This is a genomic window from Bradyrhizobium sp. 137, from assembly GCF_023074095.1.
Classification (GTDB): domain Bacteria; phylum Pseudomonadota; class Alphaproteobacteria; order Rhizobiales; family Xanthobacteraceae; genus Bradyrhizobium.
In genome coordinates this window covers 166,481-223,461 of sequence record NZ_JADPKU010000053.1, presented here as the reverse complement: position 1 = coordinate 223,461, position 56,981 = coordinate 166,481, and the positions used below count along the sequence as shown (strand labels likewise).

Below are 56,981 nucleotides of genomic sequence, written 5' to 3'. Positions count from 1 at the left end.
CGCGCGATTGGCGCGGCTGCCCTTGGGAAGAGACGGTGCTGATCGAGACCCATGTCGGCACCTTCACGCCGGAGGGCACGTACCGCGCCATGATCGACAAGCTCGATCATCTCACAACGACCGGCATCACTGCACTGGAATTAATGCCGCTGGCCGATTTCGCCGGCCGCCGCGGCTGGGGCTATGACGGGGTGCTGTGGTATGCGCCCGACAGCACCTATGGCCGGCCCGAAGACCTGAAGACGCTGATCGACGAGGCACATCTGCGCGGGCTCATGGTGTTCCTCGACGTCGTCTACAATCATTTCGGTCCCGAGGGGAATTACCTGGGCCGCTATGCGCCGACCTTCTTTACCGAGGCACACACGCCCTGGGGCAGCGCGATCGATTATCGCGTGCCCCAGGTGCGCGCATTCGCGGTCGAGAACGCGCTGTCCTGGCTCAGCGACTACCGCTTCGATGGCCTGCGGCTGGATGCCGCCAACCACATCATGGCAGTGCCCGGCGAGCAGTCGATGCTGCAAGACCTCAGCGTCGCCGCCGGCGAGCTCGCCAAGGCCACGGGACGGCACATCCATCTCGTGTTGGAGAACGGCGACAACCGTGCGAGCCTGCTCGATGCCGCCCAGGAGCCGCCGAACGGCAAATATCGCGGTCAGTGGAACGACGACTATCACCACGTCTGGCACGTGATGCTGACCGGCGAGCTCGCCGGTTACTATGCCGACTACCAGACCCCGCGCATGGATCTTGCGCGCGCGCTCGCATCGGGCTTCGTCTACCAGGGCGAGATCTCGGAATTCTGGGGCAAGAAGCCGCGCGGCGAGCCGAGCGGCGAGCTGCCGCCGGCGACCTTCGTCAATTTTCTCCAGAACCACGACCAGATCGGCAACCGCCCACTCGGCGACCGGCTCGAGAGCCTGGCAGGATCAAAGCAGATCGAAGCCGCGCTCGCGGTGACGCTTCTCGCACCGATGATCCCGATGCTGTTCATGGGCGAGGAATGGGGCTCGACAGCGCCCTTCCCGTTCTTCTGCGATTTTCAGGGCGGCCTTGCCGATGCCGTCCGCAAGGGGCGCAAGCAGGAATATGCCTGGGCTTACGAGAAATATGGCGACGAGGTACCGGATCCGCTCGATCCGGCCACGCTGCAATCGGCCGTGCTCGACTGGACCGGCCGCACCTCCGAACAGAAGGCACGACTCGCGCTGGTGCGCGAGCTGCTCGCCGTCCGCCGCCAGGAGGTCATGCCCCGCCTGAAAGGAGCGAGTTTCGGCGATGCCGAGGCAGCGGATACGGGCTTGCTCACCGCGCATTGGCGAATGGGCGACGGCACGACTCTGCGCTTGGCCGCCAATCTCTCGGACAAGGATATCGCGTATTCCAACCTCAATTCGGGCACGCCGATCTGGGGCGGCGAGGCCGGCGAGCGGCTTCCGCCCTGGTCGGTGGTCTGGCGTCTCGGAGGCTAGCATGCCTCCGGCCATTCCGCTCGCGACTTACCGGCTCCAGCTCACCGCGGATTTCGGCTTCGACAAGGCCGCCGCGGTTGTGCCCTATCTGAAGGCGCTCGGGATCACGCATCTCTACGCCTCCCCGGTGATGAAGGCTCGCAAGGGCTCGACCCACGGCTATGACACGGTCGATCACAGCCAGCTCAGCCCCGAACTCGGCGGCGAGACCGGTTTCGCGCGGCTGAGCGAAACATTGATCCATCACGACCTCGGACTCATCATCGACTTCGTGCCCAATCACGTCGGCGTGCATTTTGCCGACAATCCCTGGTGGCTCGACGTGCTGGAGTGGGGCCAGGCTTCACCGCATGCGGTCTCATTCGACATCGACTGGGATCAACTGGCCTTCCGCGCCCGCGGCGGCGTGCTGCTGCCGATTCTCGGCGCGCCCTATGGCGATGCGCTCGAGCGCGGCGAGATCGAGCTGCGTTATGATCCGGACCAGGGCAGTCTTTCCGCCTGGTATTTCGAGCACCGCTTACCCGTCGCGCCGGAGCGCTATGGCGAAGTGCTGCGGATGATCGTCAAGGAGGCGGATGCGGGGGAAACGGAGCCCGGCAAGCGCCTGCTTGCGCTCGCGGCGCGCTACACCGGACTGCGCCGTCCCAACCGCAAGGAAGCTCCCGCGTTCAAGGCAGAACTCAAGGACATTGCGGGCGCTGCCGACATCATCGCGCGCGGACTTGCCGCCTATCGCGCTGCCAAGGACCGTCCCGCCCAGACGCTGGCGCTGCATCATCTGCTCGAGCGCCAGCACTACAAGCTCGGGCATTGGCGCCTCGCCTCCAGCGACATCAACTATCGCCGCTTCTTCGACGTCAACGGCCTCGCCGGCTTGCGCGTCGAGGATCCCGGCACGTTTGCCGCCACGCACCGGCTGGTCAAGCAGCTCATCGCCGACGGCAGACTGCAAGGCATCCGTCTCGATCACATCGACGGCCTGCGCGATCCCGCACAATATTGCCAGCGGCTGCGCCGGCTGGTCCGCGACGCCCAAGGCAACACAAAGCCATTCTATACAGTGGTCGAGAAGATCCTGTGCGAGCACGAGCGCCTGCCGCATTTCGCCGGGGTCCAGGGCACCACCGGCTATGAATGGATGAACGTCATCACCCAGGTGCTGGTCGACGCCAAGGGGCTGACGGCGTTGGACGAGACCTGGCGGCAGATCAGCAACCGGCCGCCCCGGCTTGCGCCTTACGTCAAGGACGCCAAGCGGCGGGTGCTGGAGACGCTGCTCACCAGCGAGTTCACCGTGCTGACGCGCCTTTTGGCGCGCATCGCCAACGGGCATTACTCGACGCGCGACTTCTCGGCCGACAGCTTGCGCCAGGCCCTCGAGCTCTATGTGCTGCATTTCCCGGTCTACCGCACTTACCTCACGACGAGCGCGCCGACCGCACACGATCGCAAGCTGATCGATGAGACCATCGAACGCGCCCGCGGAGAATGGTTCGCCGCGGATGATGGCATTTTCGACTTCCTCCGCGACGCTCTGACCATGGACCTGCTCAAACCTGGGCGTCCCCCACACAGCGCGCCGCGCGTACGCCGCTTCGCGCTGAAGGTGCAGCAATTCACCGGACCGATGATGGCGAAGTCGCTGGAGGACACCGCGTTCTACCAGTTCCACCGGCTGCTCGCGCTGAACGAGGTCGGCGGTGATCCCGCGAGCATCGGCCTCACTATTCCCGCTTTCCATCAGGCCATGCAGGCCCGTGCCAGGGAATGGCCGCACGGCATGACCGCCACGGCCACCCACGACACCAAGCGCGGCGAGGACGCCCGCGCGCGGATCGCGGCGCTCAGCGAGATTCCCGGCGAATGGACCAGCGCGGTGGCGCGCTGGAAGGTGTTGAACGCGCCACATCTCACCCACCGAGATAGTTTCCGCGCGCCGTCGGCGACATTCGAGTACATGCTCTACCAGACCCTGCTCGGAGCCTGGCCGCTCCAGGGGCCGGTCGGTCCTGATTTTGTCGAGCGCATCCAGGCCTATGCCCTCAAGGCCGCGCGTGAAGGCAAGGAGGAGACGAGCTGGCTCAATCCGCATGAAGCGTATGAAAACGGGGTCAAGAGCTTCATCGACAAGATCCTCGACCCCGCCCAGTCCGCAGAATTCCTGGAGGCTCTGCAGACCCTGGCCCGCCGCGTCGCACTGCTCGGCATGTTGAACTCGCTGAGCCAGCTCACGCTCAAGGCGACGCTGCCAGGCGTGCCAGACTTCTACCAAGGCACCGAATTCTGGGACCTCTCGCTGGTCGACCCCGACAACCGGCGGCCGGTGGACTTTGCCGCGCGCCGCAGGGCGCTGACGTCCTTGGAAGCTCCGGACTGGAGCGACCTGATCAAGGCCTGGCCGGACGGCCGGCTCAAGCTGGCCTGGACGCGTCACCTCCTTAAGCTCCGCAATCGGCTCCCCGACATCTTCGTCCAGGGTGACTATCAGCCACTCGAGGTTCACGGCGGGCATGCTGAGCACGTCATCGCGTTCGCCCGCCGCCATGGCCGGGCGGCCGCGATCGTCGCGGTCGGGCGTCACTTTGCGCCGTTCACGCAAGGAGGTCGGGAATGGCCGGCGCTGGAAGGCTTCGATGCAACCGTCGATATCACCGGCTACACCGCGGCAGGCTTTGCAGGCGATGAACTGCCGCTCGCGCGGGCCCTGCGCGATCTTCCCGGGACCGTCATCGAGGCGCGCACCGCCAGTGCAGCAAAGCCGATGCGGCAGCGCGTGCGCGCCTGAGGCTACTTTCCGTCCTTGGTCAGCAGCAACTGTCCGCGCTTCCTGATCGCGCCCTGGGCCATCTCGGCAAAGCGTTGCAACAGCCAGGGCAGCACCACCTCGACCCGGACGTGATCTTCGGCAACGTCGACCTTGCCGGTCGCGATCTGCCCGAGCGCGCGGATGCGAAAATTCATGCAGTCGCCGCTCCAACGCTCCTCTTCGACCTGCATCACGGGAATGCTTGCTGCGGCGCGGCCAAGCCCCGTCTTGAGCCGGCGTACCGCCTCGTCGCGGCCGAGACGATGCGGAATTGAGACGACGAGCGGTTCTGCCATGGCCGTGACCCTGCTGCTGATCCTCACCTCATCATGCCGCATGGAAAGGCAAAAGTTCCAAACTGCTGAAGCAGGAACCCGCATTGCGAAGCCGGAACTTTAAAACCTGCGGCAAGTTGCCCCCGGATAACGGGACAGGTCAGACGACCCTTTCAAGAAAGGGCTGGAGGAGATTCGCATGTCTATCGGCACGATCATTCTGATCATCTTGGTCATCGCCCTGCTCGGCGGCTTCAGCGGCATCGGCGGCGGGCCGTTCTACGGCACCGGTTATTACGGCGGCGGCGGCCTCGGTCTCGTCATCGTCATCCTGCTGATCCTGCTCCTGATGGGACGCATATAGCCGAGGCGGATCGCGTAGGGTGGGCAAGGCGAAAGCGTGCCCACCACCGTTCCGCGACGAGAAAGAAAATGGTGGGCACGCGCCGCTTTGCCCACCCTACGCGCGACGCGCGGTAGCACAAACCTACTTCACCTTTCCCGCCAGCTTCTTGATCGCCGCCTTGATCGATGCGGCGGCATCCTCATAGCCCTCCCACGCTTTCGATCGCGCCAGCAGGCCCGGCACCGTGCGCATCGTATATCGCTTCGGATCGAGGTCGCTCTTCACCTGCGCCCAAGTCACGGGCATCGACACCGTGGCACCGGTGCGCGCGCGCGGCGACAGTGGGGCAACCGCGGTCGACATGCGGTCGTTGCGCAAATAGTCCAGGAAGATCTTTCCCTTGCGCAGCTTCTTCGACATGTTGAGCAGATAGCGTTCGGGATCGTCATCGGCCATCCACTGGCAGACGCCTTGCGCAAACGCCTTGGCCTCCTTCCAGCTCACCTTGTCGCGCGCGCCGTGGAGCAGCGGCACCACCACGTGGAGGCCCTTGCCGCCTGTGGTCTTGCAGAAGCTGTCCATGCCGATATCGCTCAGCCGCTGCCGCATCTCCTTGGCCGCCTCGACGACGTCGGCGAATTCGACGTCGGGCGCCGGATCGAGATCGAATACCAGCCGGCCCGGCGTGTCATAGGCATAGGGCGCGCAATTCCAGGGATGCAGCTCGACGCCGCCGATCTGCGCCACCGCCGCGAGCCCTTCGATCCGATCGATCTGCAAATACGGCTTGCGGTCGCCGGAGACTCTTGCGAGCTCCAGGAGGTTCGACGTCCCCTGCATGGCATGGCGCTGGAAGAAGCACTCGCCCTTGATGCCGTCAGGGGCGCGGATCAGCGAGCACGGCCGGCCCTTGAGGTGCACGATCATCCATTCGCCGACGGCTTCGAGATAGCGCGCGAGGTCCAACTTGGTCACGGCATCGCCATGTCCGTCATCGGGCCACAGCTCCTTGTCCGGCTTGGAGATGACGACGCCCATGACCTCGGCGTTGCTGCCGCCCAGGGCCGACTGCGCACCTGGCCGCGCTTTTGCGCGCTTCGCTCCTTTGGCCGAGGGTTCGGCGAGCTCGGTATCGACCGGCGTCTCCGCCTCAACCTCCTTGGCCGGCTTGTCCTGCCGCAGTCCCTTGAACGCGGCCTGACGGATATTGCCGTCGGCGGTGAAGCCGGCGAACTCGATCTCGGCGACGAGCTCCGGCTTCAGCCAGTGCACCTCGCGGGTCTTCTTCGGCGCGTTCTTGCCGCCGAAGGGGCTTTGCTTGGCCTCCATGGCCTTCAGTGAAGGCATGAGGCGCTTGACCTTGTCGGTGCCAAAGCCTGTGCCGACCATGCCGACGAAGGCGAGATGATCGCCGCGCTGCACGCCCGCCATCAGCGAGCGGAACTTGCCGTTCGTGGTCTTGTAGCCGCCGATCACCACCTCATGGCCGGCGCGACATTTCGACTTGACCCAGCTCTCGGTGCGGCCGGAGCGATACGGCGCATCCAGCTTCTTCGACACCACACCCTCGAGCTCGAGCTTGCAGGCCGATTGCAGCACGGCATCGCCCCCGCTCTCGAAATGCTCGACATACCGGATCTGGCTCGTTTTCCGCTTGCGTGATTCCAGAAGCTCCTTCAGCCGCGCCTTGCGCTCGCCAAGCGGCAGCCGACGGTAATCCTCGCCCTCGGCGAAGAGGAGGTCGAAGGCAAAGAAGATGAGCTCGTCGGTCTTGCCGTCCGACAACGCAGCCTGAAGCGAGGAGAAGTTCGGCGCGCCGTTGTGGTCGAGCGCGACGATCTCGCCGTCGATCAGCACATCCGGCAGCGCCCCCGCTTCCTTGGCAATGGAGACGAATTTGCCGGTCCAGTCGAGACCCTTCCGCGTCTTGAGCGTCGCCTCGCCGTCCTCGACCCGGAGCTGGACGCGATAGCCGTCGAACTTGATCTCATGGCACCAGCCACCATCGGCCGGCGGCCGCTCGACCAGCGTGCAGAGCTGCGGCGCCACGAAGTCCGGCATCTCCGAGACCTTCTTGGCGCTCGCTGCTGTCGTGGCTGTCTTCTTCGCCGTCGGTCTAGCCTTCAACGCCGTGCGCGGCGCGGGAGTCACTGTGCGCCCTTTCGTCTCCTCGGCGCGGTTGGATTGCCAGACTGCGTCGGCCTTGCCCTTCGGCCCCTTGGCCAGCATGAAGGGCTTGGGCGCGCGGCCCTTTCCTTCAGCGATTTGCTCCATCGCGCGACCAGAAGCAACGGACTTGTCTTGCTCGAGGATGTCGTTGTCGTTGCCCTCGCGCGCATATTCGTCACGATGCTTGATGAGCAGCCAGTTTGTCCGCTTACCGCCGGTGCGGTCGTTGCGCATGCGCACCAGCACCCAGCTTCCCTGTAGCTTCTCGCCATGGAGGGTGAACTTGAGATCGCCCTTCTTGAAGCCGGCTTCCGGATCTTCCGATTCCCAATAGCCTCGATCCCACAGCATCACGGTGCCGCCACCATACTGGCCTTCGGGGATCGTGCCTTCGAAATCACCATAGTCGAGCGGATGGTCCTCGACCTCGACCGCCAGCCGCTTGTCATGCGGATCGAGCGAGGGCCCCTTCGTCACGGCCCAGGATTTGAAGACACCGTCGAACTCGAGTCGGAGGTCGTAGTGCAGCCGGCTCGCATCGTGCTTCTGGATCACGAAGCGCCGCTGCTTCGACGGCGCCACGGCGGTCTTGCCCGATGGCTCGGGCGTTTTCTCGAAATCACGCTTCTGTCGGTAAGTGGAGAGTTTTTGCAGCACGACCGGTCCCGCTCTCTTTCGGCATTCAAGCCTATCACGGCCAAAGTCCCACCCGGAACCAAAACCCCATGGCCGGGTTGGGGTTCCAAAACGCCTTGAAAACGCTGGAGAATGGAATGGCCCCGCGTGCCTATTGGAAGGGAACGTTGAAGCTCTCGCTGGTCAGCTGCCCCGTCGTGCTCTACCCCGCTGCAACCGCCGCCGAGAAGACGCGGTTTCATCTCATCAACCGCGAGACCGGGAACCGGCTCAAGCAGCAGATGATCGATTCCGAGACCGGCGACGTCGTCGAGAGCGACCAGAAGGGCCGCGGCTACGAGCTGCGCAAGGGCAAGTATGTCGAGATCGAGCCGGAGGAGCTCGAAGCGGTGCAGATCGAGAGCAACCACACCATCGACATCGAGAGCTTCGTGCCGCGCGAGGAGATCGACAAGCGTTACCTTAACCACCCCTATTACATCGCGCCCGACGGCAAGGCCGCGGCCGACGCCTTTGCCGTGATCCGCGATGCGATGAAGGATCAGGACCGCGTGGCCCTCGCGAAAATCGTGCTCACCAATCGCGAGCACGTGATGGCGATCGAGCCTCTCGGCAAGGGCCTGCTCGGCACCACGCTGCGCTATCCGTACGAGCTGCGCGACGAGGACCAGTTCTTCGATGACATCAAGAGCCCGAAGATCACCAAGGACATGGTCGAGCTCGCCGGTCACATCCTGCACAGCAAGGCCGCGCATTTCGACCCTAGCGAATTCAAGGACGAGTACGAGAACGCGCTGAAGGCGCTGGTGAAGCGCAAGGCCAGCGGCAAGAAGATCGAGCTGCCGCAGCCCGAGGAGCGGCCGAGCAACGTCGTCAGCCTCATGGACGCGCTGAAGCAGAGCCTGAAGGGGCGCGGAGGCGGGAAGACATCGGCGAAGCCCCACGCGCGCCGGTCGACCGGGCGGCATCGCAGCGCGAAGAAGGCGCACCGGTCGACGGCAAGGCATCGCAAGGCAGGCTGACTGTCATTCCGGCGCGACGCAAGGCATCGCCCCCGGAATGACGGCTGGTCTAATCACCCGCCTTCAGCCTGTATCCGATTCCCGTCTCGGTCAGCACATAGTGCGGCCGTTCCGGGTCGGCTTCGATCTTCTGGCGGAGCTGGCGGACATAGACGCGCAGATATTGCGCGTCGGTCAGCTCGTCCCAGAGCTCCTTGAGCAGGAAGCGATGGGTGAGCACCTTGCCGGCGTGCTGCACCAGGACGCGAAGGAGATCGTATTCCTTCGGTGACAGCTTCACCTCGCGCTCGCCGACCTTGACGATGCGGCGGACGAGATCGACGGAGAGATCGCCGGTGCGAAACACAGGGCGCTCGCCTTTGACTTGAAGCTGGTGGCGCAGCGCGGCACGCAAGCGGGCCAGAAGCTCTTCCATGCCGAACGGCTTGGTCAGGTAATCGTCGGCGCCGAGATCGAGCGCCTGCACTTTGCCGGCCTCGTCGCCGCGGCTCGACAGCACCACGATCGGCACCTCCTCGTTGCGGGCGCGGATGGTGCGCAGCAGCTCGTGTCCCTGCACGTCGGGCAGGCCGAGATCGAGGATGATCAGCGCCGGCTCCTCGGCAAGCCTGTCCAGCGCGGTCTTGCCGTTCGACGCCTCCAGAATCTCATAGCCCTGCGTCGTCAGCCCCATCCGCAGCAGTTTACGGATCGGCGGCTCGTCATCGATGACCAGGACCTTGATCGGGGCAGCACTCACGCGGCGGTATCCAATGCGTGGGTCTGCACTGGGACGGGCAGACGGATGGTGAGGATCGCGCCGCTCCGGTCGCTGCGGTTGGCGGCCGAGATCGTGCCCCGCATCGCCTCGACGAAACCACGGGAGATAGCGAGGCCGAGGCCGGTACCGGGCCGGATATGATCACCCTTCTGCACGCGATAGAACTTGTCGAACACGCTCTCGAGCTCGTCGGGTGGGATGCCGCCGCCCTCATCGGCGATCTGGAGAACGATCTCATCCCGCTCGCGCTGACTGCGGATCGCGATCGTGGTGTCGGGCGCCGAGTATTTCGCGGCGTTGTCGAGCAGGTTGAACAGCACTTGCTCGAACAGCACGGCATCGAGCTCGAGCATCGGCACATCGGCCGCCAGCGCAAGCTCGACCTTGTGAGCAGCGAGGATCTTGGCCGCTCGCCGCAGCGCGCTACCGACGATCTCGCCGAGATCGTGCAGCGCCGTATTGGGCACGATGGCGCCGGATTCGAGCTTGGTCATGTCGAGCAGATTGGCAATGAAGCGGTTGAGCCGTTCGGACTCGTCGATCACGGTCGCGAGCAGGTCGCGCTTCTCGGTGTCAGAGAGCGCGCCGTCGAGGTCGCGCATGGTGGAGGCCGCCCCAAGGACCGAGGCGAGCGGCGTCTTCAAATCGTGCGAGATCGAGGTCAGGAGCGCCGAACGCAGCCGTTCGGATTCGACAGTGCGCTTGACGCGATCCATGTCCTCGACCAGCAGCACGCGTTCGATTGCGAGCGCGCCCTGGTCGACCAGCGCATCGAGCAGCCGGCGCTGGTCCGGGGTCAATAGCGGGCCGGTGCGGTCGTTGTCGATGCCGATGACGCCGATCGGACCACGGCCGGTGCGCATCGGCAGGAACAGCCGTTTCGCACCCGGCAGGGTGTCCGAGCCGCGGCCTGCGGTGCGGTCGTTGCTCCAGGCCCAATTGGCGGCGGCGAGGTCGGCCTGATCGAGCTCATCCTCCGGCGGATAGCCGGATTTCACCGTGAGCAGGCCCTCTTCCGGCAGCAGCAACACGACGCGGACCTTCAGCATCAGCGCGATCTGATAGGCGGTTGCCCACAACACATCGTCGAGCGTGCCGGTGCCGGCGAGCTTGCGGCTGAAGGCATGGAGCTGCTCGGTCATCCGGATCCGGCCGATCGCGGTGTCGGCCTGGATGCGCACACGTGCCGCGACATTGGAGACGATCATCGCCACCACCACGAACAGCACGAAGGCGGCAACGTTGGTCGGGTCGGTGATCGTGAAGGTATAGATCGGCGGCAGGAAGAAGAAATTGTAGCACAGCGAGGCCGCGACGGTCGCGAGCAGCGACGGCCACAGGCCGTAGCGGACCGCAACCGCGACCACCGCCGTCAGCAGCACGAGGTCGACGTTCTCGATGCCGAACCGGGGCTGGACCAGCTCCGCGGCGCCGAGCCCGATCAGCACGATCCCGAGCGCCTTCAGATAGGGCAGCGGGTTGAACGGCTCCGCGCGCGCAGCGGTCTGTACCGCGGTCTTGGGCACGGCCTCGCCGGGCAGCTCGTCACCGGCGATGACGTGGACGGTGATGTTGCCGGCGCGGCGCACCAGGTCATGCACGACTGAGCCGCGCGCTATCTCGAACCAGCGCGAGCGGGTCGACTTGCCGATCACGATCTGGGTGACGTTGTTGCCTTGTGCGAAGTTCACGACGTCGTCGGCGATGCGGCGGCCCACAGCGGGAATCGTCAGCGCCTCGCCGCCGAGCGATTCGGCAAGCCGCAGCGTATCGGCCAGCCGGTCGCGCTCCTCGTCGGAAAGCTGGAGCGAGCGGCGCGTCTCGATCGAGAGCGCGGTGAACGGGGCATGCAGCCGATCGGCCAGCCGCTTGGTATAGCGCACCAGCCCGGCCGCGCGCGGATCCTCGCTGACGCAGACGAGGATACGTTCGCCCGCAGCCCAGGGACCGGCGATGGCGTTCGCCTGCATGTGGGTGAGGAGCTGCTCGTCGACCCGCTCGGCCGTGCGCCGCAAGGCGAGCTCGCGCAACGCGGTCAGATTGCCCGGCGAGAAATAATGCTCCAGCGCCCGCTCGGCTTGCCTCGGCACATAGACCTTGCCCTCCTTCAGCCGCTGAATCAGGTCGTCGGGCGTGAGGTCGATCAGCTCGATCGCATCGGCGCGATCGAACACCGAATCCGGCACCGTCTCGCGCACCCGCACATGGGTAATCTGGGCGACGACGTCGTTCAGGCTCTCGATGTGCTGGATGTTGACGGCGGTATAGACGTCGATGCCGCGGGAGAGCAGTTCCTCGACATCGAGATAGCGCTTGGGGTGGCGGCTGCCGACCGCGTTGGTGTGGGCGAGTTCGTCGACCAGCGCAATTTGCGGCCGCCGCTCGATCACGGCATCGAGGTCCATCTCCTCGACGATCTGGCCGCGGTAGTCGATCCTCTTGCGGGGGACCATTTCGAGCCCGCGCACCAGCGCCTCGGTCTCAGCCCGGCCGTGGGTCTCGACGAAGCCGACCACGACGTCGATGCCGGCTTTGCGCTTGGCGTGGGCGCTTTGCAGCATCTCGTAGGTCTTGCCGACGCCCGGGGCGGCGCCCACGAAGATCTTCAGCTTGCCGCTCGCGCTTTCTGCCCGACGCGCGGTTTCCAGCAACGCATCGGGCGACGGACGTTGTTCGGGATCGCGGCGCGGTTGAACCATCAGGCCAATATAATCATCCCGGCGTGCTGAGCCTAGACTACTTCGCGGCGCGGTCGAGCGCGAGATTCAGCGCCAGCACGTTGACGCGGGGCTCGCCGATCAGGCCCAGCAAACGGCCTTCGGTATTGGCAGTCACGAGCTGCCTGACCTGGTCCTCCGGCACATTCCGTGCCTTCGCCACGCGCGGCACCTGGAATTGCGCCGCTTCCGGCGAGATGTCGGGATCAAGACCGCTAGCTGACGTCGTCACCAGATCGACCGGTATCGGCGCGGATGGATTTTCTACCTTCAGCTTGTCCACATCTTCCTTCAGCCGGTCGGCCAGCGCCTTGCTGGTGGGGCCGAGATTGGAGCCGCCCGAATTGGCAGCGTTGTAGGGCGCCGGCACAGTTTTGGTCGAATCATTGGGATCGGGCGCCAGCGTCGCCGAGGGACGACCGCGGAAATATTTGTCGTCCTTGAACTCCTGCCCGATCAGAGCGGATCCGACCACCCTGCCGTCCCTTTCGATTAGGCTGCCCTGCGCCTGCACCGGAAACAACGTGCCGGCGATGGCAGTCATTGCGAGCGGATAGGCAAGGCCCGTAATGGCGGTGAGCACCAGCAAGAGCACGATGCCGGGGCGAATTTCTCTGAGCATGATGGGTCTCCAGTTATTTCATCATTACAAGCGAAGCGAAGCAATCCAGAGTTTCTCCGCGGCGGCAGCCAGGATTGCATCGTCGCTTCGCTCCTCGCAATGAGGGGACTAAGCCAAATGCAAGGCGGTGACGACGAGGTCGATCGCCTTGATGCCGATGAAGGGAATAACGATGCCGCCGAGGCCGTAGATCAAGAGGTTGCGGCGGAGCAGCGCGCCGGCACCGACAGCGCGGTAGGCGACGCCCTTCAGCGCCAGTGGAATCAACGCCACGATGATGAGGGCATTGAAGATGATCGCCGACAGGATGGCGCTCTGCGGGCTCGACAGGCTCATGACGTTGAGCACGTTGAGTTGGGGGTAAAACGCCAGGAACATCGCCGGGATGATCGCAAAATACTTGGCGACATCGTTGGCGATGGAGAACGTGGTCAGCGCACCGCGCGTCATCAAGAGCTGCTTGCCGATCTCGACCACCTCGATCAGCTTGGTCGGGTTGGAGTCGAGATCGACCATGTTGCCGGCCTCACGGGCGGCCTGGGTGCCGGTGTTCATGGCGACACCGACATCGGCCTGCGCGAGCGCCGGCGCATCGTTGGTACCGTCGCCGCACATGGCGACCAGCTTGCCCTTGGCCTGCTCATCGCGAATCAGCCGGAGCTTGTCCTCGGGGGTGGCCTGCGCCAGGAAGTCGTCGACGCCCGCTTCCGCCGCGATCGCGGCCGCCGTCATCGGGTTGTCGCCTGTAATCATGATGGTGCGGATACCCATGCGGCGCAGCTCGGCGAAGCGTTCGCGGATGCCGCCCTTGACGATGTCCTTGAGCTGGATGACGCCGAGCAGCTTGCCGTCCCTGGCGACCGCGAGCGGCGTGCCGCCGGCCTTCGAGATATCATCGGCAATAGTCTGGATCTCGCGACCGAGATCCGACAGGGCGGCCGGCTGGGTCGCCCGCGGCACGTTGCCGGAGGCAATCGCCAGCGGCGCGCCGCCGTCAACATAGTTCAGCATGGCGTCGACAGCGCCCTTGCGCACCGACGCGCCACCGGCATCAACGCCGCTCATGCGGGTCTGCGCCGTGAATGGGATGAAGGTCGCGCCAAGCTCGGCCATGTCCCGGCCGCGAATGCCGTATTTCTCCTTCGCCAGCACCACGATGGAACGGCCTTCCGGAGTCTCGTCCGCGAGCGAGGCCAACTGAGCTGCATCCGCCAGCTCCTGCTCGGTCACTCCGCGCACGGGACGGAAGGCGGTCGCCTGCCGGTTGCCGAGCGTGATGGTGCCGGTCTTGTCCAGCAGCAGTGTGTCGACGTCGCCGGCCGCCTCGACCGCGCGGCCGGACATCGCCAGCACGTTGAAGCGTACCAGACGGTCCATGCCGGCGATGCCGATCGCCGACAACAGCGCGCCGATGGTGGTCGGGATCAGCGTCACGAACAGCGCGACCAGCACGATCACCGAGATCGAGCCGCCGGCATAGGCCGCATAGCTGGGGATGGTGACGGTGGCGAACACGAAGATGACAGTGAGACCGGCGAGCAAGATGTTGAGCGCGATCTCGTTCGGGGTCTTCTGCCGCTCGGCGCCCTCGACCAGCTTGATCATGCGATCGATGAAGGTCGAGCCCTGGGCTGCCGTGATACGGACGCGGATCCAGTCCGACAGCACCTGCGTGCCACCCGTGACCGCAGAGCGGTCACCGCCGGATTCGCGGATCACGGGCGCGGACTCGCCGGTGATGGCGGCCTCGTTGACGGAGGCGACGCCCTCGATCACCTCGCCGTCGGAAGGGATGGTGTCGCCGGCCTCGACCAGCACGATGTCGCCTACTTTCAGGCTCGTGCCCGGCACGAGCTTGAAATTCTCGCCAGCACCAGTGAGGAGCTTGGCCTGGCTTTCCGTGCGGGTCTTGCGCAGCGATTCGGCCTGCGCCTTGCCGCGGCCTTCGGCCACGGCTTCGGCGAAATTGGCGAACAGCACCGTGAACCAGAGCCAGACGATGATCTGGAAGGTGAAGCCGAGGTTCGCGCCGCCAATGACGAGGTCGCGCAGGGAGATCACAGTCGTGAGCACTGCAACGACCTCGACAACGAACATGACGGGATTCTTCACCATCAGACGCGGATCGAGCTTGGCGAAGGAGGCGCGGATCGCGGGCATCACGATTCTGGGATCGAGCATTGCCGACATCGGCGCACGTTTTTGCAGTTTCATCGTATCCATGGAGGTCACTCCAACAATCAGAACAGGTTGCCGGCGTTCATCGCCAGATGTTCGACGATCGGGCCGAGCGCGAGCGCCGGGAAGAAGGTCAGGCCGCCCATAATCAGGATGACGCCGACCACGAGGCCGACGAACAGGCCTCCGGTGGTCGGGAACGTGCCCACGGACGCCGGGATCGATTTCTTCTCCGCAAGCGAGCCCGCGATCGCCATGGCCGGGACGATCATGAAGAAGCGGCCGACGAACATCGCGCTTGCCAGCGTCAGGTTGTAGAAGAAGGTGTTGCCGGTGAGCCCGGCGAAGGCCGAGCCGTTGTTGCCGGCCGCCGATGTGAAGGCGTAGAGCACTTCGGTGAAGCCGTGCGGGCCGGCATTCGCCATGGAGGCGACTGCCGTCGGATAGACCACGCCGACGGCGGTCCAGCCGAGGATCATCAGCGGCAGCACCAGGATCGCCAGCATAGCCATCTTGACCTCACGCGCCTCGATTTTCTTGCCGACATATTCCGGGGTGCGGCCAACCATAAGGCCCGCGACGAAGATCGCGAGGATGACGAACAGCAGCATGCCGTACATGCCGGCGCCAACGCCGCCGACGATGATTTCGCCGAGCTCCATGTTGATCAGCGGGATCATGCCGCCGAGTGCGGTAAAACTGTCATGCATCGCGTTGACAGCGCCGCACGAGGCGGCGGTGGTGACGACGGCAAACAGCGAGGATGCGATGATGCCGAACCGGACCTCCTTGCCTTCCATGTTGCCGCCGGTCAGGCCCAGCGCATGGAGCGTCGCGGTGCCGTTTGCTTCCGCCCAACAGGTGATGGCGACGCCAGCCAGGAACAGCACGCCCATCACGGAGAGGATTGCCCAGCCCTGGCGCTGGTTGCCGACCATGCGGCCGAATACGTTGGTGAGTGCGGCGCCGAGTGCAAAGATCGAGAGCATCTGCACGAAATTCGACAGCGCGGTCGGGTTCTCGAAGGGATGAGCGGCGTTGGCGTTGAAGAAGCCGCCACCGTTGGTGCCGAGCATCTTGATCGCGACCTGGGAAGCGACCGGCCCGACCGCGATGGTTTGCTTGGCGCCTTCGAGCGTCGTCGCCTCGATATACGGCCCGAGCGTCTGCGGCATGCCCTGCCAGACCAGGAACAGCGCATAGACGACGCAGATCGGCAGCAGCACGTAGAGCGTACACCGGGTGACGTCGATCCAGAAATTGCCGACCGTGCGCATCGAGGCGCGCGAGAAGCCGCGGATCAAGGCCATCGCCAGCGCGATGCCGGTCGCGGCCGACAGGAAGTTCTGGTGCGTCAGGCCGAGCATCTGCACGAGATAGGACAGCGTGCTCTCGCCGCCGTAGTTCTGCCAGTTGGTGTTGGTGATAAAGGAGACCGCGGTGTTGAAGGAGAGATCCTCGGCGACCGCGCCCTGCCCGGCCGGATTGAACGGCAGCACGGCCTGAAGGCGCATCACGCCGTAGATGATGAGGAAGCCGCCGACATGGAACAGCAACATGGCGACCGTGTAGGTCAGCCAATGCTGCTCGCGCTTCTCGTCGACGCCGGAAATCCTGTAAATGCCGGCCTCGATCGGACGCAGTACCGGCGAGAGGAAGGTGCGCTCGCCGTTGAACACGCGCGTCATGTACCCGCCGAGCGGTTTTGCGAGCGCAACGATAATGGCGCAAAACAGAATGATCTGGAGCCAACCGATCATAGTCATGGAATCAACCCTTCAGGCATGGTTCCGGCGTAGCAGAGGCAGAAGCACCGTCAGCAGGCCGGCGACGAGCATGGCGTCCGCCAGCAACAATTCGAGAATCAGCAGCACGGCTCAGAACCGCTCGGGCCGCAGCAGCGCGTAGGTGAGATAGGCCAGGAGGCCGAACGAAACGGCACCGGCGAGGGCATAATCGAAGATCATGATCCGCTCCGTCACAGCCGTTCGCAGGTATAGGTGTAGCCGATCGCGAGCGCGAACAGGCCGAAGGCCAGGGCCAGCATCACAATGTCCATCATGGAGATACTCCTCGTTGCGCCCTGATGTCAGGCGCAACCGCTTCTCGGGGATCCGACGAGCTCGAAGGAAACGCAGGCGCATTTCCGCGGGGCTCCGGCCGGGACTTTTGACCGCGCTGAAGTGACACCACGGGCATAGGTTTTCGAGATGAGGCCCATGGCGACGTTATAGGAATCTCATAAAGGCCGTAGCCGCCACACCGACATATCATTCCGGGCGATCGTTCCGGACAGGCACGCGGCGATGCAATCCGATCATCGCTTGCGCTGCCGATCGTTACGTCAGGCGGACTCCGGGGTTTCCAAAAAGCCCTGCTTCTATAAGTCTCCACCTGCGGCGCAGCCGACAGTCGCATCTGTCGCTCCTACCCGGAAGACTCCATGCACTTATGAAATCCATATATCTCTCGCCCGATCCTCATCTCGCTTTCAAATACCCTCCCGGCCATCTTGGCAATGCCGGCCGACTGACCGACGCAAATTCCAGGAGGCCTGATATGACCGCCTCACTCCGACGCCTTGACCCGCCTTCCCTGAGCGAGCGGCTTCGCGCGGCACCGGCGATGACACGGGCGCTGATGCTCGACATCATCGAGCACGCCTGCCGGCGCGTTCCCTCGCTCGGGCAAAGCGAACGCACCACACGGATCGTGCGCCTGATCGACGTCGAGGCCTGGGCCGATGCGGCGCTGGCGCTGGTGGAGCTCGAGCTGCCGAGGTGGCAGGTCCGCCGTATCGCCTATGACGAGGGCGAGTGGCATTGCGCGCTGTCGCGCGAACGCGAGTTGCCGGACTGGCTCGACACCGCGGTCGAGGCGCGCCATGTCGACCTTTCGCTTGCCCTGCTGTCGGCCTTCGCTGAAGTCCGGACCGAGCGTGCGGAGACACCGCGACCGAGCGTTTCTTCTGTCCGTCCGCTGCGAGAGCCACTCTACCAGCCGATCACGTGCGACAATTTCGGCTAGACGCTCCTAATGGAAGGACACCAGAAATGTCGACGCTGCGCAGAGCCCGGCTCAAACGTATCGTCCGGCATGGGCTCGCCGTCCTCTCGATGGGCAGCGTGCTCACAGCGCTGATCGCGCTGAGGACAGCAATTCTGTGCCTCGCGAGATAACGCATGATCGGACTCAAGATCATCATCCTGGCATTGATGGCTGCACTGCTGCTCGGCATGCGCATCGGCGCGGCGCCCGCCCCGGACAAGTAGCATGCATCCCTTCAAGGGACACCTGGAGCACGTGATCACCACGACCGTCCTGACCAAAGCGTTGAGCCTGATCTGGGGCGCGATCCTGACGCTCGTGATCACGCTTCTGGCACGCAGGCTCGGCGCCTAGCTGCTCACGGGCCATGCGCATGGCGATCGACCGCGAATAGACCACGTCTGCCTATGAGGCGAGCAACCGGGCACGCAGCGCAGTACGCGATGCCCAGTTGAGGCGGCATATCCCGCGGAAAAGACTCGGCCGATCTGGCGCAATTTCACGGAACCGTGTAGAGCGGTTTTATGAGCACAAGCAGCGTCAACGTGGTCGCCCACCCCCTGGTCCAGCACAAGCTCTCCTTGATGCGCGAGAAGGACCGCTCGACCAAGAGCTTTCGCGAGATCCTGAACGAGATCGGGATGCTGCTCGGCTACGAGGTGACGCGCGACCTGCCGCTGGAGCTGGTGGACATCGAGACGCCGATCGCCCCGATGCAGGCGCCGAAGATCGCCGGCAAGAAGCTCACCCTGGCGCCGATCCTGCGCGCGGGCGTCGGCTTCCTCGACGGCATGCTGGCGCTGATGCCCTCGGCGCGCATCGCTCATATCGGGCTCTACCGCGACCCCGAGACGTTGCAAGCCGTGGAATATTACTTCAAGGCACCGCAGGACCTGTCCGATCGCACCGTGATCCTGATGGATCCGATGCTGGCCACCGGCAATTCGGCCTGCGCCGGCGCGTCCCTGCTCAAGGCGCGCGGTGCCCGCGACATCCGCTTCGTCTGCCTCTTGGCCGCGCCCGAGGGCATCGCGCAGTTCCAGAGCGAGCATCCCGACGTGCCGGTCTGGACCGCCGCCATCGACGAGCGGCTCAACGACCACGGCTATATCGTGCCGGGCCTGGGCGATGCCGGCGATCGGATGTTCGGCACCAAGTAGACAGCTTTGCACGATCGGGTTACTCCGATTGCATGCTGATCGACAGATGTTCGCTGCAATCGCTGCTCCCGACCGAGACCGCCAGTCGCGTCCTCATGTTCGATGGCACGCCGATCTCGCGTGCGGAGCTCTCAGGAAGGATCGAGCAGACCGCCGCCTGGCTGGCCGCGCAGGGCATCGGGAGGGGCGACGTCGTCGCCGTCTGGCTGGTCAACCGGATCGAATGGCTCGCACTGCTGTTCGCCGCCGGCCGCCTGGGCGCGGTCGTCGCCGCCGTCAATACGCGCTATCGCAGTGCGGAGGTCGCGCATCTGCTCCGCCTGTCCGGTGCCAAGCTGATGGTGGTCGAGGCCGCGTTCCGCTCGATCGATTTTGCCGCCATTCTCGCCGGTGTCGCCAAGGACGAGGTGCCCGCGCTGCAACAGCTTGCCGTGGTGGGCAAGACCGCGATCCCCGCGCAATGGCCGAGTGTGCGGTTCGATGCCTTCGACAGGTCTTATCCGCCTGCCCCGCCGGCTCAGGAGGACGTCGATCTGCCCGTCCTGCTGTACACGACATCGGGCACGACGAAGGGCCCGAAGCTCGTCGCCCATTCGCAGCGGACGCTGGCGACGCATGCCGCGTCCGTCGCCAAGGCGCTGCAGCTTGATCCGCAGCGCCATTCGCTGCTGGCGATGCTGCCGTTATGCGGCACTTTTGGCATGACAAGCATGCTCGGTTTCATCGCAGCGGGCGCGACCATCCATGTACTCGATGCTTTCGAGGCGGCGCCGGCCGTGAGGATCCTCGGCGAGTGCAGGATCACGCATTCGTTCGGCTCGGACGAGATGTTCCGCCGCATCCTCGCGCTCACCGATGCACCACGACCGTTTCCGCATCTCGAAATCTGCGGCTTCGCCGCATTCCAGCCCGGCTGGCGCGAGTTGGCCGCGGAGGCCGAAGTGCGCGGTATGCCGCTGTTCGGCTTGTACGGTTCGAGCGAGGTGCAGGCGCTGTTCTCGATCGGCCGCGGCAGCGATGCCTTCGCCGATCGCATCGAAGGCGGCGGCTGGCCGATGTCGCCGGACGCGAAAATCCGCATCCGCGATGTCGAGACCGGCGAGCTTGCGGCCCGGGGCGGCTCCGGCGAGATCGAGATCAGCGCGCCGTCATGCTTCCTCGGCTACTTCAACAATCCCGAGGCGACGCGGGAAGCGATCACCGCCGATGGCTTCTTCCGCACCGGCGACATCGGCCGGCTGCGCGGGGATGGTTCGTTCGTCTACGAGACCCGTGCCGGCGATGCGATGCGGCTCGGCGGCTTCCTGGTCGCGCCCGGCGAGATCGAAGACGAGCTCAAATCGTGCGCGGGTGTCGCCGACGCCCAGGTGGTCGCGATCGACCTGAAGGGACAGGCCCGCTGCGTCGCCTTCGTAATTCCAGCTGGAGAGCCACCACGACAGGAAGCGCTAATCGCCCATGTGCGCGAGCGGCTCGCCGGCTACAAGGTGCCGGCGCGGGTCTATGTCGTGGATGCCTTCCCCGTCACCGACAGCGCCAATGGCGTCAAGATTCAGCGCGCCCGGCTTCGTGCCATGGCCATGGACCGGATCGCCGCTGAATAGGAACAGCCTTTTGAGCTTGCGCCCGAAGGTCGCTCAGTAAGACTTGGCGAGGCCAAGCACCTTTTCCGCGATGAAGCTGAGCGCGAGCTGCGGACTGACCGGCGCGATGCGCGGAATCAGGATCTCGCGCAAATAGCGCTCGACATGGAATTCCTTGGCATAGCCGAAGCCGCCATGGGTCATCACCGCCTGCTCGCAAGCCGAGAAGCCTGCCTCGCCAGCGAGATACTTTGCCGCATTGGCGGCGGCGCCGCAGGGCATGCGCTTGTCGTATTGCCAGGCCGCCGACATCACCATCAGCCAGGCCGCCTCGAGCTCGACCCAGTTCACCGCCAGCGGATGCTGGATGCCCTGATTCTTGCCGATGGGCCGGTTGAACACCACACGCGTCTTGGCGTATTCGGTCGCACGCGATAGCGCGAGCTTGCCGAGACCGACCGCTTCCGCCGCGATCAGGATACGCTCCGGGTTCATGCCTTCGAGGATGTACTCGAAGCCTTTGCCTTCCTCGCCGATCCGATCCTCCATCGGGATTTCAAAATCCTCGAAGAACAGCTCGTTGGAATCGACGATCTTGCGGCCCATCTTCTCGATCTCGTGGACCTTAATCTTGTTGCGGTCGAAATCGGTGTAGAACAGGCTGAGGCCGTGGGTCGGCGAGCGCACCTGTTCCAGCGGGGTGGTGCGCGCCAGCAGCAGGATCTTGTGCGCGACCTGCGCGGTCGATATCCACACCTTCTGGCCGTTGACGATGTAGCGATCGTTCTTGGCGACCGCGCGGGTCTTGAGCTGGGTGGTGTTGAGACCGGTGTTGGGCTCGGTAACCGCGAAACAGGCTTTCTCGCGACCCTCGACCATCGGCGGCAGCATGCGCTTGCGCTGCTCCTCGGTGCCGAACACGACGACGGGGTTGAGTCCGAACACGTTGATATGCACCGCGGACGCGCCGGACATGCCGGCACCTGATTCCGCGATGGTGCGCATCATGATCGCGGCTTCGGTAATGCCTAGCCCGGAGCCGCCATACTCCTCCGGCACGCAGATGCCGAGCCAGCCGGCATCTGCCAGCGCCTTGTGAAAGTCGTGCGGGAAGCCGCCGTCGTGATCCTTCTTCAGCCAATAGGCATCGGGAAAGCCTTCGCAGATCTTGGCGATGGCGTCGCGAATGGCTTCCTGCTGATCGGTGAGCGCGAAATCCATGTTCTTGATCTCCGTGCTAGGAGCCGCGGCGACTCACGTGCCCGATCTTTGAGCCCACCCAACCGGCGATGGAAGATTGCCGCGCCGGACCTTCCCTCGCTTGCGTTCTTTAGCTCGAAAAACTCAGTACAGATACGTGAATTTGCCTGCCAAGTGCGTGTACCATGCATAGGGTCATGCGGCGCGACGGTGCGAGCGCGTCGTTATTTCGCAAGGAGGGAAACCGCGATGGCCGGACTTTATTTCGAGGACTTCTCCGTAGGCCAGGAGTTCAGGCATCCGCTGACCCGGACCGTCACGGAGATGGACAACACCATGTTCAGCCTGCTGACGCTCAATCCGCAGCCGCTGCACATCGATGCGCATTTCGCCGAGAAGACCGAGTTCGGCCAGCGCATTTTCAACAGTCTTTACACCCTCGGTATCATGATCGGCATGACGGTCTATGATACGACCCTCGGGACCACTGTTGCCAATCTCGGCATGACCGACGTCACTTTTCCAAAGCCGGTCTTCCACGGCGACACGTTGCGGGCGACGACGAAGGTGCTTTCGTTGCGGGAATCGAAATCGCGCCCGAGGGCAGGCATCGTCGAGTTCGAGCACCACGCCCTCAACCAGAACGACGAGATCGTCGGCAAATGCCGGCGCATGGCGATGATGCACAAGAGGCCGGTCTGATGCGTTCGATGCTGTTCGTGCCGGGTGATTCCCCGCGCAAATTCGAGAAAGCGAGCGAAGGCAAGGCCGACGCGCTGATCATAGACCTCGAGGATTCCGTCGTCGCCGAGAAGAAGGAGCAGGCGCGCGGGTTGACGCTGGCGATGCTGAAGGGCTCTCGCGGCCCGCACCAGCTCTATGTCCGTGTCAACGCGCTCGACACCGGCATGACGCTTGTCGATCTCGCCACGGTGATGCCGGGCAAGCCCGACGGCATCGTGCTGCCGAAATCGCAAGGCGGCGACGATGTGCGGCAGGTGGCGACCTGGCTCGAAGCGTTCGAGGCGGCGGCCGGCATCGCGGTCGGCGCGACGCGCATCGTCTGCGTCGCGACGGAGACCGCCGGCTCCATCTTCGGGCTTGGCAGCTACAAAGGCTGCTCCCCTCGCCTCGCTGGACTGATGTGGGGTGCCGAAGATCTCTCGGCTTCGCTCGGCGCCACCGAGAAAGCCTCGGGCGGCGTGTTCCACAGCCCCTATCGGCTCGCGCGCGATCTCTGCCTGATGGCGGCGGCCGCGGCCGAGGTTGCGCCGATCGACACCGTCTATACCGACATTGACAATCTCGCCGGCCTCGACGCCGAGACGCGCGCGGCACGGCGCGACGGTTTTGCAGCCAAGGCGCTGATCCATCCCAAGCATGTCGATGTCGTCAACGCGGCCTTCGAGCCGACGGAGGCCGAACGCACATGGGCGGAGAAGGTAATCGCGGCATTCGCGAGCAATCCGAATGCCGGCACGCTGCGGCTCGACGGCCAGATGATCGACAAGCCGCATCTTCGCGCCGCGAAGAAGATCCTGGGCCAACCCTAGATCGCCGTCACTTCGGCTGACCGCGCGGGCGACCTTCAACCTGCCGAAGGTGTGTCGGTTGAAGCCGCGCCGTCAGTCGAACCCCTGAACGGGCGGAGCCGAGGTCTGCGCCGGCACGGCAGGCTCGGCTTGAACCGGCGGGGTCGGGTTGCCGGCAGCGCTCGTCTGGCCATTGGCAGCCATCGCCTCGCGCGTGCGCGGTGGGACGCGGGTCGCGGCAGCGCGACGTGGCGGCTGCCGGTGTCTTGCCGACTGCGAACCACTCAGGCCCCAGGACCGGGCGATCGAAGGTCCGGCGGTGTAACCAACCAACGCTCCGGCGACGGCTCCGACCGGGCCAAGTACGACCGCACCGGATAAGGCGCCGAGCGCTGCATCGCCCGCGCGCTCCTGCGCAACTGCGCTCGCCGGCACACAAGCCAGCATTGCAATAGCGGTGATCACAGCCTTGTTCATCGGAGCGCCTCCCTCGCGGCAGATCACTCCTGCTCAAATATGGCCGTACCAAGTTCGCTTGCCGGCCAACCAAGGGCAATCGATGGAACTCGGCGTTCGCAGCTCTTGCGCCCTCAACCGGGGCTCCACGCGGGCCACTCAGAGCAACTGCTAGACGATCCTGATCGACACGTCCGGCAGGCCCTCGAGCTTGCACAACAGCACGTCGCCCTTCACCACCGGGCCGACATTCTCCGGCGTGCCGGAATAGATGATGTCGCCCGCCTTCAGCTCGAACGCTTCCGACAGCTTTGCGATCTGCTCGGCGACGCTCCAGATCATCTTGCTGAGATCGGAGTTCTGCCGGACGGCGCCGTTGACTGCCAGCGAAATCGCACCCTTCTCGAAATGGCCGGTCTTGCTTGCCGGGTGAATCGGACCGAGCACGGCCGCATGATCAAAGCTCTTGCCGATCTCCCAGGGCTTCTTCTCCGCGGCCATGCCGTTCTGAAGATCGCGCCGGGTCATGTCGAGCCCGAGCGCATAGCCATAGACATGGTCGAGCGCCTTCTCGACCGGAATGTTGGTGCCGCCCGATTTCAGCGCCGCAACCAGCTCGACCTCGTGATGATAGTTCTTGGTCAGCGACGGATAGGGATGATCGGCGACCTCGCCGATCGCGACGTTCTGAATCGCGTCGGTCGGCTTCTGGAAGAAGAACGGCGGCTCGCGGTTCGGATCCGAGCCGCGCTCGATCGCGTGCGCCGCGTAATTGCGCCCGATGCAGTAGATGCGGCGCACCTGAAACACCTGGGTCTCACCGACGATCGGGATCGTCACCATCGGCACCGGAAAGATCGGCTTGGGTCCGGCCTGCGCGGCGGCCGGTGCGACCCCGGTCATCGAAACGGCGGTAGCCGCCGCAGCGGTTGCGAGCAAATCACGTCGCGTGGGTGAGGTCATCTCGGATGCTCCCTTTGCCTTTGCTTGGGCAGCGTCATGCGCGCCGATCCGGCTGATAGTCGATATTTGGTGTGCCAGCAACATGGATCGGCGCGGCTTGCTGGATACCGCGCGGTGCGAACCCGCTAACGGACGAAACGGTTGCCAGCGGCGGCACTGCTTGGTTCGGGCGCGGGAGCGACTCTCACGACCGCCGTTAGCGGGGCGCCATTGCGCAGCAGGACGAGTTTGACTTCCTCGCCGATGCGCGCAAGGCCGATCGTGTTGCGGAGCTGGGCGGCGGTGCGGATCGGGCGGTCGTCGGCCCTGATGATGATATCGCCCTTGCGCAGGCCTGCCTGTTGCGCCGGCGAATCCGCCGCAATGTCCGCGATGACGGCACCTTCGTTGAATCCCTTGTTGACTGATGGATGCAAGTCCTTCAGCGAAATGCCGATCCGGCCGCGCTCGACGCGGCCCTTGGCGACGATCTGCTCCATCACCTTCCGCGCCATGTTGACGGGAATTGCAAATCCGATGCCGACATTGCCGCCGGCAGGCGAGATGATGGCCGAGTTGATGCCCACCAGTTCTCCGCGCAAGCTGACCAGCGCCCCGCCGGAATTGCCGGGATTGATCGCAGCATCGGTCTGGATGAAGTCCTCATAACCCTGCTTGCCGAGTCCGGTCCGGCCCAGCGCGCTGACGAGGCCGGACGTCACGGTCTGGCCGAGGCCGAATGGGTTGCCGATCGCAAGCACGAAATCGCCGACTTCGAGCGCGTCGCTGTCGCCGAAGGAAAGCGCCTTGAGCCCGGCCGGGCTCTGGATCTGGAGCACCGCAACGTCCGTCGGCGGATCGCGGCCGATGACCTTCGCCGAGAACTGCCGGCCGTCCTTGGTGGTGATCTGAACGGCGGAGGTGCCATCGACCACGTGATTGTTGGTGAGTACGTAGCCGCGCTGTGCATCGACGATGACCCCCGAGCCGGTCGCGTTGACCTCCTTCTCGATCTGCCGGGGGACGTCGAAGAACTCGCGGAAGAGCGGGTCGCGATAGAGCGGATTGTCCTCGCGCACACGGCCATGCACGGAGATGTTGACCACGGCCGGCGTCACCTGACGCACCAGCGGCGCCAGGGTCGGCACAGAGCCGCCCGTCTTCAGGTCCGGAATTTGGCCAGCGGCGGGCTGCGATGCCGTGAGCGTCAGCAACAGCAACGCCAGCGAAAGCAAACGCACAGCATTCATCTTCGTCACCTGCCGCCTAGCCCAGAATGGAAGAACTTTGTGGCCTCAGTCACGCGGCGCGGCGGTGAGACCGTGCATGGCCAGATAAGGAACGGCGAAGGCCGCCGAGGCCTGACCGATCAGCACGAGCGTCAGAACAGTGTGCGTGAGCATCATGCGGCTCGCCTCTCGGCGGCGGCCCAGGGCCGCCGCAACCGCATCGGGACGCCGCCCCCGCGCGGCGGGTCGTCATTGTCATTGTCGCCGTCGAGCCGGCGCAACGCCGTCAGAATATCGGCGAGCCGCACGGTGTGGCTCATGCCTGGTATCTCGCGCAGCGCGGGACAGGATTCGACCGCGTACATGTCCGAGGCCCAGGATGACAGGATGATCCGCTTCTCCGGCGTGGAGAGCTCCTCTGCATTCAGGACGTCGGCAGGCGAGTCGTAATGGGCAGCGGGATGAAACAGCGGGCTGAGAGTGCCGGCATTGGTGTTCACGTTGGTCATCGGTCCTCCCCTCATGCTCCTTTCCAAGGGACGGGTTTGTTGACGATGGACGGCGGCGCCGACCGCCGCCGTCCGCGATTGATGCTAATGAGTGTTGATCGCGATGCGCTTGACGCCTTCGCGTGCTTTTTCCGACTTCGGCAGCGACACGGTCAGGACGCCATTCTTGAACGACGCCTCGGCCTTGTCCTCCTCGACGCCCTCCAGCGGGATCTGCCGCTCGAAAGCACCATAATAGCGCTCGGTAAAGTACCTGCCTTCGCCGTTGCGCTCGGCTTTTTTCTCGCCGCGGAGCGTCAGGACGCCATTGGCGATCTCGACCTGGACGTCCTTCTCCTCCAGTCCGGGAAGTTCGGCCGAAACGGTCAGCGTCTTGTCGGTCTCGCTGAGCTCGACCTTTGGCCAGCCGAAACGGCCCTCCATCAGCGGCGACAGGCTGGTCCCGCCGAAGCCGCGGAAGACATCGTCGAACAGACGGTTCATCTCGCGATGAAGCGTCAGGAACGGATCGAAGTTATCGCGCGCAGGCGCGAGCTCCTGGTTCCTCGACCAGGGAATGAGATCACGAAAAGCCATGGTTCTCTCCTCCATGCATCGGGGAACGCGGCGCGCATCCTAGCGCCGCGTTCCGCCGTTCGCCCGATCGAATGCTTAGGCTGCTTTCTTCTGCTCGATCTGCGATGCCGCAGGTGTGCCGCCGTTGATCGCGATCCGGCGCGGCTTCATGGCTTCCGGAACCTCGCGGACGAGGTCGATGATCAGGAGCCCGTCCTGGAAGGAGGCCTGCTTCACCTGGACATAATCGGCGAGGTTGAACACGCGCCGGAAAGGACGCGCGGCGATGCCCTGATAGAGGTACTCGCGCGGGGCGCCCTCGGGCTTTCTGCCTTCGATCGTGAGCGCGTTCTGTTCGGCCGTCACCGTGATGTCGTTGGCGCCGAAGCCCGCCACGGCAAGGCTGATCCGGTAATGATCTTCGCCGGAACGCTCGATGTTGTAGGGGGGATAATTGTCCTCGGTCGCCTGGCGCAGCGTGCTGTCGACGAGGTCGGCCAGGTGGTCGAAGCCGATGGTGGAGCGCCACAGGGGCGCGAAGTCGAAACTGGTCCTCATAACCAAGTCCTCCAAAGAGCAAGATGGATACGAAGGAGCGCAAGGCGGGGATTTCAGACGGGTCCGAAAAGACCAGCCCGGCGCCCGTGCCGGACCCGATTCTGGCATCCGGCACACCGCTCTCGCGGCGAAAAACGACTTAGAAAAAGCGATATCAGTTTCAAGGGGGCTGCCACAAATTTTTTGTGCCCCACCCTGGTTGATGCTCGGCTGACGGCCCGCCCCCTCCCTGCCCGCGACCACCGGCGGCGGGTGGCCCGGAAGCCCCCGGGATCGATCGCGGGGTAAAATAGAGATAAATTGGCGAGCTTGGCAAAGACCAGGGTTGCCTCTTATGCATCCGGACCGGCAACGCATGACGAAGCACCGGGCCGCATACGACAGCGGGGGATACGGAACGCACCCAACCGGTCGCGCAGCGGCATGCGCGCTGACGATTGCGCTGCTCGCAGCCGCAACGATGTGCGCGGCGCGCGCCGGCGACGGGCCCGTCGTGGCGGCGGAATTGAAGGCGATCGGAACGGTCGATACGCGCTTTCAGTCCTACAACATCGAAATGGTGGAGGTGACCGGCGGACGGTTCTGGAAGCCCTATCCGCGAACGGCACGGACCTTCGACCAGCGGGATCGTTACAGCGCAAGACCGCCGATCGATCTGACCAATGCACGCCTGCGCCTGCTCGCCGCCGCCTTGTCGCCGGCCTATCTGCGCGTGAGCGGCACCTGGGCCAATGCGACGTTCTTGGCCGACCCGCCGGGAAAGCCGCCGCCGGGGTTCAACTCCGTCCTCAGCCACGACCAGTGGCGCGGCGTCGTCGAGTTCGCGCGCGCGGTCGATGCCGAGATCGTCACCTCGTTTGCGATCAGTCCTGGCAGCCGCGATGCCGATGGCGTGTGGAAACCGGATCAGGCGCAGCAGCTCATCGACACCACGCGCGCGCTGGGCGGCCGCATCGCCGCCGCCGAATTCATGAACGAGCCGACGCTCGCAGCGACCAACGGCGCACCCGCCGGCTATGACGCGACCGCCTATGGCCGCGACTTCAAGATCTTCCGCGACTGGGTGCGGCGCGAGGCGCCTGAGACCTTGATCCTCGGTCCAGGCTCCGTTGGCGACGCGCCATCGCCATCCGGGGCGGGCATCACCACGCGCGATCTGCTCGCTGCATCCGGTTCGGGGGTCGACCGCTTCTCCTATCACCACTACAACACGATCTCGCCGCGCTGCGGCGGGCACGATGATCCGGCGCAGGCGCTCTCGGAAGGATGGCTGGCACGCACGGATGCGACACGCGCGACCTACCAGGCGCTGCGCGACACATTCGAGCCGGGCAAGCCGATCTGGCTGACTGAGACGGCTGATGCGGCCTGCGGCGGCAACCGATGGGACGGGACGTTTCTCGACACGTTCCGCTATCTCGACCAGCTCGGACGCCTGGCGAAGGCCGGCGTCCAGGTAGTGATGCACAACACCCTCGCTGCCAGCGACTACGGTCTGCTCGACGAAGCCACGTTCCGGCCGCGGCCGAGTTACTGGGCTGCGCTGCTCTGGCGGCGGCTGATGGGACCGACCGTGCTCGATGCAGACAGGGCCGCTTCGCCAGATCTTCATCTCTACGCCCATTGCCATCCGACCATGGCAGGTGCGGTGTCGCTGCTCGCGATCAACACGTCGCGCCGCGCCTCGCGCCCGCTGACGCTCTCGGACTCAGCCGAGCGGTACGCACTGCATGCGGCGCGTTTGCAAGGCACGGTTGTGCAGCTGAACGACAAGACGCTCGCGCTGACTGCCGATGGCAGATTGCCCCGGCTTGACGCGCACGCAGCACCGGCAGGAGCAATCCGGCTCGCGCCCGCGACCATCACCTTCCTGGTGTTTCCGAACGCGGCAAATCCCGCCTGCTTGCCGCGACGATGAGGCGGCCGAGCCGGCCGCCATAGTGCCCGATGATCGCGCCGCCGATCAGCCGCGCCGTGAAGCCGACCGCATAGCTCGAGAACGCCGCGAGCGTGCCAACATGCGCGGTCGTCGAGTTCTCCGCTGGCGCAGAGACCCTGTCGCTGCCGTGCCCTGCCGTCGATTCCGGTGCGCATCATGGCCAAATCGCGCTGGAATGAGCACCGATGCTCCAAACTCATGTCCTGCACGGACCCTGACTGCCGAATCCGACCTCTCATTCGCCATTGACAAACTCATTTGCTATTATCTAACCTGCAGCCACAACGACCAGCCGTGCCAAGCGGCCAATAAGCGAGGGAACGACGATGAGAGGGCTTTTGGCCTGCGCCATGCTCGCGGCCATGACGTCTGCTGCTACTGCACAAGTCTCGGACGACGCGGTCCGGATCGGCGTGCTGACGGACCTGTCGAGCTGGGGCCGCGACAACAGCGGGCCTGGCTCGGTCGAAGCCGCCAAGATGGCGGTGGAGGAATTCGGGCCGACCGTGCTCGGCAAGCCGATCGAGATCATCAGCGCCGACCACCAGATGAAGACCGACGTCGGCGTGCAGATCGTGCGCGGCTGGTTCGACAACGGCAAGGTCGACGCTGTCGTCGACATCCCCAATTCCGGCATCGCCATCGCCGTTCACAACATGGTGCGCGAACGCAACAAGATCGCTCTGCTCTCCGGCCCCGGCGCGAGCTCGCTGACCGACGAGCTGTGCAGCCCCAACACCGTGCATTTCACCTACGACACCTACGCGCTGTCGAAGGTGACGGCCTCCGCCGTGATCAAGGAAGGCGGCAAGTCCTGGTATTTCATCACCGCCGACTACGCCTTCGGCCAGCAGCTCGAGAAGGACGCAACCCGCTTCATCAACGAGATGGGCGGCAAGGTGCTCGGCGGCGTCAAGCACCCGACCAATACCGCCGATTTCTCCTCCTTCGCGCTCCAGGCGCAGAGCTCGAAGTCCGACGTGGTCGCGTTCGCCAATGCCGGCCAGGACACCGACAACGCCATCAAGCAGTCGGGCGAATTCGGCCTGGTGCAGGGCGGCCAGAAGCTGGTCGGCCTGTTGATGTTCGACACCGACGTGCACGCGATCGGCCTCAAGGCCGCGCAGGGCACCTATATGACCACGGCCTCATACTGGGCCATGGACGAGGCGACCCGGGCCTGGTCGAAGAAGTTCTACGAGCGCACCAAGGTGATGCCGACCATGATCCAGACCGGCGTCTACGGCTCGGTGCTGCATTATCTCAAGGCCATCAAGGCCGCCGGAACCGACGATTCGGCCAAGGTCATGGCCAAGATGCGCGAGCTGCCGGTCGAGGATACATTCGTCCATGGCGGACGCTTGCGCGAGGACGGTCGCGTCATCCGCGACATGTATCTCGCCAAGGTGAAGTCGCCCGAGCAGTCCAAGGAGCCGTGGGACTATCTGGACATCGTCAAGACCGTGAAGGGCGAGGACGCCTTCCGCCCGGTCTCCGAGTCCAAATGTCCGCTCTTGAAGAAGTGAGATCCAGATGACCGGCAGCGACCAAAGCACAATTGAGACTTACGAGTGCGATGTGCTCGTGGCCGGATCGGGCGCCTCCGGCATGTCGGCGGCAATCACCGCGCGTTATCGCGGCCTCGACGTACTCATTGTCGAGAAGGAGCCGCGCTTCGGCGGCACCACCGCCCGCTCCGGCGGCTGGCTCTGGATTCCCGGCACCTCGCTTGCCAGGGCTTACGGCATCGAGGAGACGCCGGAGCAGGCCCGCACCTATCTCCGCCACGAAGCCGGCAACAATTACGACGCCGCGCGGGTCGATGCATTCCTCAGCGCCGGCCCCGAAGCGGTCGATTTCTTCACTACCAAGACCGCGCTGCGCTTCGACATGCCGCTAGTGTTTCCCGACTACCATGCCGAGGCGCCCGGCGGTGTGCAGGGCGGCCGCTCCATGGTCACGCGCCCATTCGACGGCCGCGAGCTCGGCGACCTCATCAAGACCCTCGGCATGCCCCTGCCCGAACTGACCGTGTTCGGGATGATGCTCGGCTCCGGCAAAGAGATCATCCACTTCATGCGCGTGACGAAGTCGCTGACCTCCGCGGCCTATGTCGCCAAGCGCCTGTCACGTCATCTCATGGACGTGCTGCGCTACGGCCGCGGCATGACGCTCACCAACGGCAATGCGCTCGCAGGACGGCTGGCGAAATCCGCGCTCGACCTGAAGATTCCGATGTGGCTGTCCTCGCCGGTGCGCGAGCTCTCGGTCGAGAACGGTACCGTGACCGGCGCAATCGTTGCGCGCGAGGGACGCGATGTGCGCGTCCGCGCGCGCCAGGGCGTCGTGCTTGCCTGCGGTGGCTTTCCGCACGATGTCGAGCGGCGCAGAAAGATGTTTCCACATGCGCCGACGGGCAAGGAGCACTATTCGCCGGGCCCGACCGGCAACATTGGTGACGGCCTGCGCCTTGCGGAAAGTGCCGGCGGCCATGTCGAGGATCGCCTGCCGAACGCTGCCGCCTGGGTGCCGGTGTCGCTGACCACGCGCAAGGACGGCTCGAAGGGCGTGATGCCGCATTTCATCGACCGCGCCAAGCCCGGCGTGATCGCGGTGATGCGCGACGGCAAGCGCTTTACCAATGAGGGCAATTCCTATCACGACTTCGTCCAGGCCATGGTGAAGGCGGCCAAGCCCGGAGAAGAGATCGCGGCGTTTCTGGTCTGCGATCACAAGACGCTGCGCAAATACGGTCTCGGCTGCGTGCCGCCCTTCCCGATGCCGCTCGGGCATCACCTCAAGACCGGCTACCTCATGCGTGGCGACACGCTGGAAGCGCTCGCGGCGAAGGCCGGGATCGATGCCAAGGCGTTCACCGAGACCGTCAAGCAATTCAATGCGACCGCACCACAGGGCCAGGATGCCGCCTTCGGCAAGGGCTCGAAGGCCTATAATCGCTACCAGGGCGATGCGCTGCACGGCCCGAATCCCTGCGTCGCGCCGATCGAGAACGGCCCGTTTTACGCCATCAAGATGGTGATCGGCGATCTCGGCACTTATGCCGGCGTCGTCACCGACGAGAACGCGCGCGCGCTCGACGCCGAAGGCCGGGTGATTCCGGGGCTCTATGCCGCCGGCAACGACATGGCGAGCATCATGGGCGGCAACTATCCCGGCGCCGGCATCACGCTTGGGCCGGCGCTGACCTTCGGCTACATTGCCGGACGACACCTTGCCGACAGCGCCGCCAAGTGCGAGGCGGCGTAAGCGGACGCACGTCAGGAGGCGCATGAAGAGAGCAAGCCGCGGCATCCAGTCGATCGAGGTCGGCGGAGAACTGCTCCGCGCGCTCGCAAGGAGCGGCGAGCCGATGATGCTGCGCGATCTCGCCCGCGAAGCCGGCATGACGCCGGCCAAGGCGCATCCCTATCTCGCCAGCTTCTCACGCATCGGATTGATCGAGCAGGACGAGACCACCGGCCGCTACGAGATCGGCGCGCTGGCGCTGGAGCTCGGCCTGATCAGCCTGCGCCGCCTCTCCGGTGTGCGCATCGCACGTCCCAGGATCGCTAGCCTCGCAAGCCAGATCGGCCACGCGGTCTCGCTCGCGGTCTGGGGCACGCACGGTCCCACCGTGGTGCAACTGGAAGAGCCGGCCCAGCCCGTCCACATCGTGATGCGGGCCGGCTCGGTGATGGCGTTGCTGGAGACCGCGACCGGCCGGGCCTTCGCGGCATTCCTGCCGGAGAAGACGATCAGTGCCGCGCTGGAGAGCGGCCTCGATCGCCACGGCGTCGGCTACAATCCCAAGCGCGCGGTGAAAGGCGCGAAGATCGCCGAGATGCTCACGGAGGTCCGCAAGCATGGCCTCGCCCGCGCGCTCGGCGATCCTCTGCCCGGCGTCAATGCGTTCGCAGCACCGGTCTTCGATCATTCCGGCCATGTCGCGCTCGTCATCACCGCGATGGGCCCGGAAGGCACGTTCGACGCGCGCTGGGACAGCCCGATCGCGCATGCGCTGCGCGACTGCGCCGGCGCCATCTCGAAGCGGCTGGGTTACGGGATGACGGTTGCGGCGGAGTAAGAGGCAAACCGCCGCCTGACAACTGCTGTCATGCCCCGCGAACCGAAGAGGCATCCAGTACGCTGCGGCCTCTCGGTTCAATCGCAGGAGTCACGGAGTACTGGATCGCCCGGCCCCGTCTCCGCCAAGGGCTTCGCCGGGCACCTCAGTATTGGGCCGGCGAAGCGTCAGCGAAGACGGCAAGCCCAGCGATACAGCGCGTGTGGGACGACCTTTCCAGCCCTACTTCTCCTTCACCGGCACCGTGTAATTCAGGATCAGCCGGCCGCCATCCGGATAGATCGTCTGCCCGGTGATGTAGGAGGCATCGTCACTGGCCAGGAACGCCACGACCGAGGCGACCTCGCTCGGCTCGCCGCCGCGCCCGGCCGGCGTGCGCGATAGCACGGTCTTGCGCGCATCCTCGGACGTATAAATCGCCGAAGCCACCATGTCGGTCAGGATCGTGCCGGGCCCGACCGCGACGACGCGGATGTTGTGCGGGGCGAGCGCGACGGCGGCGACCGAGGTCAGCTGCTTCATGCCGCCCTTGGAGATGGCGTAGGTCGCGAGCGTCGGAATCGCCAGCAGCGCGTTCACCGAGGACATGTTGATGATGACCCCGCCGCCGCCCTGCGCGATCATCTGCTTCGCCGCCGCCTGCACGCCGAAGAACGCGCCTTTCAGATTGATGGCGATGACGTCGTCGAAATCCTGCTCGGAGATATCGAGAATGTCCTGATTGCGGGCCACGCCGGCATTGTTGACCATGATGTCGAGCCGGCCGAATTCCTTGGCAGCAATTGCGACAAGATGATTCACGTCCGCGCGCGCGGCGACATTGGCGGCCACGGTGCGCAAGGCATCCGGCCGTCCGAGCTCGGCCGCCGTGGCGGCCAAGGCCTCGGCATCGACATCCGAGATGACGACCTTGACGCCGTCGTCCAGGAATCTCTTCGCGCAAGCCTTGCCGATGCCGCGCGCCGCGCCGGTGATGGCGGCGACCTTGCCGGATAGCTTCATGGGTTCACTCCAGGACTTGTGACGATCTCACGGACGCGTTCACGCAAAGATGCGCGGGCGCAGTCCGGCATGAAACCAGGTGATCATGGAATAGATGTCATAGACCGGCAACCCGACCTCGGCCTGGAGCGCTGCGGCGTAAGGCGGCATGTTGGTGCATTCGAGCACGATGGCGCCGACGTCCGGATTCTCCGCGATGAGCTGCTTGCCAGCTTCGACCACGTCGCGCTCGGCTTGCGCCACGTCCATGTCGTCCTTCTCGGCCTTGATCAGGACGCGAAAAAACTCCTTGCCGTTTTCGGTGCCGACCAGCGGCGTATCGAGCGGCACGCCGGCACCTTCGAGATGGGCGGGCGAGAGCGTCGAGCCCGACACCGTGACGAGGCCGACGCGCTTGCCGGGCGGCAAGGTCGCCTGCACCCACGGCACCTGCATCAGCGACGAGGTCGCAACCGGCACGCCGACGGCGGCCGCGATTTCCTTCTGGAACAACGAGAGGAAGCCGCAATTGGTGGTGATGGCTTCGGCCCCGAGCCGCACCAGGTCTTTCGCGGCATCGATGAAATCGGGCAGCAGGCCGGCTGCGCCCTTCAGCACCACCTTCTCCGGCGAAGCGCCACTCACCACGCGATAAAGCACGGGGAACGGCCAGGTCGTGCCGTTGCCCATGTCGCCGGGGATGCGCGGAAAGCGCGCTTCCAGCATCAAAATACCGAGCGGCGCGCCATAGATGGCCTTGCCGCCACGGGCAATGCGGGAGGACGAATTGGCTGGAGGAGTCATGGTGCGATCTCAGAGGAAACGATCGGGTGCGAACGGCGCCAGCGGAATCTCAGGCTGCTTGCCGCTGAGGAGCTGCGCGACCAGACGGCCGGTACGCGCCGAGCCGACCAGGCCGATGTGGCCATGGCCGAAGGCATAGACGATATCGCGTGAGGCCCGCGCATGGCCGATGCAGGGCCGTCCATCCGGCATGCTCGGACGATGACCGAGCCAGGTCTTGATGCGCGAGGCTGGCATGTCCTTCGGCAGCTTGGGGAACATGCTGATGAGGTGGTTGCGCAGGATTTCGGCTCGCTTCCAGTTTGGCGCGGCTTCGAGGCCGGCGATCTCGACCGTGCCGGCAGCGCGCAGGCCCCTGTCGGTCCAGTTCACCACCATCTTGGCATCGGACGCCATCATCGAGCTGCGCGGCCCCGATTCCGGGTTCTCGATCATGACGTGATAGCCGCGTTCGGTCTCGAGCGGCAGCGGATCGCCGAGGGACGCAGTAAGTTGCTTCGAGCGGGCGCCCGCCGCCACCACTGCGGCATCGCACGCGATCTCGCCGGTCTCGGTGACGACGGCGACGAGCTTGTCGCCGGAGAGTTTTAGCCCTGTCGCCTTGGCGCGCACGTGCTTCGCACCGCTGGCGAGCGCGTGATTGGCGAGCGCTGCGACATAGGCGCCGGGATTGCGGCAGCGGCCGGCCTCCTCCACCACCACGCCAAAGGTATAGCGCGGATGCAGGTCCGGCTCGCGCTGGCGCATCTCGTCCGCGTTAAGCTCGAGCCATTCGACACCGACGCGCTTGCGCAGGCGCCAGCCGAGATCGCTATCGAAGTTGCCGCGCGACGGGAACACGTGCATCACGCCGTTGCGCTCGATCAGTTCAGGCACGCCCGCCTCCTCCGCGAGCTTTTTGTGCAGCAGCGGTGCGTCCTTCAGCAGGTCGCGCAGCGCAAAGGCGGTCTTCTCGACCCGCGTCTCGGTCCAGCCCGAGAGCAGATACTTGATCAGCCAGGGCAGCGCTTTCGGCAGATAAGACCAGCGGATCGCGAGCGGGCCGAGCGGATCCATCAGATAACCCGGTACCTTCTTCCAGACGCCCGGCTCGGCCGGCGGGATCACCGAATGCGAGGACAGCCAGCCGGCATTGCCATAGCTTGCCGCCTGCTCGCCACCGGGCTGGCCCGGATCGATCAGCGTGACGCGATGGCCCTCGCGCAGCGCCTCGATGGCGCTGATCACGCCGATCGCGCCGGCACCGATGATGGCGACGTGGCGGCCGGTCGCCATCGCCTAAGCCTTCGCCGCCGGCACAAAGTCCTTGCCGACCGAGATCGCGCGCGGATCGATGATGCAGTGGAGGATCGACGGCTTGCCCGAGGCGAGCGCGCGCTCGAACGCCGGTGCGAACTGCTCCGTGCGCTCGACGCGCTCGCCATGGCCGCCGAACGCTTTCGCGTACATCGCGAAATCAGGGTTCTTGAGCTGGGTGCCGACGACGCGGCCGGGATAATCCCGCTCCTGGTGCATGCGGATGGTGCCGTATTGCGAATTGTCGACGATGATGACGATCAGCGGTGCGTCATACTGCACGGCGGTGGCGAACTCCTGGCCGTTCATCAGGAAGCAGCCGTCGCCGGCAAAGGCGACGACGACGCGGTCGGGATATTGCCGTTTTGCCAGCACGCCCGCCGGCACACCATAGCCCATCGAGCCCGAGGTCGGCGCGAGCTGCGCGGCAAAGCTGTGGAAGCGGTGATGGCGATGAATCCAGCCGGCATAATTGCCGGCGCCGTTGCAGATGATCGCGTCCTTGGGCAGGCGGTCGCGCAGCCAGGTCATGATCTGGCCGTACTGGAACGTGCCCGGCAGCTCGCGCGCCTCCTCGGTCCAGGCGAGATAATCGGCATGCGCCTTCGCCGCTTCGCCCTTCCAGGCCAACGTCCCGGCGGGCTTCAGCGTCTCGACGGCCGCCGCGAACGCAGCGGGTGTCGCCTGGATCGCCAGCGCCGGCTGATAGACGCGGCCGAGCTCTTCGGAGCCCGGATGCACGTGGATCAGCTTCTGCTGCGGGGTCGGAATGCCGAGCAGCGTGTAGGACGAGGACGGCATCTCCGACATGCGGCCGCCGATGAGCAGAATGACGTCGGCGCCCTCGATGCGCGCCTTCAGGCCCGGGCTCGGCCCGATGCCGAGATCGCCGGCGTAATGCGAATGGTCGGCATCGATCAGCGAAGCCCGGCGGAACGAGGTCGCCACCGGCAGGTCGAAGCGCTCGGCAAAGCGGGCGACGCTCTTGGTCGCCTCATCCGTCCAGCGCGAGCCGCCGAGAATGACCATCGGCGCCTTGGCGCCGGCGAGCATGTCGCCGAGCTTCTCGATATCGGCAGGGGCCGGCCAGCTCACCGCCGGCTCGATGCGCATGGCGTCGGCAACCGCCGCGGTCTCGGTCAGCATGTTCTCCGGGAGCGCGATCACGACGGGACCAGGGCGGCCCTGCATGGCGACACGGAAGGCGCGCGCGACCAGCTCCGGAATGCGGTCGGGGCGATCGATCTCGACGGCCCATTTCGCTATGGTGCCGAACACGGCCTTGTAGTCCAGCTCCTGGAACGCCTCGCGCTCGCGCATGCCGGTATCGACCTGGCCGACGAACAGGATCATCGGCGTCGAATCCTGCATCGCGATGTGGACGCCGTGGCTGGCATTGGTCGCGCCGGGCCCGCGCGTGACGAAGCAGATTCCGGGGCGGCCGGTGAGCTTACCGTAGGCCTCCGCCATCATCGCAGCGCCGCCTTCGGCGCGGCAGATCACGACATCGATCGGGCTGTCGTGCAGCGCATCGAGGGCCGCCAGATAGCTCTCACCCGGCACGCAGGTGACGCGCTCGACGCCCTGGGCGACGAGCTGATCGATCAGGATCTGGCCCCCGGTGCGGGTGTTGCGAATGGTCATGACGGCTCCCTCAAGGCTTCGGCGATGCACTCTATTCGGGAACTGGGGTAGGACAGGCCGCGAAAGCGCGCAAGATCGAAAGGCTTCTCGCCGCCTGCGCAGCCGTCATGCCGGTCCCTGCCGTTTGCACTTCAGCCCCGTGCGACGGCCACCCCTGGAGTGGACCCGCAGATGATCAAGGGCTTCGCGATCGTCGTGATGGCGAGCTTAGAGGTCTTCCACTACGATCCGGTCAAATTGACTCGCCTGGAGCACCGGAATGCAAACCATCGGCCTGATCGGGGGCATGAGCTGGGAGAGCACTGCGTTCTATTACAGGCTCATCAACGAGCGGGTCCGCGACCGCGTGGGCAAGCTGCATTCGGCGCCGCTGCTGCTGTATTCCTACGACTTTCAGGAGATCAAGGAGATGCAGTATGCCGGCCGCTGGCGGGAGGCGGCGACGAGCCTGTCCGAGATCGCGCGGCGCCTTGAAAGCGCCGGCGCGCGGGCGATCGTGCTGTGCACGAACACGATGCACAAACTGGCGCCCGAGATCATGGCGAGCGTCACCGTGCCGTTCATTCACATCGGCGATGCGACGGCGGAGCGGATCCGGGCGAAGGGATACCGGCGGGTCGGACTGCTCGGCACCAGGTTCACGATGGAGGAAGACTTCTACATCGACCGATTGCGCGCGCACGATCTCGATGCCATGATTCCTCCCGCGGACGAGCGCGCCGAGGTGAACCGCATCATCTACGACGAGCTGTGCCTCGGGACTGTCGCTGCACCCTCGCGCCGTTGCTATCAAGGGGCAATGGCGGCGCTCGTCGAGCGCGGCGCGGAGTGCATCATCCTCGGCTGCACCGAGATCACGATGCTGGTCGGCCCTGACGATACCTCGGTCGAGACGTTCGACACGACGGCCATTCACGCCGAGACGGCAGCCGACTTCGCGATCGGGTGAATTTGTATCAAGTCCCGGCGACGGCAGCACGCCACCAGGCAGGCGGTGCTGGGGTGAAGCCCCTCTCTCCACGTCATTGCGAGCCATCGGGCCGCGCTTCGCGCGGACCCGTTGGCTCGCAATGACGGTGTGGATAAACGCCTCGCTAACGGATGAGAAGCGAGCCTCTACCGATGCTGGATCGCCCTGATCGCGCCACGGAGCTCGGCGAGGCCGCGCAGGCGGCCGATGGCGGTGTAGCCGGGATTGGTGCGCTTAGTGGCGGCGAGATCGTCGAGCATGCGGTGGCCATGGTCGGGACGGAAAACAATCCTCTTGTCCGGCGAGCGCCGCGCATTCTCCTTGAGCAGCGCCTTGAGCACGGCGATCATGTCGACGTCGCCGTCGAGGTGATCGGACTCGTAGAAGGAGAGACCATCAGCCTCGCGCTTTGTTGCGCGCAGATGGGCAAAGGCGATGCGAGGGCCAAAGCGCTCCGCCATCGCAGGCAGATCGTTCTCGGCGCGCACGCCGAGCGATCCAGTGCACAGGCAGATGCCGTTGGCCTTGGACGGCACGGCGTCGAACAGCGCCTGGTAGTCCTCGGCCGTCGAGGCAACGCGCGGCAGGCCGAACAGCGGGCGCGGCGGATCATCCGGATGCAGCGTCAGCGATACACCGAGTTGCTCGGCGACCGGCGCGACACGGCCCAGGAATTCGGCAAGATGCCGCCGCAGGATCTTCGGCGTGATGTCGCGATACGTCTCGAGCCGATCGCGGAATTGCGGGATGGTCATCGGCTCGGTGGTCGAGCCCGGCAGCGCGCTAGCAATGACCATCACGAGATAGTCGATGTCGGCCTGGCTCATCCTGTCGAACAGCTGTTTCGCGCGGGCCTGCTGCTCCGGCGAATACTCCTGAAGCGCAGCAGGACGCTTGAGGATATGCAGCTCGAAGGCGGCAAAGCGGTCCTGGTCGAAGCGCATGGCGCGGGCGCCGTTCGGCAGCTCCCATTCCAGATCGGTGCGGCACCAGTCGACGACAGGCATGAAATTGTAGCAGATGATCTTGATCCCCGAAGCGGCCACCGCTTCGAGACTTGCGATCCACGCCTCGATCGACTTCGTCGCCTTAGCCCCGAGTCGCTTGACGTCGTCGGGGATCGGAATTGATTCCACCACCGACCAGGTCAGTTGCGAGCGGCCGGGCTGCCCGTTCTCAATGAAATTCTTGCGCTCCTCGACCGCCTTGCGCGTCCAGGCCTCGCCGATCGGCACCTGATGCAGCGCCGAGACAATGTCCGTCGCGCCGGCCTGCCTGACGTCGTCGAGCGAGACCGGATCGTCCGGCCCGTACCAGCGCCATCCTTCCAGCATCATGCGTTGCCTCCGATCAATTCGCGGTCAGCACGACCTTGACGCTCTGCGAGCGGTCGAGCGCCAGCCTGAGCGCATCGGGCGCGGTCGACAGCGGCCGCTCCGCGGTGACCAGCGACAGCACGTCGACGCTGCCGTCCGCGATCAGTTCCACCGCCGTCATGAACTCCAAGCCAAAGCGGAACGAGCCGCGCAGGTCGATCTCCTTCGCCATCACTGCGTTCGACGGCGTCAGGATCTGCCCGCCCGGCAGATTACCGATCTGCACCACGACACCGCCGCGCCTGACGATGCCGATCGCGCTGGAAAGGCCGGCGGCCGTGCCCGAGACCTCGAAGGCGACATCATAGGGACGCGATGCGGCGTGCGCCTTCAGACCCTCTTCGCCGCCCGAAACGTTCTCGACATGCGAGGCGCCGAGCCGGGTCGCGAAGGCCAGCGGCGCCGGCGCAATGTCGGCCACCGTGACATCAGTCATACCGGCGCGACGCGCGGCCAGCATGGTCAGCAGCCCGATCGGGCCGGCGCCGAAGATGATGCCGCGCTTGCCCTCGATGTTGCCAGCGCGCGCGACCGCGTGCAGGCAGACCGCGAGCGGTTCGGCCAGCGCCGCGGCCTGATAGGAGACGTGGTCCGGTATCTTCACGCACTGCGCGGGAATCGCGTCGAAATAATTGGCGAAGCCGCCCTGCATGTGCGGCGTCTTCGAGGCCGAGCCCATGAAGTAGATGTTCTCGCAGAGATTCGGCCGCCCCTCGCGGCAGGCGACGCAATGGCCGCACCAGCGCGACGGGTTGACGGCGATGCGGTCGCCGATCTTCAGGTTCGCCGCGGCGCCGACGATCTCCACGACCTCGCCGGAGATCTCGTGACCGAGCACCAGCGGCGACTTCACGACGAAATCGCCGGTGCGTGCGTGGCGGAAATAGTGCATGTCCGAGCCGCAGATGCCGCCGGCGCCGAACCGGACGCGCACCATGCCGTCGCTGAGCTTGTCGAGCGGATGCTCGATCATGCGCAGGTCTTCGGGCCCGAATAGGGTTGCGGCAAGAGCAGTGGAAGTCATTTGGAAAGTCCCATGTATTTTGGCAGCCAGAGGGTCAGTTCGGGAATGTAGGTGATCGCGATCAGCGCGAGCATCAGCGGCACCAGCCACGGCAGGATCGCCACCGTCGTACGCTCGACCGAGAGTTTTGCCACGCGGGCGAGCACGAACAGCACCATGCCGAGCGGCGGGTGCAGCAGTCCGATCATCAGGTTCAGCGTCATGATCAAGCCGAAATGGATGGGATCGATGCCGAGCTTGAGCACGATCGGCAGCAGGATCGGCACCAAAATGGTGATCGCCGCCGTGGTGTCGATGAAGCAACCGACGAACAGGATCAGGACGTTGGCGAGCGCCAGGAACACCCATTTGTTGTGGGTGATGCTGAGCATCCAGTCCGACAACATCTGCGCCGCCTGCGACACCGTCAGCAGCCAGGCGAAGATCGAGGCTGCCGTGACGATGAACAGCACCGAGGCCGTGGTCTCGATAGTGTCGAAGGTCGCCTTGGCGACGGTCTGGAACGTCATCGTGCGATAGCGCACGAGGCCGAGGAACAGCGACCAGATCACCGCGGCGACGGCGGCTTCCGTGGGCGTGAACCAGCCGAGGGTCATGCCGCCGATCAGGATCACCGGCGCCATCAGCGCCATCACCGCGGAGAAGTCGAAATACCAGTCGATCACCAGCAGCGTGCCGAGACCGATCACTACCGCCATGTTGGTCGACATGCCGGCGAGCGTCATCAGCCAGATCGCAAGCGGGAACGACAGCACGATGACGATCTCAAGCCCGGCCGAGCCGAGCTGCGGCCAGGAGAACGGCGTATCGCTGCCCCATTTGTTCTTGTGCGCGAAGTAGGTGACGGTGGCCATCATGAACAGGGTCAGGACGACGCCGGGAATGACGCCGCCGAGGAACAGCGCGCCGATCGAGACGTTCGCCATCATGCCGTAGATCACGAAGGGCAGCGACGGCGGGATGATGGGTCCGAGCGTCGCCGAGGCCGCGGTGACGCCGACCGAAAACTCGGTGGAGTAGCCGTGGTCCTTCATCGCCTTGATCTCGATGGTGCCGAGACCGGCGGCATCGGCTATCGCGGTGCCTGACATCCCGGAGAAGATCACCGAGCCGATGATGTTGACGTGGCCGAGGCCGCCGCGCATCCAGCCAACGAGCGCAACGGCGAATTTGTAGATGCGCCCCGTAACGCCGGCGATGTTCATGAGGTTGCCGGCCAGAATGAAGAACGGCACGGCGAGCAGCGGAAAGCTCTCGACGCCGGCGATCATGCGCTGCGCCAGCGTGACGTCGGGCGTCACGCCGCTGACCAGGATGTAGAGCAGCGACGACGCGGCCATGGCAATCGCCACGGGAACGCCGAGCAGCATCAGGATGAGAAAGCCTCCGAGCAACAGCAGCATGGTCCTATCCTTCCGATCCGTCGTAGGCACCGGGACGTTCGAGGACCGAGTAGCCTTGCCGCCAGTTCTGCATTGCCACCTGCACCGAGCGTGCGAACATCAGCACGAAGCCGAGCAGCACGGCATAATATACGTAGTCCTTGGGAAGATTGATCGTGGTCATCTGCTCGTCGCCGATGATCTGGATATAGACCCAGACCAGCTTGATGGCGTAGCCGAAGAAGACGATCCGAATCAGGTCGATCACCGTCGACAGCGCGCGCGCCACGGGTTGCGGCAGATAGCGGTAGACGAGATCGACCTGGATGTGGCGCGACAGCCGCACGCACATCGAGGAGCCGATGAAGACCACGCCGATCAGGCAGTAGGTCGCGATCTCTTCGGTCCAGGCGTAGCTGTCGTTGAGCACGTAACGGGTGAAGAACTGGAGGAAGACGGCAAGCGCCATCACCCAGAAGATCGCGAGCGCCAGCCAGTCCTCGAGCGCGTAGATGCCGAGATCGACCTTCGGCGTCGCCTCTTCCTCGAAGGTATGGGCGATCTCGTCCGCGGTGATCTGCCGGTGGATTTCGGCGGTCGACATGGGTTGCTCCTCAATGGACCTCAACGTCGTTCCGGGGCGACGCGTCAGCGTCGAACCCGGAACCTCGAGATTCCGGGTTCTCGCTTCGCGAGCTCCGGAATGACAGCCACTGCTATTTGACTTGCTGGATCTTTTCCCAGTCGGCCTTGCGGTAACCAAAAGTCTCGAACGCAACGTTCTTCAGCACGGTGTCGCGGAACTCGTTCTTGTCGACTTCGGTCACGCTCAAGCCTTTCTCCTTGAAGAAGGCGACCAGCTTGGCCTCGTTCTGCTTGATCTCCTCGGTGGCCCTGGCGGCCGCTTCCTGCGCGACATCGGTGAAGATCTTCTTGTCGTCGTCGCTGAGCTTCTTCCACAGCGCGCCCGCAATCACGGTGTTGAGGTGGTCGACGATGTGGCCGGTCAGCACGATGTGCTTCTGCACCTCGTAGAACTTCTTGGCCTCGATCGTGGTCAGCGGATTCTCCTGCGCCTCGACGGTGCCGTTCTGGAGCGCGAGATAGACTTCTGCGAACGCGATCGGCGCGGTGTTGGCGCCGCAGGCGCGCGGCATTGCGAGATAGGCCGGCACGTCGGGCACGCGCATCTTCAGGCCTTTCATGTCGGCGCAGGTCCTGATCGGCTTGTTCGACGAGGTCTGGCGCACGCCGTAATAGGTCACCGCGACGATGTGGTGGCCGCTCTTGTCCTCGTAGCCCTTGGCGAGCTCCTTGAAGATGTCGCTCTTGGTATAGGCGAGAAGATGGTCGGCGTTGCGGAAAGTATAGGGATAGTAGGTCACGCCGATCGGCGGGAAGCTCTTGGCCGCGAAGCTGGAGCCGGAGATGATGATGTCGACCGAACCGAGCGCGAGCCCCTGGTTGATGTCGGCTTCCTTGCCGAGCTGGGAGGCCGGATAGACCTCGATCTGATAGCGGCCATTGGTGCGCTTGCCGATCTCCTGCGCGGCCCAGACCGATGCGGTGTGGAACGGCTCCGAGGTCTCGTAGACATGGGCCCATTTGAGCTTGGTCTGCGCCATGCCTGCATTGGTCGCAGCCAGCAGCGCGGCGGCGGAGAGCGCCGCGGCAATCATCATCTTCTTCAACATCGACTTTTCCTCCATCGTTCAAGTCTGCTTCTTGTTCGCCCGCCCCAAAGCGGAAGCGAGCCGCCCAATCTCATCGCCGCCGTGCGCTGCTGCTCGCAGCCCGCTTCTTCGGCGCATGTTTCGGTTTTGACGGTTTTGCCCCGGCTCGCTCCGTGCGGCTGGGTCCGGACGAGGATCCCACCGCGTTCTCGGCACCAAAATTCTGCGCGAAGCGTTCCTGGGAGCGCGCCAGATGATTGCGCATGGCATCGCGCGCGGCCTGCGGATCATGCGCCGCGATTGCATCGCGCACCGCGCGATGTTCGTCGAGCGCCGTGCGCCACGTGCCCGGACTCTCGAAATAATGCGCAAGCTGAGCGAAATAGGGATTGAGGCGCTGGTCGAACAGCTCGCCGACCACGCGCACCAGAACGGCATTGCCGAGGCTCCCGGCGATCGCGATGTGAAACGCGCGATCATGGACCATCGAGGCTTCGCCGGGATGCTCGACATTCTCCATCGCGACAAGGGACGCATCGATGCGGGCGATGTCGTCCTTGGTCGCCACGCGCGCGGCCTCTTCGGCGACGGCGCTTTCCAGGAATTCGCGGGCGCGCAGCAGCTCAAACGGGCCCTCGATGACGGATGCGGGTGCTGGTGCCGCAACGGCGGCGGGCTCGATCACGTAGATGCCGGACCCGACCCGGATGCGGAGGCGGCCTTCGACCTCGAGCGCGATCAAAGCTTCGCGCACCGTCGGCCGCGATACCTTGAGCTGCTCGGCGAGCTCGCGCTCGGTCGGCAAGCGGCTACCGACGGCGTACTCGCCGCTGTCGATCAGGCTTCGCAATTGATCGGCGACCTGGCGATAGAGCCGTCTCGCCTCCACAGCTTCCAGCGGCACGCTGGTCCTCCCGAACGGGTCGCGAGGCACCTCGTGCACCCGCGCCCGGCCAATTTTGGAAAATTGGTCTTACCAATTGACCGGAGCATTGACCGAAGACAGGCGCCATGTCAAGCAGCGGCAAAGCAAAGGGGAGACGTCCATGCGCCTTCGTTCAACGCGCCTTGGCCGCACCAATCTCGAGCGGCTGTCTCCCGGCATCCGCCGCCCGGCCTATGACCGTTCGCGCGTCACGCCGGGCGTCGTGCATCTGGGCTTGGGAGCGTTTCACCGTGCACACCAGGCCGTCGTCATCGACGACTGCCTTGCCGCCGGCAGCGCGTCCTGGGGGATCGTCGGCGCGAGCCTGCGCAGCCCGGACACGCGCGACGCCCTCGCCCCACAGGACCACCTGTACACCGTTGCCATACGATCGGCCGAAGGCACCGAGCACCGCGTCATCGGCGCGCTGCTCGACAGCGTCGTCGCTCGCGAGGATCCGGCACGGCTGGTCGGGCGGATGGTCGATCCCGCCATTCGCATCGTGTCCCTGACCGTCACCGAGAAGGGCTATTGCCACACGCCGCAAACCGGCGATCTCGACGAGCGGCATCCCGACATCGTGCACGATCTCAACAATGTCGACGCACCGCGCTCGGCTCCGGGCTTCATTGCGGCCGCGCTGGCGCGCCGGCGGGCGCAGGGTCTTCCACCGTTCACCGTGCTGTGCTGCGACAACCTCGCCGCCAACGGCCACACCGTGCAGCGGATCGTGACGCAGTTCGCCGCGCTGCGGTCGAATGAGCTCGGCAAGTGGATCGCGGATGCAGTCGCTTTCCCCTGCACGATGGTCGACCGCATCGTGCCGGAAACCACGGACGCCGACCGGGACTCGGTTTCATCCGCGCTGGGCCTTCACGACGCATGGCCCGTGATGACCGAGCCGTTCACGCAATGGGTGGTCGAGGACCGCTTCCCCGCGGGCCAGCCCGATCTCGCCGCCGCAGGGGTCGAGCTCGTCAGCGACGTCAAGCCGTTCGAGCTGATGAAGCTGCGGCTGCTCAACGCCAGCCATTCGGCGCTGGCCTATCTCGGCTATCTCTCAGGCTACGAGACCATCGCCGACACCATGCAGGACCCGCATTTCGCCCGTCTCGCCGCGCAGGTGATGGAAGAGGCCGCGGTGACGCTGACAATGCCTTCAGGCACGGACCTCGCCGCCTATCGCGCCTCGCTGCTCAAGCGCTTCGCAAATCCTGCACTTCACCACCGCACCTGGCAGATCGCGATGGACGGCTCGCAAAAGCTCCCACAGCGCCTGCTCGGCGCGATGCAGGATCGCCTGCGCAAGGATTTGCCGATCGCAACCCATGCGCTCGCGGTGGCCGGCTGGATGCGCTACGTCACCGGGCTCGACGAGCAGGGCCGCGCGATTGACGTGCGCGATCCGCTCGCCGGCGAATTCGCCGCACTGGCGCGCGAGGCAGGTCCCATCGCCGAGCGGCTCGCGCCCGCAATGCTCGGGGTCGCAAAGGTGTTCGGACCTCTTGGCGCAGAGCCGCGCCTGCGCGAGGCCGTGACTGCGGCGCTCGGCCGTCTCTATCAGGATGGCGCACGGCGAGCGGTGGCGGCGCACGTTTCGGCGTGACCACAAAGCGCAGCATCTTGAATGCTGCATCGCGGTCAAAGCCGACGGAAGTCGCGCTTGATTTTTGCTTGCCATTGCCGCACCCGGGAGGCATGGCAAAGGACAGCAAGGTCATCGCCGCGAACGCGGCCTTCTACGCCGCCTTTTCGACCGGCAATTTCAACGAAATGGAGCGAATGTGGGCGGATGATGACGCCATTTCCTGCATCCATCCCGGCTGGCCGGCCATTATCGGGCGGGCCACCGTGATCGGAAGCTGGCGCGACATCCTGCAGAACCCGGAGCGGCCGCAGATCGTGTGCGCCGAACCGCAGGCCATCGTCGACGGCGACAGCGCGCGCGTGCTCTGCATCGAGATCGTCGACGGCACCGCTTTGGCGGCAGCGAACCATTTCCGCCGCGTCGGCGACGGCTGGCGCCTGGTGCATCACCAATCGAGCCCGATCGCGCAGATTGTCGAGCAGGCCGAAGAGGATAGCCCGAGCCACCGCGTCCACTGAAGATGGCGATCACACCGGCGTGATCTACTGTGCATGGGGTTGTTTTGCGAGTTTTTTGTTTAGCACCTCATCCAAGCCTCGACAGATCGTCCAGCACGACCCGCGCAGCACTGAAATCATCGTCCCGGAAGAACATGCTGCGCGTGATCAGAACCGGTATGCCGGCTCGTGAGGCCGCGATCATGCCGTTAGCGGAGTCTTCGATCGCCACACAATCGTGCGCCGTCAGCCTCAGCCGTGCCAGGACCTCGAGATAGACGTCCGGTGCAGGCTTCTTGTGCCGCACGTCGTCGCCGGCAACGATCGCGTCGAAAACCCTGGCCCAGCCCGGCCCCAGCGCCTGCGAGAGCAGTGCGTCGATATTGCCGTGAGAAGTGGTGGTCGCGATCGCGAGCCGCTGGCCGCGCGCCCTTGCCGCGGCGAGCAGCTCCGCCACGCCTGGCCGCAACGGACAGCAGCCGGTCTCGACCAGCTCGGCATAATGGGCGGTCTTGATGCGATGAAGCTCGGCGATGTCCTCGCCCGTCAATGGTTGGGCGATCCGCAGCCTTGCGTGGTAGGCGCGCATGCGTTCCTTGCCCCCGGTCACCCGCAACAGGTCCTTGTAGACGGCGCGATCCCATTCCCAGCCAAGCCCGTGGCGCGAGAAGGCATGATTGAATGCCTGCCGATGCAGCTCCTCCGTTTCGGCAAGCGTGCCGTCGACATCGAAGATGAGCGCGGCGGCGCGCCGGATCAGGTCGGCAGCATTGCATGCTACCGGCGTGGCGGATGCTTCTGCCTGCATGATCGATGATCTCTCCTAATGCCCGGGTGACCATCGCCCGCGGCCGCAGGTGAGACAAATTGCAATATCTTTTGCCGGCCCCAAAAATCTCTTATGAGCGGAGAGGCGCGCAGGTAGCGCGACGGGAACCCCGACCAGCACGGCAGAGGCATGCGGCTCTTCATCCTTGGTATCGGCTATAGCGCCAGGCACTTCGTCCGCAGGTTCGGCGGCGCCTTCTCGCACGTCGCCGGTACCGTGCGCGATCCCGGCCAGCGGGATGATCTCACCGGCATCGAGGTGCAAGCCTTTTCCGGGAGTGATCTGGATCGCACCACGGTCGAACGCATCAGCGACGCCGACGTCCTTCTCATATCGATCCCGCCCGGCAGCTCCGGCGATCCCGCAGTCACCGGCCTTGCGGACGTAGTGGCGGCAGGTCGCCGCAAGGTCGTCTATCTCTCGACCATCGGCGTGTATGGCGATCACGGCGGCGGATGGCTCGACGAGAGCACGCCGCCACAGGCGATGTTCGAACGCACGCGGATGCGGCTCGCGGCGGAGCAAGCCTGGACGGATGCAACAGGCGGCGCTGCCGCGATCCTCAGGCTTGCGGGCATCTATGGCCCCGGCCGCAATGCGCTCGTGACCTTGCGTGCGGGGAAGGCCCGGCGCATCATCAAGCCGGGACAGGTCTTCAACCGCATCCACGTCGACGACATCGCGAGCGCGATCATGGCCGCTGTCCGTCACCCGAACGGCGGCACCTGGAACGTGTGCGACGACGAGCCCGCGCCGCCGCAGGACGTGATCGCCTACGCCGCGCAGCTGATGGGCGTTGCACCGCCGCCCGAAGAAGCGTTCGCGACAGCCGAGATGTCGGCGATGGCCCGCAGCTTCTATGCCAGCAGCGCCCGGGTCTCCAACGCGAAACTTAAGCGCGAGCTCGGCGTCACGCTTGGTTACCCGACCTATCGGCACGGCCTCGATGCGCTGTGGCGCGCCGGCGAAGGACGATAGGTTCCGGCATCTCCGGCGCGTCCCAGACATGTTCTGCCCGCGCTTGACTCCGCTCAGTCGCAGACGTGTGATCTCGGCATTCGCGAGCCACTGCATAACGAGCTCGCGCCTTTGGGAGGACGCAATGAACAAGACGATCACCATGATCGCGGCGGCGGCTACCGCCATCGCGTTCGGTACGGCCAATGCCGCGCCGCTACCCGAAGCCAATCCCGACGATGTCGGCTTCTCCAAACAGGGCCTTGCACGCCTCGACAGTTTCTTCGCGCGCGAGATCGCCGCCAAGCGCGTACCCGGCGCGGTCGTCGCGGTGGCGCGGGACGGCAAGCTCGTGCACTACAAAGCTTATGGCATGCTTGATCCAGACAAGAGCACGCCGATGCCTGTCGACGCGATCTTCGCGCTGGCCTCGATGACCAAGCCGATGGCAGCGGTCGCGGGCCTGACGCTGATGGAAAAAGGCCAGTTGCCGCTTCAGGCCAAGCTGTCCGACTACTATCCGGCCTTTGCCGACATGAAGGTCGGCGTGCATCAGGCAGACGGATCGCTCAAGCTCGAGCCGCAGGCCTCGCCGATCTTCATCCATGATCTCTACCGGCATACGTCCGGGCTGATGTATGGCGGCCGCCCCGACAGCTCCAGTCCGGTGGCGCGGCAATATCCCGATGGCATAGCGCCTGCGATCGAAGGCGACACCCAGGCCTTCATCGATCGCATCACAAAACTGCCGCTGGCGCATCAGCCCTCGACTGAGTTCGAATACGGTTTTTCGATCGATGTGCTTGGTGCTGTGGTCGAGAAGGTGAGCGAGCAGAAGCTCGGCGACTATCTCGCTGCCAACGTCTGGCAGCCGCTCGCAATGAAGGACGCGACCTTCCACCCGACGGACGCACAGCGCGCTCGCCTCGCCCGCCCGTTCGCCAATGATCCGCTGACCGGCAAGCCCCAGGCGATCAAGCTATTGGACACGCCGACTAAATTCGACTGTGGCGGTGCCTGCGCGTTCGCAACGATCGGTGACTATGCCCGTTTCGGGCAGATGCTGCTCAATGGTGGCGAGCTCGACGGCCAGCGCATTCTCTCCCCCAAGACCATGCATCACATGACGGCCAACCATCTCGGTCCCGAGATCAAGAACAACGTGGCGAACATCGAGCCGCATCGCGGCGGCTTCGGCTTTGGCCTTTCGGTTGCGGTCCGCACCAGCGAAGGCCTGTCGTCGGTCCCCGGCAATCCCGGCGAGTTCACCTGGAATGGCGCCTTCGGGACGCAGTTCTTCTGCGATCCCAAGGAGCGTCTCGTCGTCGTCGTGGGAACGGCGGCGCCGGGCGAACTCAGGAAATATTATCGCGAACAGGTCCAGGACATCGTTTACGGCGCGATGGTGAAGTGAGATCGGCGCGCCGAAATCTAAATGGCGGCCGAACGGGCCGCCCTTTAGCATCTAACGTCAGCACGGGACGCCGTACTTCTTGCGCTCATCGCGACACATGATCGACCCTCTCGGTCGAGCCGGGATATGGGGCGATAGAAGGTGCCCGCCCGGGCGAGCGCCTCCGGATTCGCTTTCGCGCCATCCGGTCTATCGGTGCCTTCTTGTATGCATTATCCCAGTTGCCATCCCCACGCACTTCGCTTTACATGCCCGCAATTCGCCCTCCGGACGGCGGAGGGGACAAAACTGCACGATTGCCAAGGGACGAAATATGGCGCGTAACATCCTGATTCTCGGAGCTTCTTACGGCTCCCTGCTGGGCACGAAGCTCTTGATGGCTGGGCATAACGTGACCCTGGTGTGTCGCGCCAAGACCGCGGAGCTGATCAATCGGGACGGTACCGAGGTGCGCATCAAGTTGCGCGACGAGGCGGTGCACCGGGCGATCTTCTCGCGTGACTTGCCCGGCAAGCTCGACGCGGTGACGCCGGCCAATGTCGACCTCTCCCGCTACGACCTGGTCGGCCTCGCGATGCAGGAGCCGCAATACACCAACCACACGGTGCGCGTTCTCATGGTCAAGATCGCCGCGGCGAAGCTGCCGTGCCTGTCGATCATGAACATGCCGCCGCTGCCCTATCTGAAGCGGATTCCGGCGCTCGCAGACATGGATCTCGAGGAGGCCTACACCAATGCGCAGGTGTGGGAGCGCTTCGAGCCGGGGCTGGTGACGCTGTGCTCGCCCGACCCGCAGGCGTTCCGTCCGCCGGAAGAGGCGGCGAACGTGCTCCATGTCGGCCTGCCCACGAATTTCAAGGCATCGGTATTCGCAGACGAGAAGCACAACAAGCTGCTGCGCGAGCTCGAAGGCGACATCGACGCGGTGACCCTCGAGGGCCACGACGTGCCGGTGAAGCTGAAGGTGTTCGACTCGTTGTTCGTGCCGCTGGCGAAATGGTCGATGCTGCTGACTGGCAATTACCGCTGCATCACGCCGAATGAGCCGCAGTCGATCCGCGACGCAGTGCATGGCGATCTCGCGCGGGCGCAGACGATCTACGATCATGTCGATGCCATCGCCCGCCGCCTCGGCGCCGACCCGCAGGACCAGGTGCCGTTCGCGAAATATGCCAAGGCCGCCGAAAGCCTGCTCAAGCCATCGTCGGCCGCCCGCGCGGTCGCGAGCGGCGCGCCGTTCATCGAGCGCGTCGACTTGCTGGTGAAGCTGATCTCGCATCAGCTCGGTGTGCCCAATGCCGAGATCGACCGCACGGTCGACACCGTGGACCAGAAGCTCAACGAGAAGATCGTGCAGGGCGGATCCGGCGCGCAGTAGGAGCGCCGCTTCCAGCGACACCGGCCCTCACGCGCTGCGAGCGAATCGAATCCAGATCAGGCCGGTCACCGCGACCAGCGTGATCGCGCCGGTGCGCGTGACCAGGTCGGGATGCCCAAGACGACGGGCGCCACGGCCGAGCGTTGCACCAAACGTCACCCACGCCGCGCCCGCCGTGGAATCTGAACCAGCATCACTACAGGTTCGGCGTACGGCACTGTTCCGGTGTGGCGCAAACTCAACGACAGTCGTCGCATCTCGATTGTCACGCGATCCGGTCGCCTTCACATCGCGCCGACGCGCAGGCCGCTGACATCACGACTGCGTGAGACGACAGCATGCCGCCCGTCATATCCCGGCACTTCGCGAGCAAAGCGAGCCGATTCGACGCGAATGAGCTCTCCTTTACGTGCTGGCCCGTCATTCGCGCAGACGTTGCATGCACGCGGGACAGGCTCGGCTTATTGCCCAGCCGACAGAGAGATGAGCAACATATCTTTTTAGGTCAAGTGTTGACCTGTTTGCCGGTCTGTTGTCCGGCGCAATCGCAAGCGCGGCTGAGAGAACCAGAACAAGAACAACAATGGATCAGGCGATGCTGAGCGTCGTCCGCGCGGTCGAGGCAGGCGCGACGACGATGAAGGGCGTGATCGACGCAACCGGACTGTCCCGTCTCAAGATCGAGCGGGCGTTGACCGCACTGGAGAAGCAGAAGCTGCTGGTGCGCGACGGCCAGGGCTTTCGCGCGACCGGCCTACCGAGGGCGGCGCGCCCTGCCCGGCAATGCGGATCGTGCAACGCCTGCTGCGATATCCTCGAAGTCGCCGGCGTCGACAAGCCGGTGAACCAGCTCTGCAAACATTGGCAGGCCGGCACCGGATGCACCATCTACGATCGCCGCCCGCAAATGTGCCGGTCGTTCGTCTGTGCCTGGCTGCAGGGCCATCTCGACGACGACTGGTTTCCGGCGAAGTCGGGCATCGTGGTGCATTTCAGCCAGGACGCCGTCAACGTCACGGTGGACGACGATTGTCCCGACCGCTGGCGCGAGGAGCCGTATTTCAGCAAGCTTGCCGAATGGTCGCTGAACGGCGTCAGGCGGATCGGAAACCGCGGCTATGCGACCCTCGTCGTGTCCGGCACCGAGCGGTTCCTGCTGCTCGGACGCACCATTGTTCCGGATCCGACGCTGTTCGGCACCGCGTTCCTTCCGCTCACCGCCGACACCTTCCGATTCTGGCGGGCGACGTCGCCCGAGCATTTGCAGCGGCTGCATGAGCGCATCGCCGAGATCGACCGGATCAGGCAGGAATTCGGCTCCTGCGCCATTCCCGAGAACGAGGACGACGATCCGCATCCGCCCTATCGGCCCGCACTTTTACGGTTGTCGCATCACGCCTGAACTCCGCCGTGGGCAACGCGGCCTGATTCGCGCGGTTGCGCTCGACGCGCCCCGGCGGGGTTGATAAGCCCCTGTCCGCGAATGAGGGGACTTGAGTCGGGGACATGACGGTTGCGATCGAGATGGGGCAGACCACGGCAGGCGCCGCGGCGGCCATGGACCTCGAGGAGCTGCTGGCGACCCGCCTCCTGGTTCAAGGCAATTCGGGCTCCGGCAAATCACATCTGTTGCGGCGGCTCTTGGAACAGAGCGCGCCCTGGGTGCAGCAGGCCATTATCGATCCCGAGGGCGACTTCGTCACGCTGGCCGATCGCTTCGGCCATCTGGTGATCGAGGCCGAAGATCACACCGAGCGCGGCCTTCAGGTCGCCGGCGAGCGCGCGCGGTTGCATCGTGTCTCCACCGTGCTCAATCTCGAGGGGCTCGATGCCGAGAACCAGATGCGGCGCGCCGCGGCGTTCCTCGGCGGGCTGTTCGACGTCAATCGTGACCATTGGTACCCGATGCTGGTGGTTGTCGACGAGGCACAGCTGTTTGCGCCGGCGGTTGCGGGCGAGGTCTCGGACGAAGCGCGCAAACTGTCGCTCGGCGCGATGACCAATCTGATGTGCCGCGGCCGCAAGCGCGGGCTCGCCGGCATCATCGCGACCCAGCGGCTGGCGAAGCTTGCCAAGAACGTCGCGGCGGAAGCCTCCAACTTCCTGATGGGCCGGACCTTCCTCGACATCGACATGGCGCGCGCCGCCGACCTGCTCGGCATGGAGCGGCGGCAGGCCGAAGCTTTTCGCGATCTCGAGCGTGGCCAGTTCATGGCGCTGGGACCTGCGCTATCGCGCCGTCCCCTGCGTTTGAACATCGGCCCGACCGCTACCTGCCCGCGCAATTCCACGCCGCGGCTGATGCCGCTGCCGGAAGCGATGCTGGAAGACGCGCGCGCCGTGATCCTGGCCGCGCCGCCGCCCGACGCCAGCCGGCCGCAGCGCCGGCCGGCGCCGGATCTGCTCGAGCAGCTCCGCGCCGCGAAAGCGGCAGCTACGCCGGAATCGCGCACGGAGCCGATCGAGCTGCCGGTCAGCGCTGAAGAGCTCGCTGAACGGCGCGAGCGCGTGGATCGTACCCTTCGTGCCGTGCTCGCCGGGCCCGATGCCGGCTTCCGCGCCATCGGCGTGCTCTATCAGGAATTCGTGGTCCGCTGCCGCATCGAGGGGCTCGGCGCGGCGGTGCCTGATCTCAACGAATTCCGCCGCATGCTGACGCACGCGCGCGCCGGGCTCGGCACCGATTTGGCTGAGGACGACGCCTGGCAGGACGTGTCGCTGCGCGCCTCGATCCTGCCCGACGACATGCAGGGCGTGTTCATGATGATCGCGAGGGCGGCGAAGGAAGGCTGGCCGTGTCCCGGCGATGCCGCGATCGCGCGCGCCTATGGCTCGCATTCACTGCGCCGCGCGCAGCGCCTGCTCAGCTATATGGAGGAACAAGGCCTGATCGTCTGCCAGCTCGACGGCGCCGGACGCCGGATCGTGACGCTGGTGGAGCTCGCCTGGGCGACGGCGCCGGGCAATCCCAACGGCGATGATTTGCCGGCGGCGCCGGCGCAAACCGCGGCCGCGCTCTAAGCCCGGATTAGCGTCTCATCACCGACGCTGCCTCGGCCGCATCGAAGCCGCGCGCCGCATTGCGCCCGTCCTCCGCGAACATGCGGCGATAGAGCAAAGCGGAGACGAGCCAGGCGACCGCGAACAGCGCGATCACGACGAAGCCGACATTCGCCAGCGACTCGTTGAGACCATCGACCACCGCCCACACGCGGCCGGACAAGCCGAGACGATCGCTGATCAGGCCAAGCGCTTCGATGCCGCCGATCAACAGTGCGATCGCGACCGAAGCCCCCGTGATCGTGAGATTGTACCAGAGCTTGCGCAAGGGATCGACGAAGGCCCAGCGATAGGCACTCACCATCAGCGTGGAGTCGGCAGTGTCGACCAACGCCATGCCGGCGGCGAACAGCGCCGGGAAGACCAGGACATCGGCGAGCGAGGTACCACGCGCGGCTTCGCTGGCGGAAATGCTGAGCAGGCCGATCTCGGTCGCGGTATCGAAGCCGAGGCCGAACAGAAAGCCGAGCGGATACATGTGCCAGGGTTTCGTCACCAGGCGGAACATCGGGCCAAGCAGCCGCGCCAGGATGCCGCGATTGGCGGGCAGCGCATCGAGGCCCGCGGCGTCGTGAACGCCCTGCTCGCGCGCCATGCGAAACGTCCGCCACAAGCCTGCGAAGATCGCGAGATTGATGGCCGCGATCACGAGCAGGAACAGCGCCGAGATCGACGTGCCGATCAGGCCGCCGATTTCCTTGAGCAGGCTGTCGCCGCCAAGGCTCACCACGCCGAGCGCGAGCAGCATGGTCGCGACCACCACGACGGTGGAATGGCCCAGCGCGAAATAGAGGCCGACGCTACGCGGCGCGCCGCCCGCCTGCATCAGCTTGCGCACGACGTTATCAATGGCGGCGATGTGGTCGGCATCGACGGCGTGGCGGAGCCCGAAGACCCAGGCCAGCAGCGCGGTCGCCATCACCGTTGGTCGGTCGCCGAACAGCGCGAAGGCCCAGGTCCACGCGGCGATGTTGGCGGCGATGAGCCCGCCGAACAGCAGCGCAGCTCCGGGCTCGACCGCCCGCAAAGACCATTTCGTCACGACAACCATTCCGTCCGTTGCACGCCCCGTCGCGCCACCGGTATGATATTTTCACAAGATGATCACACTGACCAGTGCAATCCCCGAGGGGCGACACGGTTCTGGAGCAGTGCTTGCAGCCATCCTCCGAGACGCCCGCTCGCGCGGCCCTCAGGATGAGGTCCTTGTTTTGCGACCAAGCCCTGGGTCCTCATGGTGAGGAGCCCGCCACATCGGCCGTCTCGAACCATGAGATCGGCTCGCTCTACGCCGCCTCGGAACCGCCCAGATAGGCGTCGCGGATGCGAGCATCGTCTTTCAGTGTCCGCGCTGGGCCGGAGAGCACGATCTTGCCGGTCTG

General features: G+C 65.1%; 51 protein-coding genes (2 of these 51 running past the window's edge). 22 read left to right on the top strand and 29 right to left on the bottom strand.

Going from position 1 to position 56,981, the window contains the following annotated elements:
* Both treZ and treY read left to right on the top strand, forming a co-directional pair.
* Window positions 1-1,472, top strand: the 3' portion of a protein-coding gene (treZ, locus tag IVA78_RS14995; RefSeq protein WP_247278336.1) for a malto-oligosyltrehalose trehalohydrolase. The gene continues 283 nt to the left of window position 1, outside the view; only the last 1,472 of its 1,755 coding nucleotides appear in the window; its start codon lies off the left edge, out of view; the stop codon is at window positions 1,470-1,472.
* Between the two features lies 1 nt (window position 1,473).
* Complete coding sequence (gene treY, locus IVA78_RS14990; protein WP_247278335.1) at window positions 1,474-4,260, top strand: malto-oligosyltrehalose synthase; 2,787 nt, start codon at window positions 1,474-1,476, stop codon at window positions 4,258-4,260.
* Between the two features lie 2 nt (window positions 4,261-4,262).
* On the opposite strand, the gene IVA78_RS14985 is transcribed toward treY, so the two are convergent.
* Complete coding sequence (locus IVA78_RS14985) at window positions 4,263-4,577, bottom strand: polyhydroxyalkanoic acid system family protein (protein ID WP_247466132.1); 315 nt, start codon at window positions 4,575-4,577, stop codon at window positions 4,263-4,265.
* Window positions 4,578-4,755: 178 nt separating this feature from the next.
* Here IVA78_RS14985 and IVA78_RS14980 point away from each other — a divergent pair, with 178 nt between their 5' ends.
* A complete protein-coding gene (locus IVA78_RS14980; protein ID WP_018318514.1) occupies window positions 4,756-4,920 on the top strand; it encodes a DUF3309 family protein in 165 nt (54 codons plus the stop codon).
* 123 nt (window positions 4,921-5,043) lie between these two features.
* On the opposite strand, the gene ligD is transcribed toward IVA78_RS14980, so the two are convergent.
* Complete coding sequence (gene ligD / locus IVA78_RS14975) at window positions 5,044-7,728, bottom strand: DNA ligase D (RefSeq protein ID WP_247466129.1); 2,685 nt, start codon at window positions 7,726-7,728, stop codon at window positions 5,044-5,046.
* Between the two features lie 116 nt (window positions 7,729-7,844).
* On the opposite strand from ligD, the gene IVA78_RS14970 reads away from it, so the two are divergent.
* Window positions 7,845-8,729 (top strand): Ku protein, encoded by an 885-nt coding sequence (locus tag IVA78_RS14970; RefSeq protein WP_247278332.1) that lies wholly within the window; start codon window positions 7,845-7,847, stop codon window positions 8,727-8,729.
* Window positions 8,730-8,778: 49 nt separating this feature from the next.
* Here the strand turns inward: IVA78_RS14970 and IVA78_RS14965 are convergent, their stop codons facing one another.
* The 6 genes from IVA78_RS14965 to IVA78_RS14940 form a co-directional block, all read right to left on the bottom strand.
* Window positions 8,779-9,468, bottom strand: coding sequence for a response regulator transcription factor (locus IVA78_RS14965; RefSeq protein ID WP_247278331.1), 690 nt, complete (start codon window positions 9,466-9,468; stop codon window positions 8,779-8,781).
* Window positions 9,465-12,188: a sensor histidine kinase KdpD gene (locus IVA78_RS14960; RefSeq protein WP_247466126.1), complete on the bottom strand. Its 2,724-nt coding sequence runs from the start codon at window positions 12,186-12,188 to the stop codon at window positions 9,465-9,467. The genes IVA78_RS14965 and IVA78_RS14960 overlap by 4 nt, the downstream gene beginning before the upstream one ends.
* Before the next feature lie 37 nt (window positions 12,189-12,225).
* Window positions 12,226-12,828: a K(+)-transporting ATPase subunit C gene (locus IVA78_RS14955; protein WP_247278329.1), complete on the bottom strand. Its 603-nt coding sequence runs from the start codon at window positions 12,826-12,828 to the stop codon at window positions 12,226-12,228.
* Between the two features lie 108 nt (window positions 12,829-12,936).
* A complete protein-coding gene (gene kdpB / locus IVA78_RS14950; protein WP_247278328.1) occupies window positions 12,937-15,051 on the bottom strand; it encodes a potassium-transporting ATPase subunit KdpB in 2,115 nt (704 codons plus the stop codon).
* A gap of 17 nt (window positions 15,052-15,068) precedes the next feature.
* The gene (kdpA, locus tag IVA78_RS14945; RefSeq protein WP_247278327.1) at window positions 15,069-16,772 is read right to left on the bottom strand and encodes a potassium-transporting ATPase subunit KdpA; all 1,704 of its coding nucleotides are present in this window, start codon (window positions 16,770-16,772) and stop codon (window positions 15,069-15,071) included.
* Between the two features lie 111 nt (window positions 16,773-16,883).
* Window positions 16,884-16,973, bottom strand: coding sequence for a K(+)-transporting ATPase subunit F (locus IVA78_RS14940; RefSeq protein WP_049823729.1), 90 nt, complete (start codon window positions 16,971-16,973; stop codon window positions 16,884-16,886).
* A gap of 592 nt (window positions 16,974-17,565) precedes the next feature.
* Between IVA78_RS14940 and IVA78_RS14935 the strand changes: the two genes are divergently transcribed.
* The 4 genes from IVA78_RS14935 (at window position 17,566) to IVA78_RS14925 (ending at window position 20,818) form a co-directional block, all read left to right on the top strand.
* A complete protein-coding gene (locus tag IVA78_RS14935; RefSeq protein WP_247278326.1) occupies window positions 17,566-18,033 on the top strand; it encodes a hypothetical protein in 468 nt (155 codons plus the stop codon).
* A gap of 246 nt (window positions 18,034-18,279) precedes the next feature.
* Window positions 18,280-18,408, top strand: coding sequence for a hypothetical protein (locus IVA78_RS34400; protein WP_256464592.1), 129 nt, complete (start codon window positions 18,280-18,282; stop codon window positions 18,406-18,408).
* Window positions 18,409-18,578: 170 nt separating this feature from the next.
* On the top strand, window positions 18,579-19,214 hold the full coding sequence (gene upp / locus IVA78_RS14930) for a uracil phosphoribosyltransferase (RefSeq protein WP_130216606.1): 636 nt from the start codon (window positions 18,579-18,581) through the stop codon (window positions 19,212-19,214).
* 32 nt (window positions 19,215-19,246) lie between these two features.
* Window positions 19,247-20,818: an AMP-binding protein gene (locus IVA78_RS14925; protein WP_247278325.1), complete on the top strand. Its 1,572-nt coding sequence runs from the start codon at window positions 19,247-19,249 to the stop codon at window positions 20,816-20,818.
* A gap of 33 nt (window positions 20,819-20,851) precedes the next feature.
* Here the strand turns inward: IVA78_RS14925 and IVA78_RS14920 are convergent, their stop codons facing one another.
* Window positions 20,852-22,018 carry an acyl-CoA dehydrogenase family protein gene (locus IVA78_RS14920; protein ID WP_247278324.1) on the bottom strand — a complete coding sequence of 389 codons (1,167 nt, stop codon included), beginning with the start codon at window positions 22,016-22,018 and terminating at the stop codon, window positions 20,852-20,854.
* A 228-nt stretch (window positions 22,019-22,246) separates the two neighbouring features.
* On the opposite strand from IVA78_RS14920, the gene IVA78_RS14915 reads away from it, so the two are divergent.
* Entirely contained in the window at window positions 22,247-22,699 is a 453-nt protein-coding gene (locus IVA78_RS14915) for a MaoC family dehydratase (RefSeq protein ID WP_126255091.1), read from the top strand.
* The gene (locus tag IVA78_RS14910; RefSeq protein ID WP_247420958.1) at window positions 22,699-23,550 is read left to right on the top strand and encodes a CoA ester lyase; all 852 of its coding nucleotides are present in this window, start codon (window positions 22,699-22,701) and stop codon (window positions 23,548-23,550) included. Before IVA78_RS14915 ends, IVA78_RS14910 begins: the two co-directional genes overlap by 1 nt.
* Before the next feature lie 72 nt (window positions 23,551-23,622).
* Here the strand turns inward: IVA78_RS14910 and IVA78_RS14905 are convergent, their stop codons facing one another.
* The 6 genes from IVA78_RS14905 to IVA78_RS14880 form a co-directional block, all read right to left on the bottom strand.
* Window positions 23,623-24,006 carry a hypothetical protein gene (locus IVA78_RS14905; RefSeq protein ID WP_247466124.1) on the bottom strand — a complete coding sequence of 128 codons (384 nt, stop codon included), beginning with the start codon at window positions 24,004-24,006 and terminating at the stop codon, window positions 23,623-23,625.
* 150 nt (window positions 24,007-24,156) lie between these two features.
* A complete protein-coding gene (locus IVA78_RS14900) occupies window positions 24,157-24,948 on the bottom strand; it encodes a fumarylacetoacetate hydrolase family protein (RefSeq protein WP_247278321.1) in 792 nt (263 codons plus the stop codon).
* Window positions 24,949-25,073: 125 nt separating this feature from the next.
* A complete protein-coding gene (locus IVA78_RS14895; RefSeq protein WP_247278320.1) occupies window positions 25,074-26,177 on the bottom strand; it encodes a trypsin-like peptidase domain-containing protein in 1,104 nt (367 codons plus the stop codon).
* A 152-nt stretch (window positions 26,178-26,329) separates the two neighbouring features.
* Window positions 26,330-26,665, bottom strand: a complete 336-nt coding sequence (locus IVA78_RS14890) for a hypothetical protein (RefSeq protein ID WP_247449799.1) — start codon at window positions 26,663-26,665, stop codon at window positions 26,330-26,332.
* Window positions 26,666-26,749: 84 nt separating this feature from the next.
* Window positions 26,750-27,241 carry an Hsp20/alpha crystallin family protein gene (locus IVA78_RS14885; protein WP_247278318.1) on the bottom strand — a complete coding sequence of 164 codons (492 nt, stop codon included), beginning with the start codon at window positions 27,239-27,241 and terminating at the stop codon, window positions 26,750-26,752.
* A gap of 75 nt (window positions 27,242-27,316) precedes the next feature.
* On the bottom strand, window positions 27,317-27,778 hold the full coding sequence (locus tag IVA78_RS14880; RefSeq protein ID WP_247278317.1) for an Hsp20 family protein: 462 nt from the start codon (window positions 27,776-27,778) through the stop codon (window positions 27,317-27,319).
* A gap of 355 nt (window positions 27,779-28,133) precedes the next feature.
* Here IVA78_RS14880 and IVA78_RS14875 point away from each other — a divergent pair, with 355 nt between their 5' ends.
* The 4 genes from IVA78_RS14875 (at window position 28,134) to IVA78_RS14860 (ending at window position 33,801) form a co-directional block, all read left to right on the top strand.
* A complete protein-coding gene (locus tag IVA78_RS14875; RefSeq protein WP_247278316.1) occupies window positions 28,134-29,696 on the top strand; it encodes a hypothetical protein in 1,563 nt (520 codons plus the stop codon).
* Between the two features lie 347 nt (window positions 29,697-30,043).
* Window positions 30,044-31,243 carry an ABC transporter substrate-binding protein gene (locus IVA78_RS14870; RefSeq protein ID WP_247278315.1) on the top strand — a complete coding sequence of 400 codons (1,200 nt, stop codon included), beginning with the start codon at window positions 30,044-30,046 and terminating at the stop codon, window positions 31,241-31,243.
* 7 nt (window positions 31,244-31,250) lie between these two features.
* Entirely contained in the window at window positions 31,251-32,984 is a 1,734-nt protein-coding gene (locus IVA78_RS14865; protein WP_247278314.1) for an FAD-dependent oxidoreductase, read from the top strand.
* Window positions 32,985-33,006: 22 nt separating this feature from the next.
* The gene (locus IVA78_RS14860) at window positions 33,007-33,801 is read left to right on the top strand and encodes an IclR family transcriptional regulator (RefSeq protein ID WP_247278313.1); all 795 of its coding nucleotides are present in this window, start codon (window positions 33,007-33,009) and stop codon (window positions 33,799-33,801) included.
* Between the two features lie 222 nt (window positions 33,802-34,023).
* Here IVA78_RS14860 and IVA78_RS14855 read toward each other — a convergent pair whose 3' ends face one another.
* Genes IVA78_RS14855 through IVA78_RS14840 form a run of 4 tightly spaced genes read right to left on the bottom strand, consistent with a single transcriptional unit; the run spans window position 34,024 to window position 38,526 of the window.
* A complete protein-coding gene (locus IVA78_RS14855; RefSeq protein ID WP_247278312.1) occupies window positions 34,024-34,803 on the bottom strand; it encodes an SDR family oxidoreductase in 780 nt (259 codons plus the stop codon).
* Between the two features lie 39 nt (window positions 34,804-34,842).
* A complete protein-coding gene (locus IVA78_RS14850) occupies window positions 34,843-35,586 on the bottom strand; it encodes an aspartate/glutamate racemase family protein (protein ID WP_247278311.1) in 744 nt (247 codons plus the stop codon).
* A gap of 9 nt (window positions 35,587-35,595) precedes the next feature.
* Window positions 35,596-36,861 (bottom strand): FAD-dependent oxidoreductase, encoded by a 1,266-nt coding sequence (locus IVA78_RS14845; RefSeq protein ID WP_247278310.1) that lies wholly within the window; start codon window positions 36,859-36,861, stop codon window positions 35,596-35,598.
* A 3-nt stretch (window positions 36,862-36,864) separates the two neighbouring features.
* The gene (locus IVA78_RS14840; RefSeq protein ID WP_247278309.1) at window positions 36,865-38,526 is read right to left on the bottom strand and encodes a thiamine pyrophosphate-binding protein; all 1,662 of its coding nucleotides are present in this window, start codon (window positions 38,524-38,526) and stop codon (window positions 36,865-36,867) included.
* A 259-nt stretch (window positions 38,527-38,785) separates the two neighbouring features.
* Between IVA78_RS14840 and IVA78_RS14835 the strand changes: the two genes are divergently transcribed.
* Window positions 38,786-39,475, top strand: coding sequence for an aspartate/glutamate racemase family protein (locus tag IVA78_RS14835; protein WP_247278308.1), 690 nt, complete (start codon window positions 38,786-38,788; stop codon window positions 39,473-39,475).
* Between the two features lie 167 nt (window positions 39,476-39,642).
* On the opposite strand, the gene uxuA is transcribed toward IVA78_RS14835, so the two are convergent.
* From uxuA to IVA78_RS14805, 6 genes are all read right to left on the bottom strand, one after another.
* Window positions 39,643-40,833, bottom strand: a complete 1,191-nt coding sequence (uxuA, locus tag IVA78_RS14830) for a mannonate dehydratase (RefSeq protein WP_247466121.1) — start codon at window positions 40,831-40,833, stop codon at window positions 39,643-39,645.
* Between the two features lie 13 nt (window positions 40,834-40,846).
* Window positions 40,847-41,896 carry an L-idonate 5-dehydrogenase gene (locus IVA78_RS14825; protein ID WP_247466119.1) on the bottom strand — a complete coding sequence of 350 codons (1,050 nt, stop codon included), beginning with the start codon at window positions 41,894-41,896 and terminating at the stop codon, window positions 40,847-40,849.
* Window positions 41,893-43,299, bottom strand: coding sequence for a TRAP transporter large permease (locus tag IVA78_RS14820; RefSeq protein WP_247278305.1), 1,407 nt, complete (start codon window positions 43,297-43,299; stop codon window positions 41,893-41,895). The genes IVA78_RS14825 and IVA78_RS14820 overlap by 4 nt, the downstream gene beginning before the upstream one ends.
* A 4-nt stretch (window positions 43,300-43,303) precedes the next feature.
* Window positions 43,304-43,882, bottom strand: a complete 579-nt coding sequence (locus IVA78_RS14815; protein ID WP_247278304.1) for a TRAP transporter small permease — start codon at window positions 43,880-43,882, stop codon at window positions 43,304-43,306.
* 112 nt (window positions 43,883-43,994) lie between these two features.
* A complete protein-coding gene (locus tag IVA78_RS14810) occupies window positions 43,995-44,972 on the bottom strand; it encodes a sialic acid TRAP transporter substrate-binding protein SiaP (protein WP_247466117.1) in 978 nt (325 codons plus the stop codon).
* A 70-nt stretch (window positions 44,973-45,042) separates the two neighbouring features.
* Window positions 45,043-45,855 (bottom strand): FadR/GntR family transcriptional regulator, encoded by an 813-nt coding sequence (locus IVA78_RS14805; protein WP_247449792.1) that lies wholly within the window; start codon window positions 45,853-45,855, stop codon window positions 45,043-45,045.
* A gap of 142 nt (window positions 45,856-45,997) precedes the next feature.
* Here IVA78_RS14805 and IVA78_RS14800 point away from each other — a divergent pair, with 142 nt between their 5' ends.
* Window positions 45,998-47,482 carry a mannitol dehydrogenase family protein gene (locus tag IVA78_RS14800; RefSeq protein WP_247278301.1) on the top strand — a complete coding sequence of 495 codons (1,485 nt, stop codon included), beginning with the start codon at window positions 45,998-46,000 and terminating at the stop codon, window positions 47,480-47,482.
* A 92-nt stretch (window positions 47,483-47,574) separates the two neighbouring features.
* On the top strand, window positions 47,575-47,982 hold the full coding sequence (locus tag IVA78_RS14795; RefSeq protein WP_247278300.1) for a nuclear transport factor 2 family protein: 408 nt from the start codon (window positions 47,575-47,577) through the stop codon (window positions 47,980-47,982).
* Window positions 47,983-48,049: 67 nt separating this feature from the next.
* On the opposite strand, the gene IVA78_RS14790 is transcribed toward IVA78_RS14795, so the two are convergent.
* Entirely contained in the window at window positions 48,050-48,769 is a 720-nt protein-coding gene (locus IVA78_RS14790) for an HAD family hydrolase (protein WP_247278299.1), read from the bottom strand.
* 150 nt (window positions 48,770-48,919) lie between these two features.
* Between IVA78_RS14790 and IVA78_RS14785 the strand changes: the two genes are divergently transcribed.
* The 3 genes from IVA78_RS14785 (at window position 48,920) to IVA78_RS14775 (ending at window position 52,539) form a co-directional block, all read left to right on the top strand.
* A complete protein-coding gene (locus IVA78_RS14785) occupies window positions 48,920-49,768 on the top strand; it encodes an SDR family oxidoreductase (protein ID WP_247278298.1) in 849 nt (282 codons plus the stop codon).
* Window positions 49,769-49,892: 124 nt separating this feature from the next.
* On the top strand, window positions 49,893-51,161 hold the full coding sequence (locus IVA78_RS14780) for a serine hydrolase domain-containing protein (RefSeq protein ID WP_247278297.1): 1,269 nt from the start codon (window positions 49,893-49,895) through the stop codon (window positions 51,159-51,161).
* A gap of 313 nt (window positions 51,162-51,474) precedes the next feature.
* Window positions 51,475-52,539 (top strand): 2-dehydropantoate 2-reductase, encoded by a 1,065-nt coding sequence (locus IVA78_RS14775; protein WP_247278296.1) that lies wholly within the window; start codon window positions 51,475-51,477, stop codon window positions 52,537-52,539.
* Between the two features lie 27 nt (window positions 52,540-52,566).
* Here IVA78_RS14775 and IVA78_RS34395 read toward each other — a convergent pair whose 3' ends face one another.
* A complete protein-coding gene (locus tag IVA78_RS34395) occupies window positions 52,567-52,698 on the bottom strand; it encodes a hypothetical protein (RefSeq protein WP_256464591.1) in 132 nt (43 codons plus the stop codon).
* Between the two features lie 424 nt (window positions 52,699-53,122).
* On the opposite strand from IVA78_RS34395, the gene IVA78_RS14770 reads away from it, so the two are divergent.
* Both IVA78_RS14770 and IVA78_RS14765 read left to right on the top strand, forming a co-directional pair.
* Window positions 53,123-53,941 carry a YkgJ family cysteine cluster protein gene (locus tag IVA78_RS14770; protein WP_247278295.1) on the top strand — a complete coding sequence of 273 codons (819 nt, stop codon included), beginning with the start codon at window positions 53,123-53,125 and terminating at the stop codon, window positions 53,939-53,941.
* A gap of 104 nt (window positions 53,942-54,045) precedes the next feature.
* Window positions 54,046-55,560, top strand: a complete 1,515-nt coding sequence (locus IVA78_RS14765) for an ATP-binding protein (protein ID WP_247278294.1) — start codon at window positions 54,046-54,048, stop codon at window positions 55,558-55,560.
* 7 nt (window positions 55,561-55,567) lie between these two features.
* Here the strand turns inward: IVA78_RS14765 and IVA78_RS14760 are convergent, their stop codons facing one another.
* On the bottom strand, window positions 55,568-56,650 hold the full coding sequence (locus IVA78_RS14760) for a HoxN/HupN/NixA family nickel/cobalt transporter (protein WP_247466115.1): 1,083 nt from the start codon (window positions 56,648-56,650) through the stop codon (window positions 55,568-55,570).
* A gap of 235 nt (window positions 56,651-56,885) precedes the next feature.
* On the bottom strand, window positions 56,886-56,981 hold the 3' portion of the coding sequence (locus IVA78_RS14755; RefSeq protein WP_247278292.1) for an ABC transporter ATP-binding protein. It continues 645 nt past the right edge of the window; only the last 96 of its 741 coding nucleotides appear in the window; the start codon falls outside the window, past its right edge — the gene reads right to left on this strand; its stop codon occupies window positions 56,886-56,888.

Excerpts from the sequence above, each read along its gene's own strand:
- treY (WP_247278335.1), top strand. The coding sequence starts at position 1,474 with ATGCCTCCGGCCATTCCGCTCGCGACTTACCGGCTCCAGCTCACCGCG.
- IVA78_RS14985 (WP_247466132.1), bottom strand. The coding sequence starts at position 4,577 with ATGGCAGAACCGCTCGTCGTCTCAATTCCGCATCGTCTCGGCCGCGAC.
- IVA78_RS14980 (WP_018318514.1), top strand. The coding sequence starts at position 4,756 with ATGTCTATCGGCACGATCATTCTGATCATCTTGGTCATCGCCCTGCTC.
- IVA78_RS14970 (WP_247278332.1), top strand. The coding sequence starts at position 7,845 with ATGGCCCCGCGTGCCTATTGGAAGGGAACGTTGAAGCTCTCGCTGGTC.
- IVA78_RS14960 (WP_247466126.1), bottom strand. The coding sequence starts at position 12,188 with ATGGTTCAACCGCGCCGCGATCCCGAACAACGTCCGTCGCCCGATGCG.
- IVA78_RS14955 (WP_247278329.1), bottom strand. The coding sequence starts at position 12,828 with ATGCTCAGAGAAATTCGCCCCGGCATCGTGCTCTTGCTGGTGCTCACC.
- kdpB (WP_247278328.1), bottom strand. The coding sequence starts at position 15,051 with ATGGATACGATGAAACTGCAAAAACGTGCGCCGATGTCGGCAATGCTC.
- kdpA (WP_247278327.1), bottom strand. The coding sequence starts at position 16,772 with ATGACTATGATCGGTTGGCTCCAGATCATTCTGTTTTGCGCCATTATC.
- IVA78_RS14940 (WP_049823729.1), bottom strand. The coding sequence starts at position 16,973 with ATGATCTTCGATTATGCCCTCGCCGGTGCCGTTTCGTTCGGCCTCCTG.
- IVA78_RS14935 (WP_247278326.1), top strand. The coding sequence starts at position 17,566 with ATGACCGCCTCACTCCGACGCCTTGACCCGCCTTCCCTGAGCGAGCGG.
- IVA78_RS34400 (WP_256464592.1), top strand. The coding sequence starts at position 18,280 with ATGCATCCCTTCAAGGGACACCTGGAGCACGTGATCACCACGACCGTC.
- upp (WP_130216606.1), top strand. The coding sequence starts at position 18,579 with ATGAGCACAAGCAGCGTCAACGTGGTCGCCCACCCCCTGGTCCAGCAC.
- IVA78_RS14925 (WP_247278325.1), top strand. The coding sequence starts at position 19,247 with ATGCTGATCGACAGATGTTCGCTGCAATCGCTGCTCCCGACCGAGACC.
- IVA78_RS14920 (WP_247278324.1), bottom strand. The coding sequence starts at position 22,018 with ATGGATTTCGCGCTCACCGATCAGCAGGAAGCCATTCGCGACGCCATC.
- IVA78_RS14915 (WP_126255091.1), top strand. The coding sequence starts at position 22,247 with ATGGCCGGACTTTATTTCGAGGACTTCTCCGTAGGCCAGGAGTTCAGG.
- IVA78_RS14910 (WP_247420958.1), top strand. The coding sequence starts at position 22,699 with ATGCGTTCGATGCTGTTCGTGCCGGGTGATTCCCCGCGCAAATTCGAG.
- IVA78_RS14905 (WP_247466124.1), bottom strand. The coding sequence starts at position 24,006 with ATGAACAAGGCTGTGATCACCGCTATTGCAATGCTGGCTTGTGTGCCG.
- IVA78_RS14900 (WP_247278321.1), bottom strand. The coding sequence starts at position 24,948 with ATGACCTCACCCACGCGACGTGATTTGCTCGCAACCGCTGCGGCGGCT.
- IVA78_RS14895 (WP_247278320.1), bottom strand. The coding sequence starts at position 26,177 with ATGAATGCTGTGCGTTTGCTTTCGCTGGCGTTGCTGTTGCTGACGCTC.
- IVA78_RS14890 (WP_247449799.1), bottom strand. The coding sequence starts at position 26,665 with ATGACCAACGTGAACACCAATGCCGGCACTCTCAGCCCGCTGTTTCAT.
- IVA78_RS14885 (WP_247278318.1), bottom strand. The coding sequence starts at position 27,241 with ATGGCTTTTCGTGATCTCATTCCCTGGTCGAGGAACCAGGAGCTCGCG.
- IVA78_RS14880 (WP_247278317.1), bottom strand. The coding sequence starts at position 27,778 with ATGAGGACCAGTTTCGACTTCGCGCCCCTGTGGCGCTCCACCATCGGC.
- IVA78_RS14875 (WP_247278316.1), top strand. The coding sequence starts at position 28,134 with ATGACGAAGCACCGGGCCGCATACGACAGCGGGGGATACGGAACGCAC.
- IVA78_RS14870 (WP_247278315.1), top strand. The coding sequence starts at position 30,044 with ATGAGAGGGCTTTTGGCCTGCGCCATGCTCGCGGCCATGACGTCTGCT.
- IVA78_RS14865 (WP_247278314.1), top strand. The coding sequence starts at position 31,251 with ATGACCGGCAGCGACCAAAGCACAATTGAGACTTACGAGTGCGATGTG.
- IVA78_RS14860 (WP_247278313.1), top strand. The coding sequence starts at position 33,007 with ATGAAGAGAGCAAGCCGCGGCATCCAGTCGATCGAGGTCGGCGGAGAA.
- IVA78_RS14855 (WP_247278312.1), bottom strand. The coding sequence starts at position 34,803 with ATGAAGCTATCCGGCAAGGTCGCCGCCATCACCGGCGCGGCGCGCGGC.
- IVA78_RS14850 (WP_247278311.1), bottom strand. The coding sequence starts at position 35,586 with ATGACTCCTCCAGCCAATTCGTCCTCCCGCATTGCCCGTGGCGGCAAG.
- IVA78_RS14845 (WP_247278310.1), bottom strand. The coding sequence starts at position 36,861 with ATGGCGACCGGCCGCCACGTCGCCATCATCGGTGCCGGCGCGATCGGC.
- IVA78_RS14840 (WP_247278309.1), bottom strand. The coding sequence starts at position 38,526 with ATGACCATTCGCAACACCCGCACCGGGGGCCAGATCCTGATCGATCAG.
- IVA78_RS14835 (WP_247278308.1), top strand. The coding sequence starts at position 38,786 with ATGCAAACCATCGGCCTGATCGGGGGCATGAGCTGGGAGAGCACTGCG.
- uxuA (WP_247466121.1), bottom strand. The coding sequence starts at position 40,833 with ATGATGCTGGAAGGATGGCGCTGGTACGGGCCGGACGATCCGGTCTCG.
- IVA78_RS14825 (WP_247466119.1), bottom strand. The coding sequence starts at position 41,896 with ATGACTTCCACTGCTCTTGCCGCAACCCTATTCGGGCCCGAAGACCTG.
- IVA78_RS14820 (WP_247278305.1), bottom strand. The coding sequence starts at position 43,299 with ATGCTGCTGTTGCTCGGAGGCTTTCTCATCCTGATGCTGCTCGGCGTT.
- IVA78_RS14815 (WP_247278304.1), bottom strand. The coding sequence starts at position 43,882 with ATGTCGACCGCCGAAATCCACCGGCAGATCACCGCGGACGAGATCGCC.
- IVA78_RS14810 (WP_247466117.1), bottom strand. The coding sequence starts at position 44,972 with ATGTTGAAGAAGATGATGATTGCCGCGGCGCTCTCCGCCGCCGCGCTG.
- IVA78_RS14800 (WP_247278301.1), top strand. The coding sequence starts at position 45,998 with ATGCGCCTTCGTTCAACGCGCCTTGGCCGCACCAATCTCGAGCGGCTG.
- IVA78_RS14795 (WP_247278300.1), top strand. The coding sequence starts at position 47,575 with ATGGCAAAGGACAGCAAGGTCATCGCCGCGAACGCGGCCTTCTACGCC.
- IVA78_RS14790 (WP_247278299.1), bottom strand. The coding sequence starts at position 48,769 with ATGCAGGCAGAAGCATCCGCCACGCCGGTAGCATGCAATGCTGCCGAC.
- IVA78_RS14785 (WP_247278298.1), top strand. The coding sequence starts at position 48,920 with ATGCGGCTCTTCATCCTTGGTATCGGCTATAGCGCCAGGCACTTCGTC.
- IVA78_RS14780 (WP_247278297.1), top strand. The coding sequence starts at position 49,893 with ATGAACAAGACGATCACCATGATCGCGGCGGCGGCTACCGCCATCGCG.
- IVA78_RS14775 (WP_247278296.1), top strand. The coding sequence starts at position 51,475 with ATGGCGCGTAACATCCTGATTCTCGGAGCTTCTTACGGCTCCCTGCTG.
- IVA78_RS14770 (WP_247278295.1), top strand. The coding sequence starts at position 53,123 with ATGGATCAGGCGATGCTGAGCGTCGTCCGCGCGGTCGAGGCAGGCGCG.
- IVA78_RS14765 (WP_247278294.1), top strand. The coding sequence starts at position 54,046 with ATGACGGTTGCGATCGAGATGGGGCAGACCACGGCAGGCGCCGCGGCG.
- IVA78_RS14760 (WP_247466115.1), bottom strand. The coding sequence starts at position 56,650 with ATGGTTGTCGTGACGAAATGGTCTTTGCGGGCGGTCGAGCCCGGAGCT.